General features: G+C 60.9%; 58 protein-coding genes and 1 pseudogene (1 of these 59 running past the window's edge). 38 read left to right on the top strand and 21 right to left on the bottom strand.

Annotated features, from left to right (window positions below):
- The 11 genes from AC1Q61_RS28135 to AC1Q61_RS28085 all read left to right on the top strand — a co-directional run.
- Window positions 1–200 carry the 3' portion of a hypothetical protein gene (locus AC1Q61_RS28135; protein WP_064113437.1) on the top strand. 118 nt of this gene lie to the left of the window's left edge, so 200 of the gene's 318 nt are visible here — the last part of the coding sequence; its start codon lies beyond the left edge, outside the window; its stop codon occupies window positions 198–200.
- A 42-nt stretch (window positions 201–242) separates the two neighbouring features.
- Window positions 243–806: a hypothetical protein gene (locus tag AC1Q61_RS28130; protein WP_157127678.1), complete on the top strand. Its 564-nt coding sequence runs from the start codon at window positions 243–245 to the stop codon at window positions 804–806.
- Complete coding sequence (locus AC1Q61_RS28125) at window positions 803–3,844, top strand: ATP-binding protein (protein ID WP_064113439.1); 3,042 nt, start codon at window positions 803–805, stop codon at window positions 3,842–3,844. Before AC1Q61_RS28130 ends, AC1Q61_RS28125 begins: the two co-directional genes overlap by 4 nt.
- 28 nt (window positions 3,845–3,872) lie before the next feature.
- Window positions 3,873–6,866, top strand: a complete 2,994-nt coding sequence (locus AC1Q61_RS28120) for a hypothetical protein (RefSeq protein ID WP_064113440.1) — start codon at window positions 3,873–3,875, stop codon at window positions 6,864–6,866.
- A 12-nt stretch (window positions 6,867–6,878) separates the two neighbouring features.
- Window positions 6,879–7,442 (top strand): hypothetical protein, encoded by a 564-nt coding sequence (locus tag AC1Q61_RS28115; protein ID WP_064113441.1) that lies wholly within the window; start codon window positions 6,879–6,881, stop codon window positions 7,440–7,442.
- Between the two features lie 107 nt (window positions 7,443–7,549).
- Window positions 7,550–7,876, top strand: a complete 327-nt coding sequence (locus AC1Q61_RS28110) for a hypothetical protein (protein WP_125053000.1) — start codon at window positions 7,550–7,552, stop codon at window positions 7,874–7,876.
- Window positions 7,873–8,511: a hypothetical protein gene (locus AC1Q61_RS28105; RefSeq protein WP_047269211.1), complete on the top strand. Its 639-nt coding sequence runs from the start codon at window positions 7,873–7,875 to the stop codon at window positions 8,509–8,511. The genes AC1Q61_RS28110 and AC1Q61_RS28105 overlap by 4 nt, the downstream gene beginning before the upstream one ends.
- A 378-nt stretch (window positions 8,512–8,889) precedes the next feature.
- Window positions 8,890–11,250 carry a peptidoglycan DD-metalloendopeptidase family protein gene (locus tag AC1Q61_RS28100; protein ID WP_075835897.1) on the top strand — a complete coding sequence of 787 codons (2,361 nt, stop codon included), beginning with the start codon at window positions 8,890–8,892 and terminating at the stop codon, window positions 11,248–11,250.
- Complete coding sequence (locus AC1Q61_RS28095; RefSeq protein ID WP_064113442.1) at window positions 11,247–11,816, top strand: hypothetical protein; 570 nt, start codon at window positions 11,247–11,249, stop codon at window positions 11,814–11,816. Before AC1Q61_RS28100 ends, AC1Q61_RS28095 begins: the two co-directional genes overlap by 4 nt.
- Before the next feature lie 89 nt (window positions 11,817–11,905).
- Window positions 11,906–12,310 (top strand): hypothetical protein, encoded by a 405-nt coding sequence (locus AC1Q61_RS28090; protein WP_064113443.1) that lies wholly within the window; start codon window positions 11,906–11,908, stop codon window positions 12,308–12,310.
- On the top strand, window positions 12,307–13,560 hold the full coding sequence (locus tag AC1Q61_RS28085) for a nuclease-related domain-containing protein (RefSeq protein ID WP_064113444.1): 1,254 nt from the start codon (window positions 12,307–12,309) through the stop codon (window positions 13,558–13,560). Before AC1Q61_RS28090 ends, AC1Q61_RS28085 begins: the two co-directional genes overlap by 4 nt.
- Here AC1Q61_RS28085 and AC1Q61_RS28080 read toward each other — a convergent pair.
- The 6 genes from AC1Q61_RS28080 to AC1Q61_RS28055 form a co-directional block, all read right to left on the bottom strand.
- Window positions 13,539–13,859 carry a hypothetical protein gene (locus AC1Q61_RS28080; RefSeq protein WP_064113445.1) on the bottom strand — a complete coding sequence of 107 codons (321 nt, stop codon included), beginning with the start codon at window positions 13,857–13,859 and terminating at the stop codon, window positions 13,539–13,541. The two genes, AC1Q61_RS28085 and AC1Q61_RS28080, sit on opposite strands and share 22 nt — an antisense overlap.
- A 32-nt stretch (window positions 13,860–13,891) precedes the next feature.
- Window positions 13,892–14,806, bottom strand: a complete 915-nt coding sequence (locus AC1Q61_RS28075) for a hypothetical protein (RefSeq protein WP_075835895.1) — start codon at window positions 14,804–14,806, stop codon at window positions 13,892–13,894.
- A gap of 19 nt (window positions 14,807–14,825) precedes the next feature.
- Complete coding sequence (locus tag AC1Q61_RS28070) at window positions 14,826–15,731, bottom strand: hypothetical protein (RefSeq protein ID WP_064113447.1); 906 nt, start codon at window positions 15,729–15,731, stop codon at window positions 14,826–14,828.
- 485 nt (window positions 15,732–16,216) lie between these two features.
- Complete coding sequence (locus AC1Q61_RS28065) at window positions 16,217–16,693, bottom strand: hypothetical protein (RefSeq protein WP_338481213.1); 477 nt, start codon at window positions 16,691–16,693, stop codon at window positions 16,217–16,219.
- Between the two features lie 214 nt (window positions 16,694–16,907).
- Window positions 16,908–17,867 carry a DEAD/DEAH box helicase family protein gene (locus AC1Q61_RS28060; protein WP_232354262.1) on the bottom strand — a complete coding sequence of 320 codons (960 nt, stop codon included), beginning with the start codon at window positions 17,865–17,867 and terminating at the stop codon, window positions 16,908–16,910.
- Window positions 17,868–17,936: 69 nt separating this feature from the next.
- Window positions 17,937–18,548: a hypothetical protein gene (locus tag AC1Q61_RS28055; protein WP_064113449.1), complete on the bottom strand. Its 612-nt coding sequence runs from the start codon at window positions 18,546–18,548 to the stop codon at window positions 17,937–17,939.
- A gap of 219 nt (window positions 18,549–18,767) precedes the next feature.
- Between AC1Q61_RS28055 and AC1Q61_RS28050 the strand changes: the two genes are divergently transcribed.
- The 4 genes from AC1Q61_RS28050 to AC1Q61_RS28035 all read left to right on the top strand — a co-directional run bounded on the left by AC1Q61_RS28050 (window position 18,768) and on the right by AC1Q61_RS28035 (window position 21,731).
- A complete protein-coding gene (locus AC1Q61_RS28050; RefSeq protein ID WP_064113450.1) occupies window positions 18,768–19,697 on the top strand; it encodes a ribonuclease H family protein in 930 nt (309 codons plus the stop codon).
- A gap of 173 nt (window positions 19,698–19,870) precedes the next feature.
- Window positions 19,871–20,440: a hypothetical protein gene (locus AC1Q61_RS28045; RefSeq protein ID WP_047269223.1), complete on the top strand. Its 570-nt coding sequence runs from the start codon at window positions 19,871–19,873 to the stop codon at window positions 20,438–20,440.
- Between the two features lie 322 nt (window positions 20,441–20,762).
- Entirely contained in the window at window positions 20,763–21,143 is a 381-nt protein-coding gene (locus tag AC1Q61_RS28040) for a hypothetical protein (RefSeq protein ID WP_156519333.1), read from the top strand.
- Window positions 21,144–21,362: 219 nt separating this feature from the next.
- Window positions 21,363–21,731: a hypothetical protein gene (locus AC1Q61_RS28035; RefSeq protein ID WP_064113452.1), complete on the top strand. Its 369-nt coding sequence runs from the start codon at window positions 21,363–21,365 to the stop codon at window positions 21,729–21,731.
- A gap of 935 nt (window positions 21,732–22,666) precedes the next feature.
- On the opposite strand, the gene AC1Q61_RS28030 is transcribed toward AC1Q61_RS28035, so the two are convergent.
- Window positions 22,667–23,029: a hypothetical protein gene (locus AC1Q61_RS28030; protein ID WP_155419153.1), complete on the bottom strand. Its 363-nt coding sequence runs from the start codon at window positions 23,027–23,029 to the stop codon at window positions 22,667–22,669.
- 157 nt (window positions 23,030–23,186) lie between these two features.
- On the opposite strand from AC1Q61_RS28030, the gene AC1Q61_RS28025 reads away from it, so the two are divergent.
- From AC1Q61_RS28025 to AC1Q61_RS28015, 3 genes are all read left to right on the top strand, one after another.
- On the top strand, window positions 23,187–23,789 hold the full coding sequence (locus AC1Q61_RS28025) for a hypothetical protein (RefSeq protein ID WP_075835893.1): 603 nt from the start codon (window positions 23,187–23,189) through the stop codon (window positions 23,787–23,789).
- Window positions 23,779–24,120 carry a transcriptional regulator gene (locus AC1Q61_RS28020; RefSeq protein ID WP_231915853.1) on the top strand — a complete coding sequence of 114 codons (342 nt, stop codon included), beginning with the start codon at window positions 23,779–23,781 and terminating at the stop codon, window positions 24,118–24,120. Before AC1Q61_RS28025 ends, AC1Q61_RS28020 begins: the two co-directional genes overlap by 11 nt.
- A 126-nt stretch (window positions 24,121–24,246) precedes the next feature.
- Entirely contained in the window at window positions 24,247–24,708 is a 462-nt protein-coding gene (locus AC1Q61_RS28015) for a hypothetical protein (protein ID WP_047269230.1), read from the top strand.
- 320 nt (window positions 24,709–25,028) lie between these two features.
- Here the strand turns inward: AC1Q61_RS28015 and AC1Q61_RS28010 are convergent, their stop codons facing one another.
- The 4 genes from AC1Q61_RS28010 to AC1Q61_RS27995 form a co-directional block, all read right to left on the bottom strand.
- Entirely contained in the window at window positions 25,029–26,489 is a 1,461-nt protein-coding gene (locus tag AC1Q61_RS28010) for a hypothetical protein (RefSeq protein ID WP_156519334.1), read from the bottom strand.
- A 51-nt stretch (window positions 26,490–26,540) separates the two neighbouring features.
- On the bottom strand, window positions 26,541–27,545 hold the full coding sequence (locus AC1Q61_RS28005) for a tyrosine-type recombinase/integrase (RefSeq protein ID WP_231915854.1): 1,005 nt from the start codon (window positions 27,543–27,545) through the stop codon (window positions 26,541–26,543).
- Between the two features lie 181 nt (window positions 27,546–27,726).
- Window positions 27,727–27,996, bottom strand: coding sequence for a hypothetical protein (locus AC1Q61_RS28000; protein WP_075835891.1), 270 nt, complete (start codon window positions 27,994–27,996; stop codon window positions 27,727–27,729).
- Between the two features lie 5 nt (window positions 27,997–28,001).
- Window positions 28,002–29,285 (bottom strand): hypothetical protein, encoded by a 1,284-nt coding sequence (locus AC1Q61_RS27995; RefSeq protein ID WP_157127677.1) that lies wholly within the window; start codon window positions 29,283–29,285, stop codon window positions 28,002–28,004.
- Between the two features lie 725 nt (window positions 29,286–30,010).
- On the opposite strand from AC1Q61_RS27995, the gene AC1Q61_RS27990 reads away from it, so the two are divergent.
- The gene (locus tag AC1Q61_RS27990) at window positions 30,011–31,507 is read left to right on the top strand and encodes a tetratricopeptide repeat protein (protein WP_492654911.1); all 1,497 of its coding nucleotides are present in this window, start codon (window positions 30,011–30,013) and stop codon (window positions 31,505–31,507) included.
- Window positions 31,508–31,617: 110 nt separating this feature from the next.
- On the opposite strand, the gene AC1Q61_RS27985 is transcribed toward AC1Q61_RS27990, so the two are convergent.
- The 4 genes from AC1Q61_RS27985 to AC1Q61_RS27970 all read right to left on the bottom strand — a co-directional run bounded on the left by AC1Q61_RS27985 (window position 31,618) and on the right by AC1Q61_RS27970 (window position 34,809).
- Window positions 31,618–32,748, bottom strand: coding sequence for an OmpA family protein (locus AC1Q61_RS27985; protein WP_157127676.1), 1,131 nt, complete (start codon window positions 32,746–32,748; stop codon window positions 31,618–31,620).
- Window positions 32,672–32,962: a hypothetical protein gene (locus tag AC1Q61_RS27980; protein WP_157127675.1), complete on the bottom strand. Its 291-nt coding sequence runs from the start codon at window positions 32,960–32,962 to the stop codon at window positions 32,672–32,674. The genes AC1Q61_RS27985 and AC1Q61_RS27980 overlap by 77 nt, the downstream gene beginning before the upstream one ends.
- 695 nt (window positions 32,963–33,657) lie before the next feature.
- Window positions 33,658–34,197, bottom strand: coding sequence for a hypothetical protein (locus tag AC1Q61_RS27975; RefSeq protein WP_232354261.1), 540 nt, complete (start codon window positions 34,195–34,197; stop codon window positions 33,658–33,660).
- Window positions 34,198–34,458: 261 nt separating this feature from the next.
- Window positions 34,459–34,809, bottom strand: a complete 351-nt coding sequence (locus AC1Q61_RS27970) for a hypothetical protein (protein WP_064112259.1) — start codon at window positions 34,807–34,809, stop codon at window positions 34,459–34,461.
- A 215-nt stretch (window positions 34,810–35,024) separates the two neighbouring features.
- Here AC1Q61_RS27970 and AC1Q61_RS27965 point away from each other — a divergent pair, with 215 nt between their 5' ends.
- Window positions 35,025–35,522, top strand: a complete 498-nt coding sequence (locus AC1Q61_RS27965) for a hypothetical protein (protein ID WP_075835882.1) — start codon at window positions 35,025–35,027, stop codon at window positions 35,520–35,522.
- Window positions 35,523–35,954: 432 nt separating this feature from the next.
- Here the strand turns inward: AC1Q61_RS27965 and AC1Q61_RS27960 are convergent, their stop codons facing one another.
- Window positions 35,955–36,311 carry a histone-like nucleoid-structuring protein Lsr2 gene (locus tag AC1Q61_RS27960; RefSeq protein ID WP_047269234.1) on the bottom strand — a complete coding sequence of 119 codons (357 nt, stop codon included), beginning with the start codon at window positions 36,309–36,311 and terminating at the stop codon, window positions 35,955–35,957.
- Between the two features lie 231 nt (window positions 36,312–36,542).
- Here AC1Q61_RS27960 and AC1Q61_RS27955 point away from each other — a divergent pair, with 231 nt between their 5' ends.
- From AC1Q61_RS27955 to AC1Q61_RS27945, 3 genes are read left to right on the top strand one after another with little or no spacing between them, the layout of a single operon-like run.
- A complete protein-coding gene (locus AC1Q61_RS27955) occupies window positions 36,543–37,136 on the top strand; it encodes a hypothetical protein (protein WP_075835880.1) in 594 nt (197 codons plus the stop codon).
- Window positions 37,137–37,146: 10 nt separating this feature from the next.
- Window positions 37,147–37,491, top strand: a complete 345-nt coding sequence (locus tag AC1Q61_RS27950; protein ID WP_198174641.1) for a hypothetical protein — start codon at window positions 37,147–37,149, stop codon at window positions 37,489–37,491.
- Window positions 37,457–37,684, top strand: a complete 228-nt coding sequence (locus AC1Q61_RS27945; protein WP_075835878.1) for a DUF2283 domain-containing protein — start codon at window positions 37,457–37,459, stop codon at window positions 37,682–37,684. The genes AC1Q61_RS27950 and AC1Q61_RS27945 overlap by 35 nt, the downstream gene beginning before the upstream one ends.
- 179 nt (window positions 37,685–37,863) lie before the next feature.
- Here the strand turns inward: AC1Q61_RS27945 and AC1Q61_RS27940 are convergent, their stop codons facing one another.
- A complete protein-coding gene (locus AC1Q61_RS27940) occupies window positions 37,864–38,028 on the bottom strand; it encodes a hypothetical protein (protein WP_198174640.1) in 165 nt (54 codons plus the stop codon).
- Between the two features lie 65 nt (window positions 38,029–38,093).
- On the opposite strand from AC1Q61_RS27940, the gene AC1Q61_RS27935 reads away from it, so the two are divergent.
- From AC1Q61_RS27935 to AC1Q61_RS27920, 4 genes are all read left to right on the top strand, one after another.
- Window positions 38,094–38,984 carry an ATP-dependent DNA ligase gene (locus AC1Q61_RS27935; protein ID WP_492651298.1) on the top strand — a complete coding sequence of 297 codons (891 nt, stop codon included), beginning with the start codon at window positions 38,094–38,096 and terminating at the stop codon, window positions 38,982–38,984.
- Window positions 38,985–39,170: 186 nt separating this feature from the next.
- Complete coding sequence (locus AC1Q61_RS27930; protein WP_492651300.1) at window positions 39,171–40,253, top strand: tyrosine-type recombinase/integrase; 1,083 nt, start codon at window positions 39,171–39,173, stop codon at window positions 40,251–40,253.
- Window positions 40,250–40,573: a helix-turn-helix domain-containing protein gene (locus AC1Q61_RS27925; RefSeq protein WP_047269786.1), complete on the top strand. Its 324-nt coding sequence runs from the start codon at window positions 40,250–40,252 to the stop codon at window positions 40,571–40,573. Before AC1Q61_RS27930 ends, AC1Q61_RS27925 begins: the two co-directional genes overlap by 4 nt.
- A 1,111-nt stretch (window positions 40,574–41,684) precedes the next feature.
- Window positions 41,685–42,857 (top strand): hypothetical protein, encoded by a 1,173-nt coding sequence (locus tag AC1Q61_RS27920; protein WP_209923596.1) that lies wholly within the window; start codon window positions 41,685–41,687, stop codon window positions 42,855–42,857.
- A gap of 92 nt (window positions 42,858–42,949) precedes the next feature.
- Here AC1Q61_RS27920 and AC1Q61_RS27915 read toward each other — a convergent pair whose 3' ends face one another.
- Window positions 42,950–43,603, bottom strand: coding sequence for a MerR family transcriptional regulator (locus AC1Q61_RS27915; RefSeq protein ID WP_209923599.1), 654 nt, complete (start codon window positions 43,601–43,603; stop codon window positions 42,950–42,952).
- A 137-nt stretch (window positions 43,604–43,740) separates the two neighbouring features.
- On the opposite strand from AC1Q61_RS27915, the gene AC1Q61_RS27910 reads away from it, so the two are divergent.
- The 4 genes from AC1Q61_RS27910 (at window position 43,741) to AC1Q61_RS27895 (ending at window position 47,296) form a co-directional block, all read left to right on the top strand.
- Entirely contained in the window at window positions 43,741–44,223 is a 483-nt protein-coding gene (locus tag AC1Q61_RS27910) for a DUF4188 domain-containing protein (RefSeq protein WP_209923601.1), read from the top strand.
- A 474-nt stretch (window positions 44,224–44,697) separates the two neighbouring features.
- Entirely contained in the window at window positions 44,698–45,123 is a 426-nt protein-coding gene (locus AC1Q61_RS27905) for an ABC transporter permease (RefSeq protein WP_338481200.1), read from the top strand.
- Between the two features lie 128 nt (window positions 45,124–45,251).
- Window positions 45,252–46,211, top strand: a complete 960-nt coding sequence (locus AC1Q61_RS27900; RefSeq protein ID WP_338481199.1) for an SMI1/KNR4 family protein — start codon at window positions 45,252–45,254, stop codon at window positions 46,209–46,211.
- 476 nt (window positions 46,212–46,687) lie between these two features.
- Complete coding sequence (locus AC1Q61_RS27895) at window positions 46,688–47,296, top strand: HNH endonuclease (protein WP_338481198.1); 609 nt, start codon at window positions 46,688–46,690, stop codon at window positions 47,294–47,296.
- A 207-nt stretch (window positions 47,297–47,503) separates the two neighbouring features.
- Here the strand turns inward: AC1Q61_RS27895 and AC1Q61_RS27890 are convergent, their stop codons facing one another.
- Entirely contained in the window at window positions 47,504–47,908 is a 405-nt protein-coding gene (locus AC1Q61_RS27890; protein WP_338481197.1) for a hypothetical protein, read from the bottom strand.
- A gap of 123 nt (window positions 47,909–48,031) precedes the next feature.
- On the opposite strand from AC1Q61_RS27890, the gene AC1Q61_RS27885 reads away from it, so the two are divergent.
- Window positions 48,032–49,039, top strand: a complete 1,008-nt coding sequence (locus AC1Q61_RS27885; protein WP_338481196.1) for a phospholipase D-like domain-containing protein — start codon at window positions 48,032–48,034, stop codon at window positions 49,037–49,039.
- A 209-nt stretch (window positions 49,040–49,248) separates the two neighbouring features.
- Complete coding sequence (locus tag AC1Q61_RS27880; protein WP_230814212.1) at window positions 49,249–49,752, top strand: DUF6301 family protein; 504 nt, start codon at window positions 49,249–49,251, stop codon at window positions 49,750–49,752.
- Between the two features lie 158 nt (window positions 49,753–49,910).
- Here the strand turns inward: AC1Q61_RS27880 and AC1Q61_RS27875 are convergent, their stop codons facing one another.
- On the bottom strand, window positions 49,911–50,666 hold the full coding sequence (locus tag AC1Q61_RS27875) for a DUF4429 domain-containing protein (RefSeq protein ID WP_338481195.1): 756 nt from the start codon (window positions 50,664–50,666) through the stop codon (window positions 49,911–49,913).
- A 188-nt stretch (window positions 50,667–50,854) separates the two neighbouring features.
- Here AC1Q61_RS27875 and AC1Q61_RS27870 point away from each other — a divergent pair, with 188 nt between their 5' ends.
- Window positions 50,855–51,760 (top strand): NHL repeat-containing protein, encoded by a 906-nt coding sequence (locus tag AC1Q61_RS27870; RefSeq protein ID WP_338481194.1) that lies wholly within the window; start codon window positions 50,855–50,857, stop codon window positions 51,758–51,760.
- Between the two features lie 95 nt (window positions 51,761–51,855).
- On the opposite strand, the gene AC1Q61_RS27865 is transcribed toward AC1Q61_RS27870, so the two are convergent.
- Window positions 51,856–51,993 (bottom strand): hypothetical protein, encoded by a 138-nt coding sequence (locus AC1Q61_RS27865; protein WP_197494156.1) that lies wholly within the window; start codon window positions 51,991–51,993, stop codon window positions 51,856–51,858.
- A gap of 181 nt (window positions 51,994–52,174) precedes the next feature.
- Between AC1Q61_RS27865 and AC1Q61_RS27860 the strand changes: the two genes are divergently transcribed.
- The 4 genes and pseudogenes from AC1Q61_RS27860 to AC1Q61_RS27845 all read left to right on the top strand — a co-directional run bounded on the left by AC1Q61_RS27860 (window position 52,175) and on the right by AC1Q61_RS27845 (window position 56,343).
- Window positions 52,175–52,501: a hypothetical protein gene (locus AC1Q61_RS27860; RefSeq protein ID WP_064112225.1), complete on the top strand. Its 327-nt coding sequence runs from the start codon at window positions 52,175–52,177 to the stop codon at window positions 52,499–52,501.
- A 138-nt stretch (window positions 52,502–52,639) separates the two neighbouring features.
- A pseudogene (locus tag AC1Q61_RS27855) lies at window positions 52,640–52,837 on the top strand (SOS response-associated peptidase family protein); the annotation flags it as partial.
- A gap of 102 nt (window positions 52,838–52,939) precedes the next feature.
- Complete coding sequence (locus AC1Q61_RS27850; RefSeq protein WP_338481192.1) at window positions 52,940–54,157, top strand: tyrosine-type recombinase/integrase; 1,218 nt, start codon at window positions 52,940–52,942, stop codon at window positions 54,155–54,157.
- Complete coding sequence (locus AC1Q61_RS27845) at window positions 54,154–56,343, top strand: tyrosine-type recombinase/integrase (RefSeq protein ID WP_338481191.1); 2,190 nt, start codon at window positions 54,154–54,156, stop codon at window positions 56,341–56,343. The genes AC1Q61_RS27850 and AC1Q61_RS27845 overlap by 4 nt, the downstream gene beginning before the upstream one ends.
- The last annotated feature ends 56 nt before the right edge of the window (window positions 56,344–56,399 follow it).

Raw genomic sequence — 56,399 nt, 5'->3', positions numbered from 1 at the left:
TGATCGTCATCGCAATCATGATCGCCGTGGCATCCGCGAAAGAAGGCGGGTGGCGATCGAGCATTCAGAAGCTGCTTGGCGTGCTCGCCGCAGGCCTGGTCCTAGGCGGTGGACCCCTGTTCATCGGATACATGGTCGAGGCCGGTGAGTCGGTGCCCGGAAACGGTGGCGGCGGAGCAGGCAACAGCCAAGTCGAGTGACATAGAAATCAAACCGGACGACAACGGCAGCGGAGGACGAATATGCCCGAAGGGCGGGAGGCGCTTGACCGCACACATGTGATGAATCACCGAAACCGCATGTGGCAGTTAGGTAAAGATATTTCCCTTGCGTCGATCGGCGGTGTCGACGGGCAGCTTGCAGCGGTGTCGGTGTCGGCGGCAGCGGTGGCAGGCGTCATTTTGCTGCCGATCGGATTCGCTATCGGAAAGACATTTCTCACTGTTGTTGTCGGAGCGTTGGTCGTCTTCGCCGCGACTTATGTATTGTCCCAATGGAAGTGGGGGAGTAGCCACGAATCGCCTTTCCAGTTCGTTCGGCTGTCTTGGGCGAGGATCTTCAAGAATCCCGACCTGATTTCAGGCGGCACATCGAATAAGAACCCCGGAAAGTTGGAGTGGACCGCGGTCATCTGGCGTCCTGAATGGGCGCGGGTCAATCTCGACACACCCCTGCAACGGCCGGTCTATGACCCGAAACCCGTTGGTACCGGCGATTTCTTCCCGAAGCGGAAAGCGCGAGTCACCTTCGATCAATTACTCGAAACATCAAGTTCAACAAACTACGGTCAGGAGACGCGACCATGAAGATCCTCATCATCATGGCGTTGGTCGGAGTCTGCCTCGCAGGCCTCAGCTATTGGGTCGCGAATCGATGGCTCACCAACAAGGGCGGCAAAAAGTCGAAGGCCCCCAAACGGGGTACCGATCGCCAGCGTCTCGGTGTGCGTTACGCAGAGGACGGCTTGTTCCTGATCGGTGACGGCATGTGGACAGGGGTGATTCTCCCTGGAAACAGTGACGACTTCACCTCAGGCACTCAGCAGGAATTCGCATTCGACCGATCCACCGATTTCTACAAGCAACTCCTCATGTGGGTCGAAGCTGAACAAGGCCGCGACGCATCACTGATCTGCCACGAATTGGTCCGCTATCAGCCCGTCGACACCTCCCGTTGGGAAGACGAACTCGATCGAGCGATGTGGGATCCGTCGAAAATGTTTCAGACGTTGACGACCAAAAAAGTGGCCCCCCACATCTCCGAGACCACACCAGAACCACGGCGGGTCCTGATGATTCGGCTGGGAACTTTCTCAGGCCCGAGCATGTCTGATCCGATGACGCTGATCCTTGGGAAGGCAGACCACGTCGCCGAAGAGCACTTCCGGTCAAGTGATCTTGACCCATTTCGTGACGCTGTCGACACGTTGTTGGGACGGCTGTCTGCGTCCGGTGCCGAATTGGTCACGCGAGCTGATCTGGTTTGGCTCACTCGTAAACCCCTCTACGGACATTTTCAACCACCGACTGATCGCGACTATCAGTCCACACGACCTTGGCGTGCAGGATATTTCGATCAGATCGTCGATTTCGACGCGCACAATCTGACGGACTGCGTTGAAATCACAGAGCCCTTCCCTGAAACGGACGAGCCTCGGAAGAGTTACACGACGACCCTAGTCATCGCCGATGGCGACTCCGTCCTGCCGTTCCACTATCACCGCGCATGGGGACGTGCGCTGCGTGCGATGCCATTTCAGGTCGAGGTGAGCTGGCGCTACAAGCTCATGACATCAGAGGCCTGGAAGAAGCTTGCGAAACGTCGTATCGGACTCATCAAAGATGAAGCGACAGACCGCGGTGGCGCAGGCAAAATCGACGACGCCAAATTCTCCGAGGTGCTTGGCGACGCCTTGGACCTCGAACGCGAACTAGACATCGAACCCACACCCGCGATGATCGGGCAATTACGACTGACCATCTCGTGCCCCTCCCGAAAGGAACTCACCAAAGCCGTCCAGGACGTGCAAGCAGCATTCACCGACTTCACCCTGCACGTCCCGCTCAACATCCAGCATGCGCTTCTGCGCGAGCAGATCCCGGGTGACCCTGATCCGACCTACGTCGGCAAGGTCAACCTTTGCGACGACACGCTCGGATACGACCTCGGTACCCGGTGGACGAACCTCGAAGCGCTTGCACTGGCCAGGCTCGACTCGTCACCAAGCGTCGGGGACGCAGTGGAAGTGAGCCGCAACGGTCAGGTACTTGGGTGGCGCGGCGTCGCCATCGGGTACTGCATGGAGAACGGCGCAGTCGTGCACTTCGATCCCCACGTGCAGGTCGCACGTAACAACGGAGCGGGAATCGGCATCATCGGCGCATCCGGTGGCGGCAAATCTGCCCTCGCGCTGATGTTGTTCTTCTGGATGTCAGAGTCAGGCACTCAGGTGGTGGCCGCCGACCCGAAGAATGACATCGAAAGATTCTGCTACTACATCTCGTTCGGTCCGCAAGTTCTCGACCCCGACTTCGCCAACCACGCCCGCGCCGGCACTCTCGGCACTCCTGAGTCGAAGTTTCAGCCGATCAACCGAGAGTTCTGGGACGAAACTGACATTGTCGACCTCTTCGGCGGCCCGCGAGGAATGCTGTGCGCGTGGGCCTTGACCGACACCTACGAGGACGGTGAAGCGCTGGCCCGTGCGCAGCTCGAGTTGCTGATTCCTGACCGTTCGGATCGGGATCGCTTGGAGCAGGGCTTCTATGCGATGAAGGAGCACTACCGCAGTGCTGAGAGCAGCGGAGAGAGCTACATTCCGACCTTGACGGAACTGTCGGCGTCGCTATACGAAGAAATTGAGACCCTTTCCGAGGCCGCTGGCGAAGGCAATACGGACTGGTCGTCACGGCTGCCGGCGAAACACGAGTTGTCACGCCTCCAAGGGTTGAAGTCGCGGCTGGAAGGTGCCTCCGTAAATCCCTACTCGCGTCTGCTGTTCGGCCAGGCAGACAGGTCTGTTGGCTTCCGAAGCATCAAGAAACGTCGCACTGTCATCACACTTTTCCGGTTCACACCGCCCGACCCGAAAAAGCCTGCTGCGGAGTGGAGCGATACTGAACGTGAGGCTGCAGCAGCCATTTTCACAGCCTTGCACCGGATCAACAATTTCTTCGGTGACGTAACGGAATCGGTCAGTCCGCATTCCAAGCGGCGGGGGCGTCGACCTCGGGCTCTGTTTATCGACGAGGCATACATCGTGACGTCGATTCAGGCTGGACGCGAACTGATCTCGAGGGCTCTGCGCCAGGGCCGGTCACTGAACTTTGTCGTCGTGTTCATCTCCCAGCAGGCCAAAGACATTCAGATGATCGAGCAGGCGATGACCGACGCCGCAGAGACTGATCAAAATCAGTTTTCAACAGTGTTCGTGTTCATGCAGAAGGGCACCGCGGAGGCCAAGTCGGCGTTGGCGCTGTTGCGAGAGCGTTCGGATTCAAACGAGGGGGAGTGGGACGCCCTGGCTAAAAGGTTGCTGCCCTTCACCAAGGGCGGCGACCTGGGTAACGGCGTGTGTGTGATGCGTGACGTCGACAATCGGGTGAGCGTCGTTCAGGTCGACCAGATGCTCGTCGAAATCGCGAACGCATCCGAGACGAACGCGACTATCTCAGCCCACGCGCAGTCGACTCCGATCTCGGCGGACGCGATGGACTGGTCCATCAACCCGCTTGCCCGCGACCACGTCCGGAGCGGTGTCAGTACAAAGGCGATCGCCGTCGCCGACGTCGACGACCACCACAGCTATGAGTTCGACGATTTCGCTGAACTCCTGAGCAACTAATCATGATCGACGAGCGACAGGATCACCCATGGTGACGTTGAGTACGGTGGCACAGGCACCGGCAGCGGTCTATCCATTTTTCGCGCGATACGGCCGAATACTGGAAAAATGGGTGGTCGGCGCGTTGGCGACGCTGTTCACCGTGGCTGGACTGCTCTCGATCGCAGGCATACGAGGATTGGTCGCGTTCGCCATCGTCGGCGGCAGCGCTGTAGGAATCTGGTACGGCGCCAGGCGGTTACCCCAGGCGACCGGCGCTTTGTTGTCGACCCTGACATGGATCGGGTTGATCGGGTCGCTGGCTGCGGCAGTGGGCCCGGTGTACGCGATGGTGCATACCGATTTCCTCGTCCTTTACCCGATCAGCTTGCTGGCGGTTCTCGCCGTTACGTATGTGTTGCACTCCCCGGGTGTGCACCGCGGATGGACCGTCGCAGTAGCGCACGGCACCTTGATGGCGACCTTCCCTCTGTCTGTGGTGTGGCCGAGCACGACAGTTTCTGGAATTGGCTTTCTGGTCGGCACATTCGGAGCTCTCGCGATCGTTCTCTGGCGCGACAGGAAGGGCACCCGGGTAAGGCCACAGCGCACAGGGGGCCGCCGGTGGGTCACTCGGATGGCCCGTGCGACGGCGTACGGCTTGATCTCGGTCGTTCTTTTCGGATCCATCGCTGTTGCGAATCCGATTCCAGCTGAAGCCAGCCCGATCAGTTGGGTCTCGGACAAAATCGGTGGCGCCGCATCCGGCGCTATGTCTGACGTGGTGTGCTCGATCACGCGCCCTGACCTCGGCGGGCAAGGCATCGGGACGGGTCCAGAAGGGTTCTTGTCGAACCGCAACCTCGGCAAGGTCGAGAACCGGAATCGGGAGGTTCCAGACTTCGCCAAGGACGCAACGCAATTCACCCGTGCTGCAACGGCCACCGATCATTCGATGGATTCGTACACGCTCTACGAGATCTCTGGGCTTCGAGGCGTCAAGTGGGTCAACTGGCAGTTGAACGCCGAAGGCGAAGAATCGTGCGCGATGATGCCCTGGATCTCCACGATGGTCGGGAATCTGATCATGCAGGGGAACGTGTACATCCTGCAGGCGACTATCGCCTTGAAAGAATATGCGCAGGCGAAGAACCCGATTCAGGGTGTGTACCAGAATGTTTCACCCGTTGTCTCTAATCTATACAACTACTTTTTCATCCCTATGGCGGGCGTGATGATTCTCATCGCCGCCATTTCCATGGCAGTACGGGCAGCGAGTGCAGGCGGGGTGCGCCAGGGGATCCAAGACGCGGGCCTGACAGCAATGGTGGCGATGGTCGCGGGGGTCATGTACGGCGGTGTTGCGGTAGCTTCCTGGGCCAAACCGGACGGCAACGGCTTCTACATGATCGCCTCTCTCGGAGACCACATCGGAGGAACGCTCAGCAGCGCAATCGCCAACACCGTGTTCGGGACATTGGACCAGCAGGCACAGGGTCTGATGTGCCAGGCACCGCAAGCACTTCCGGGCGCGCAAGCAACCGACCCTGGTCACCGATTCACCTCCTGCGTTCTCGCAGAAACATTGGTTTACCAGCCGTGGGCCGTAGGACAATTCGGCAAGGCCGGCGAGGAACCGATCACTCCCCCTGCCGAGCCGAACCGCTTCGGCAATCCCATCGCCCGTGAAGGGGCCATCAGCCGCAGCGGCGACGAAGACGGGTTGCCCTGCTACAACAACTACCGCGGCTGCAACGACATGCGGTCCTATCTGCTGGCCCAGACCGGCGGCCCGTCGATCGACCGGGCCCGGGCCGATTGCCTTGACGGCGATGACAGCTTCGAAGCCCTCAGCAGTTGCGATCCGACCTACGCCGTAGCCGCGAGCCTGAACAAGATATCGGGGTCTGACGGCAACGATCCCGTTGGGAAGTCGAATCTCACCCCAGACGAGGCGGCTGCGGCGTTGTCAGCGTTCTCCGGCAGCGGCACTATGCCGCACGTCGCGAAAGCCATCTCGGCTCTCTTCGGGACCGTGATCGCTTCCATCGGAATCGCAGCGATGTCCTTGATTGCCCTCTGGTGGCACGTGATGTTGCTGGTGGCGTTCATCCTCGGGCCGATGAGACTCGTGTGGGCGGCGTTCCCGGGCAAGTCGAAAATGATGAAGAACTGGATAGACGACATCGTCTACGCACTGCTGATGGCCACCGTCTATTCCGTTCTGTGCACGTTGATGGTGTTCATGCTCGGAATCATGTTCACCTCTAGCGTCGCTACAGGTTTCAAGCTGCTGTGGAGCGTCGCCGTTCTGGTGTGCATGTGGGTTGCGATGAAGAAGATCGAAGCCGCGGCCCGGCCAGAAGGTGCTGCACAAGTCGGTGCTGCCTCGACTGTCCAAGGTGCGGCTCTCGGAGCGTTGAGCACCGCAGCGGTGATGTCCGCGGCCGCTCGCCGACGCGGCGGTTCGGGACGTGGAAAGCAAGCGGAGGGCGAGACAGACGAGACTGCGAGCCCTGCTCGCGCACAGCGTCGCCCCAATCGACCGTCCCCGTCGAGGCCGAATGCTTCCGGCCCCGGTAAAACGTCTCCGTCAGGCTCAGGCCAGTCGGGGAGCGCTACGAAGCCCGGCGGTGGGAAGGCTGCTGCGGCCGCGCAGGCAGCGGAATTCTTGTCACGGCCTGTCGTCCAAGGCGTCAAACGTGGCGCTGGACGCGCTGCGGCCGCCACTGGTGCTGCAGTCCGAAACAACCCGCTCGTCGCGGGTGCCGAGCAGCTGGGCGGACAAGTCGTGGGCGGCGTGCGAACAGCCGGCGGACGCATCGTCGATGCGGGCCGTGGTGTGGCACTGCGAACCTACGGCGGACAAATCCCATCGGCGACCAGAGATCGATGGCTTCAGCAGAGCGACGGAAACCTGGCAGGTGCCGGGTCCAGGGCTCGTGCGAGAGCAGTCCGAAGCGCACAAACCAGACAAGCACATGAGCAGGCCATGGCCGGATACCGGGAAGCAATGCTCGGCGCTCGAAACCGGAACGACTGAGAGTAGGCAGCGATGAACGAATACAACCCTGATGACTCACGGCTACCCGGTAACGGCGCGATACCCGCAGATACCGAACTGCATGCCCGTATGGCTGCACTGCAGACCCGGCGAGAGGGGTTGACCGTAGCCGGAACGAACTTCGGCATCTTCTACGACGAGAGCGATCCGCGTGAGGCTGAACTGCAGGTGACTTTCGACGACGGCACCGCCCTCAGCCGTGTCGTGCTCGCGCTCGATCCTGCTGCCCTCGTGGAGCTCTCGGATCAAGCCCGAGAGGTATTGCAGGCGCAACGCGCCGCTATCGAGGCAGACCTTCCGCCTGGCTTTGTTCTCGCTGTCGCCGGGCAGGACGCACCTGAGCCCTTGGACGCAGAACATCAGACCGAAGAGGACGAGGAGAACGACGACACTCGCAGCAAGTACGCCCGGGCATCCGATCCCATGAACCTGCGTGGACTCGTTCAGAATCTCCCCCCGATAGCCGGCGTGCCCAGCAGTCGGTGGTTACCGATGGTCATAGGCCTGGTCGTGATTGTCGTCGTGCTCGCCGCGCTCCTGGGCGGCGCTTTGTAGATGGATGAAAACCGCTGCCACAGCGGTCCCATCGCGCGGTGGCGGGCATGCAGGGAGGTCACCGGAACCGCGACCGCCAGAATGAGGGCTATCGGAGGTGCGTACGAATGAACGATAGGCCGAAGAGCCCAGAGAAAACACTGACGTGGGGTCAGTACGGTCAGTTGCTTACAGCGACGATCGCGACTTGGCTGTCCGCTGCGCCTGGCGGCATCGTGGTTGCTGCGCAAACATTTTGGAGAAGTCGCCCTACACGCGTAGTCGTGTTGGCGTTGATCGCTGGCATTGCACCCGCGTGGACATTCTCCTCCGATATCGCGCAGCACGCGAGCTACATCGTCGCATTGGCAGCAGCTGGATGGCTGGTCCTGACTCTGACAGCAGGTGGCGTTCGCGGGGCATTCAGCGTCACCCGACGACGGGGACGCCAATGAGTAGCGTCAGACGCGCGGCCGCGATTGCGTGCATGGGCGCGTTCCTTACAGCGTGCGGCGGCCAAGCTGCGGACCACCCGGAGTCGTCCGCATCGACCACCGCAACAATTCCTGGCTTCACCACAAGCGCTGAGCCATCGGCGCCGCACGAGTATGAGCCGCCGTACGCACCACCGACAGCTATCCGTGGGAACTCCGTCGAAGCGGCGGAAGCGACTGCGCAACGTTTCATCGTCGGGTGGACCACGTTCGTTCCCTGGGACTTCGAACCTGCTGATGACTGGTTCGCACGCTGGCAAGAAACAGCATCGCCAGAATTTCTGGGACAGATGCAGACGTCGGTGAACCAGATGTGGTCCTGGACATGGAATGAGAAGCGTAAGGCGTTCGATTCTCGAGTCGAGCGCGTCGACAGCACCTCGATCAGTCCGGATGGAAAGTCTGCGGTCACAAGGGTGACGATCAGCCGCTTGATTCTCGGGATGGATCAGCGCGTTGACCAAAGAGAGGAACAGATCCTCACCTACGACGTGCACATGGACCTGTCGCGTTCAGGAAAACCGAAAGTGACAGGTGCCGTCGAGATCCGGTCCGATTCTCCGCCGGCCGCTGCCACTGTTGGCGAGGGCAGGTAAGTGGCGGACAACGGAGGAATCCGGAAGATCCCGTCCTCCGGCGGAGCACGGAAAATCGGAGGAAAAAAGGCGGCAGGTGCGGCCGGCCGTAGAACAGGTGGAACCGGAGGCAACCCGCGCGGAGTCGGGGGGAACACCACCGGGGACCGTGCAGCACCAGGGGCACAGAAGCGAGCCGCCGGCAGAACACCGCCACCACCTAACGCGGCAACACCGTCACCGTCGAACAGCGCCCGGCGACCAGGATCTGCAGGATCACCACCGATCGGGCCCGCCGGTCAACGAGGAAACACTGCCACACCCGCTGGCCGCGGCGGTAGCACTCCGCGACGTGGCCGTCAGGGAGAACGTGAACAGCCCAATGGACCCGCCGGGTCGATGAAGGCCGCCGCTGGCAAAGCGAAAGACACTGCAGGCAAAGCGGTCAACCGCTCAGTGGAGACCGCCCTCGCAGCATCGACAGGCGGCACTGCCTCGTTCCTGTATCGGATCATCCCGAAACCGACGGACAGCAAAGCGGAACGACAGAAGAAGACGCAGCGACTGGTTCTGTTCGGTGGAGGCGCCGTCGCGCTGATTTCGATGTGGATGATTCTGACCTTCATCGTCTCCATGTCGTTCCTCGGACTGCTGAGCGGTACCACCGCAGCGATGGGTGCCGCTGGCACAGCGCAGAACGGGTCATGCACCGATTTCTCAGTTCCTCGGGTCACCCAAGGCGGGCCCGGGGGAGCGGCCGGTGTCCTCGGGTTGCCACTCGACGAAAAGAACATGGTCGTCTCGAGTCCGTTCGGATATCGCGAAATCGGGGTCGGCACAAACAGTCACGACGGAGCCGATCTGGCAGCACCGGGTATCGAGGGTGCCCCGATCTACTCGGTCGGTGATGGCGAGGTCCGCGAGGCCGGACCTGCGAGCGGGTACGGAAACTGGATCGTGATCCGCCACAACGTCGGTGGTCAGATCGTCGACTCGCTCTATGGGCACATGTACGACGGGCATGTTTTCGTCAAACCAGGCGATCATGTCACCGCAGGGCAGCACATCGGGGACGTCGGCAGCGCAGGGTGGAGCACAGGCGCTCACCTCCACTTGGGTATGTACCCGGGTGGGTGGATGGCCGGACAAGGTGTCGACCCGATGCCGTGGTTGAAGAAGTTCCAGGACGGCGCCAGCGCGCAACCAAACGCCCCACCCCCGTCCGAATCCCAGCCGTCAACCGGGGCCCCCGATTCGAAAGCTTCGGAAGCTGATCTCGCCGCGATGCGGCCGTACCCCTTGGACGGCGGCGCACAACAGGAACAAACACTCAACACCGAACAACAGGCCAACGTAGCCGCGCTGATCTCGTCGGCACGCGAATCAGGATTGGACCCCGCCGGCCGTGCCGCGGTTATCGCCACAGCGCTCAGTGGCCAATCCACGAATCTCATATCGCAACCTCGCGACGGCAACGAACCGGTCGGCGTTTTTGCCGAACGCCCGCTTGGCGATTCGAAAATCGACAATCTGATCAATCCGAAGTACGCGGCCAAGCAGTTCTTCGGGAAGTTGAAGACTTACGGCGAAGCCCATCCGGATTGGGCAACTCAACCGATCGCTGACGTGATCATCGGTGTCATGCCCGAACGGGCAAGTCTGCGTGATCAGTTCGTGTCGTGGGAACAGGCCGCTGTCGACACCGTTGCTGCCCTGTGGACCAGCGCTGACGCACAGTCCGGAGCGACTTCCCGGCTTACCTCGGCCACAACGAACCCAAATTGTGCGTCAGGTGTCGTCAACATGGGGTTGGCACCTGGTCTGGTGCCACCCGAGTACGTCCAGATCATCACCGAAGCCGGATCGATCTGTGCTGATATACCGCCAGCCTTCATCGCGGCGATCATCGAGCAGGAATCCGGATGGAATCCGCTGGTCACCAGCGGTGGGGACGGCGTCAATTCCGGTGGCGCTCAGGGCATGACCCAGTTCATGCCGGACACATGGACGTCAATGGGGAAAGACTCAGGCCTGGATCGGAACGGTAAGAAAGAAGCCCCCAATGCGCCGGACCCATTCAACGCGTACGACTCGATTCTCTCTGCGGGGCACTACCTGTGCTACATCGCGGACCTCTTGAAACCGAAGATCGCCAGCGGTGAGATCCGCGGTGACCTGCTCGACTTGGCAGCCGCTGGATACAACGCGGGTGAGGGCGCAGTTATGCAATACGGGGGAGTGCCCCCCTACGGGCAGACCCAGGCGTATGTACCAAGCGTGCGCGCCAAGTACGAGAAGTACTCGCAAGCTGGTACTGCCCCAACTTCCGAAGTGCAGTTGGTCAACTTCACTGGTGGTTCCCAATTCGGCCGCGGCGTCGTTGAAGCCGCCATGACCCAGATGGGAAAGCCCTATGTGTGGGGTGGTGGCGACCCGAATGGTCCGACAATGGGTATTTCACATCCCGAGAACCCGGGCACGCCAGGGTTCGACTGCTCCGGACTCGTCGAGTTCGCCACCGCACGGGCATCGAACGGCAAAGCGACGGCAACGGGAAACACCTGGGCGCAGCTGTCACAAGGAAAGACAATCGACGTCAAGGACATTCAGCCTGGCGACGCTGTGTTTTCCAACGGAACCGGCCACGTCGCGATCTGGGTCGGTGACGGCAAAGTCATCGAGGCACCCACCTTCGGACAGAGCGTGTCCATCAACAACTTCGACCTGTCGAAAGCAGAAAACATTCGGAGGTACGGATGAGAAACCGACTACGCGTCGCTTCGGCAGCAGCGCTGATTCTGATGTTTCCGATTCTCGGGGGATGCAGCAACGGGAGCACTTCAGATCCAGATGAGACCACAACAACAACCGTGGCTGCCACACCCACAGAGGAGTTGCCCCGGTCGCTGTCGCCTATCGACATCACGATGATCGACGTTCACGATCCTGATGCCGTCGCGGAGGCCGCGATCGCGGCCATGTACACGTATCTGCCTCGGGTGGATCTCAACCAGAATGCCGCCATGCTCCGCGCTGCCCCACTGCTCAACGAGAAGATGGCCGCCGGCGCATACAATTACGACCCACCGACGGGCCCTGGCCGCACCTGGGATCGTTGGGCGGACAGCAATACTCTCGTATCGGCGCAAGCGCAGGTCATACCTCAGCAGAGGCCCCCGGACGACACTTTCGCGTTGCGATATGTGACGGTGCAACAGACCACACGTACTCAATACAGCACGCAGAAACTGGCACCGATCTATCTGGTCGTTTCGCTGGAAAACACTCCCGATGGTTGGAGAGTGGCGCAGACCTTGCAGCGGTGACGGATCGGCGAACAAGCCGTGCCGCACTGGGATTGAGCCTTTCATACCGTGATGGATGTCAGCTCGCCCCGTGATCGGAAGGATCCACCATGAGCACTCGAATCGCGTCCATCCTGCACAACGCTGCGGTCGACCAGGAAGGTCGCCACCTCGGGTTCTTCGGCTACCAGCCGGGGCAGCCGATGGTTGTCGTGTTCAATGCCGAGATCCCCACGGGCATAACGGCTATCCAAGCTCTCGGCTTGTTGTTCGACGAATTCAACGTCGGAGAGACTTCCAAAGCCGCCGTGGCGTACCGGAAGATCCACGGCCTGCGGTCGCTGTCAGTAGGGGACGTCGTCAAGATCGACGGACAATGGTTTTCATGCGACTCCATGGGCTGGTCGATGCTCGAGTCGGAGCCACTGATCGTGGCGACTGCTGCGCCTCACGCTTGGAAGACGATGGAACCGTGGGGAGATACGGAACTCGACGGTTTAGCGTGGTCCGCATGAGTATCAGCAGACGCGCGCTTGACCGCACTGGGTCGACGAAAAGCGATCCTGTCGAGTCCGCTGCACGAAGCCTGCGCGGAATCGAGCGGGAACAACAACGATACCGCCGTAACCGCAGCGCAATTCGCGTCTCGGCGATTGTGTTGGGTCTGTGCGGTGCCGCTGCCGTGATCACAGGTTTCGTCGCCGACGCTGAGGTCGGAGCGTGGATTCTGACCGTCGCGGTCCTCGGCGCCGCCGGGTTGAACTACGCGGTGTCTTTGTACGGAGCCGCCGTCATGGTGGCGTCGATGGTCGCAGCGGCAGGCACCACCGTGGCAGTGGGGGTTCATTTCGGGATCGGTGTCGGACAGCTCGTCGCGGTCGGTGCTATCGCGGTGGCAACGTGGATCGTCGGCACGTCACGTAGGTTGCGGTTTCCTCGCACGCCCTCTGTCGTCGCCGCACAGTGGTGTGTTCCGGTGTGCGTTGCCCTGGCTGGCGGACTCGGACATGCCGCCGCGATCAGTTTGGCTTTGGTTGGTACTGGTGCTGCCGCCGCTCTCAGCATCGACGTGGGGACGGTGATAGCTGCGCGGCGGGCATCGAAGCGATCTGGGATCCCGATGAATCCTGGAAGCAACTTGGCGCGGAATCTGATCGGGTTCGTCGAGCCACCCTCTATGGATGCGCACAACTTGCAGGCCGGGATCAGCGCAGAGCAACAGACGGCCGCCGAACTCGCCCGTCTCGGCCCGGAATGGACCGTCCTACATTCGCGCTCGCTCCCAGGAACCAACGCTGACGTAGATCACGTGGTAATTGGCCCCCCAGGGGTTCTCGTAGTGGATTCGAAGCACCGCAATGGTGTCCTGACCTACAGCGGCGATGTCGGCCACACTCCGGAGCGCCGGCAGATCGACGAACTGTTCGGCGCAGCAACAGGTGAGCACAGCTGGACTCTGAACGGGCGGGACGCGACGTTCATCGCCGAATCGTCGGTGTTCGAAGCTGCGTGCATCGACGATCTACTGGCGATGCCGCCAGATCGATTGGTTACTCCGACTGTGCTCGCCGTTCATGGCGCGACGATGAACTCTGCCAGCGGGCCGATGGACGTCGCCACTGACGGCGGATTCCAAACGCAAGTGCAGATCGTTGCGGGCCCTCATATCGCAAGTTACCTGCGGTCGTTGCCGACGCTGGGTAGGCCGGCAGAGTTCATCGCGGACTTGGCGGTGGTTGTCGACTATCTGCTGCCGCCCAAGTAAGCCGCGGCTGATCCAGCATTCGATGTCGCCCATGTCGCGATTTCGGGTTTGGGGCGGTGCGCAGGTAGCCGTCTGGACAGCAGTTCCAACTGGCGTGCGAGAACGGCGACGCCGACCGCGTAGAACGGCCATGCCACCCACATGCCCCCGTGCTGGTCGCTCCAGCCGAAATAAGTAAGAGCCAGCGGTGCGAGCGCTCCGGCGAGGTACATCAGGGATCGTGCAGCTCCTGAGTTCCAGACGCGGCGGATCAGCCATACGGTCATCGCCAATGCAATGAACCCGAGTACTACCTGCATGGCAGTTCCTTTCCGTTACGCCCCGGGGTGGGCTAGCTGACGCTGCCCTTCGGCAACGTCGAAGTTCCGGCGCGGAAGTAGTCACTGATCGCCATTGTGAGATCTGCGGCGGGGCCGCTACTGCTGTCGGGGTCGCCGCCGCCGGTGATGTCCGTGCTGACAAAGTACGCGTCGAGTGCCGGGGCCTGATTGTTCAACTGACTCGGGGCGATCCGGGCGTACAACAGCCAGTCGTCTCCGACCACTCTCGTCGCGTTGATTTGGTCTTTCGTGCTGCCGGTCGTGGCGTTGACTTTGCGATATCCGGAGTCGGGTGCTTTACCGACGGTCGTCGACGGGTCGAGGAACGTCTTGCCAGTCGCCGCAATGACCTCTTCCGTGATCAGTCCGGCCTGGTCATAGGCGATGCGGGTAGGACTGCAGGGTGCGGCCGGGTTCAGTACATCGCTGTCGTTACAAGGCCTTTGAATGTCAAGGCCGGCCGGCGCTGGCTCGATCGGTGCAAGCCGCCCGAGGTCGTCAACAGTGGTGGACAGCGGGTTCTCAGCCGCAGGAAGTACTGCGACCGATACCGTGGGCACATTCCACGTCGAGCTTCCGGAGAGACTGAACGTGCAGCTGTTCAAGTTCCCGGGGCCAATCCCCTTGCTGGTCTCGACCTTCAGTGAACTGACGTCGTTGCCTGCCTTCTCGTACTGATATCTGATGATCTCGGTAACCGGGTCGGTGATGTCGCTGCTGCAGGCGTCTTTGCTTGCTGTCGTCGCGAGAGCTGCAAAGTCTGCAAGCGGTGCAGGAAGGCTCGGTGTGCCGGCATTCGACTGACTCGCACCTCCGGCCGACGAGGTTCCACTACCACCGGGGGTTTCTTCGGTGCTTCCACCGCAGGCGGACAGGACCACGGCCGTCACACCGAGGAGTGCGACGGTCAGGGAGGTTCTGGACATGGCCACGGGTGGAGCTCCTTCACTTGGTCGGTAGCAGTTCTAACAGCAAAAGCATCCCGGTGCAGTCGAGAGAGTCCGCGTGTTGGCCAGATCCTCCGGACGGGTTTACCCCGGCTTTGGTTGCCAATCTATCCGGGTTGATTTTGCCGGACGTCGATCGGATCGATGCGAGCATGCGTCGAGCGTCACGGCTACGTTCGCTTCTGCGGCGTTTCTGCTCGGTCGCTGTCCGCTTGTTCGCTGTCCGCTTGGGCGCAGTTTCCTTCGCTGTTCGCTTGGTCGCAGTTTCCTCAGTCGCTGGTCCCTTGGTCGCAGTTTGCGTGACGGGTGGCTTCCGGACGGGCCCAATAAAGCCGGCGAACGGTGCGTGAGCGGCGTAGTCGAGCGGATCAGGGAGCGGCTCGTATCCTTCGGACCGGTCTGCGTAGTCGTGAAGGATCTCGTCGATAGGCCGAGGCGCAGCTGGCGTAGTGAAGGATCTGCCCTCTGCAAGTTCCTGACGCACCGCAATGCGGTCCCCGTTCGACAGTGCCTGCCACGCCCTACCATCTTGGGCTGCTTCGATCACGTGCATGCGTGCGGCGGCAGTATTGGCAGCCTCAGCGCACTTGAAGTGCTCACGGGACCAGTGGTTCCATTCAGCAGGGTTGTCGCCGTTGATGTCCATTCTCACCTTCGCCCTGGCCATGTCGTATCGAGCGTCTCCGAGTTCTCGGTACGCCTCGACTGCCGCGGGGTGAGTTGGCCGGGCCGGCATGGCTGCGACTTGTTCTCGCCGGTACTCGTCCATCAGCCTGCCTTCGATGAGCCTCTTCGACAGCTTTGCCAGTTCTGGATCTTTCGGATCTGCTTCGACACGTCTGTTGATCTCCGATTCCAACTGAGCTCGGACCTCGTCCGTCGAATCGAGCTCGGTTTGCCTCATGATTAGCTCCCGCGCGGAGGACCGGACCTCTGATCCCAGAGCGTCCTGGTCCGCAGCGGATTTGTTCGTAGCCGCCGCATATCTGGCTTGGGCACGGGCAAGCGCGCTACGTTGCGCTGTCACGGCTGCGCCGCGGCACTTGGGGCAGCGGCGGCCCGGCTTGGCCTTACACATGACGCGTAGTCCTTCCGACGAGGTATCCGCATCATTGTTGCCTGGCCGGTTCCGGTGCTCCGAGGTTCGCGGCATGGTGCAGATATGCGAATGGCCCGCTATTGCGGGCCATCACGCCTATCGGAGATGCTCCACATCCATCAGGGGACGCGACGCGAGGGCAACCGTTGAAAGACGCCCGAATAAACGTCCCGGTACCGCACTCGCGATTTTCGGCCTCCCCAAAAGGGAGGCAGCTTCATGATAAGCATGTAAGTCGTCAATCGACAACGTACCTGGAAAAAACCGACCACATGATGGCAATTTGTTCGCTATTCGAAAAAACTGTCAGGTAGCCAGTCCGCTCCGAACAGCTTCGAAATGGCCCCCAGTGCGCTGGTATCGCCATTCACACTCGTCGATGTCACTACCAATCTGTTGATCATCGTACGGGCCGCATCCTCTTCGACGGTGTCGGCTGAATAGATGACAGACCACGGGCAAACTTGCCCGTCACGGTGTGCTCGACCGATTGTCTGGCGCGCTGCGATCCCGGAATACCGCGGCTGATGAAAGAACCCAATCCTCGGAGTCGCGCTCGCTCGCGTCCCATCCGCAAACATTTCCCGGGCTTGCAGATTAATTGCCGAAGTGGTGTTGAAAACCACGACAGGGTTGCGACCCACCTGGAACGACATCCGCTCAGTCTCGAGATCTCCACCACCAAAGATGCGAGAAACACCCAGCCCTTGTTCCTCGAGGAGATCGGCAACAGGAGCAGCAGCAGTAGTGGTGAGTTCGACAGCCACGAGCACCTGATATCCGCGTTCCACTGTCGCAGCCACCAACTCCGCAGTCTGGGGTGCCCGTAGCAGGCTCGCCTTCTGCCGAAACCGCATCAACGCGGCGCGACCGCGGGCCGTGTCCTGACCGGTACGAGCAAGTCGCATCTCGGCACGAAACTCTCCCCAATCCTGGTGGTATGACGCCCATTGCGCAGGTGTGAATTCCACAGGGAGCCCGTCAAGGGGAGCGGGCCCCCCAAGGTGCATCGCGGTGCAGCAGCACTGGTGGGTTCGTGTTCTCCATCCAGCGGCGGACCCTCGTCACCGCCTGATTCTGTGTCGTCGTGGATTCCTTCGCGTCAGCGGTCCACTGCCACTTACCTTTCTCCCAACCCGGTTCGAGCGGCACACCCATTTCGGCGAGCCTGGCGCCGAGGTCGGCCCACTGCTGTGGGCGCTCCCCGTGGATCTGAGCGAGCAGCGACGACAGATAGGTGTATTCGCCCGGGTGGTGTCCGGGTGTGGCTGTCACCGACAGTACAAATGGGGCCTGTTGTGGTGGTGAAGAGAGTTTGTTGATCCGCCGCATGTACTGCGTGCGTTGAGTTGTGATGTGTCGGAATTGCTGTGCCTCGTCGTTGATCACGACGGCGAATACATGCTTCGGCTGTCCATTCTTTCCAAGGAGTTTCTTCAGCTGGTCAGGCGACATGATCAACCAGCGAAAGCCGCCATCTCCACCGAATGAAGCGATCGCATCACGCCAGGCACCGATTGTGATCTGCGCCGGTCGGTCCACCGTGATCAAGATCGTGTCGCCGCCGCCGAGATGGCAAATCGCCTTGGCGGCAAGCACTGCCGTACCAGTCTTTCCGCACCCCATATCGTCGCCGAGCAGTATGCCTCGGTAGCCACTCTTGTACGCGGTGGCGATCGCTTTGGCGCCGGAAATCTGCATTGCCGTAGGGGTCTTCGGGGCGGCCCGCGCGCCCGGCCCTCGCACACCGTTCATTTCGTCCTCGATCCACCGCGCGTAGCTGTACGGCTTGGATGCGTAGACCTGCAATGTTTCCGGCAGGGTCTCCCCGACATAGGCATGCGCGCGAATTCCCGGGTAGTAGTGAGCGCCGGGAGGTGTCGCTCGGTAGGGAACACCGTCGAGAACCCAGACCCTCTGTCCACGCGCGACGGAGGGCACTTCCATACGTTTCGCAGGCGGGGCCTTTCGAGGTTTACTACGTGCCCGTGTTCGTGGTGGCACGTTCGATCAGCCCCAGGGGTCTTCGGTGGCCACGGCTTTCGTCGATGACGCTGCAGGGGGAGCCGTAGGAGTCATCGCTTCTGCAGGAGCAGGTTTCGGGGGAATTGCAGGTGCGGGTGCAATGTTCGGCGCAGGTGCCGGCCTCGAATTCTGCTGCGGAACAGGATTCTTCGGAGTCTCCGTGTGCTGCGACTGATCGCTACGCGGTGCCGTCGATTGCGTGCTCATGGGTGGATCCCGCAACTCCAGCAGCACGCCTGAGCAGCGCAGTACCATCGCGGTATCCCACCGTTTTGCGACGTCGAATAGCGAATCGACTATCGGTCCTGGAGTATCAGCGTTGTCGGCAGCTTCGCGCATCGCCCTAGCGAGAGAGCGAAGGTTGTCCGGGTCGGCGGCTACAACCGCACGTGCATCGTTGGGGTCGATCAGCCCGCAGAGGTGCCTCTCGGTGTTGTTGGGGCCAGGTGCGACCTGTACTGCGTCTTTGATGTTCAGAGACAGCAGCCATGGCCCGGCGCAGGCACCTTCTGAAACCTCGTTCTCGACCTTTTTCGCCACCGTCGACATGAACAGTCGGCGGCTGTCGTCGGTGTAGCGCGCGACCGATGCAGCCATTGTTGAAGCTCCCTACGTTGTCCGCGTGAGCGCGGTGATCACTGGTGTGATTGCCACTGTAGGAAGGCCGGTTCCGGTGTTCGGTGAAACACTGCGCTCGCAACTGCCACCCGTCAGCGGCGTGCCGCACGGTGTCGGGCCTTCATTCGCGGTGCCGCACGGCGGAAGGGCCCTTCGTACCGTCATTGCATCACCAACACGAGATCACAGATTGGAACGATGATGAATGCCCCTACGCCCCTGCAATTGCGTGCCGGCGGTGCCGTACCGCAGCTGAACAATCCACTGACCGCTGTAATCCGAGTCGTGAACCCGCACTACTCACTCGGTGTCGACCACAAGATCATCACCGGAATACTTGCCGACGCAGGCGACACGCTCACCCAGAAAGCGATCTCATCCAGCAACGCTTCCGACAGCTGGCGGGCCAGCGTCCTCGACATCTTCGCTGACCTCTACGAACGCGCGAACGCCGCGAATCGAGAACTGCTTGTGTACATCAGTGACCGGCACGTCCGCGACATGCTGATCGAGAGCGCAGCCTCATTCTCACAGGCGGTCTTCGCAACCAACCTCTACGACCAGCTCGGCTCCCGCCTCCGCCTGCTCTATGACGCCGCCGGCCAACTCGACGCTCGTACGGCACGAAATCTGGAAATGCGACGGCCGCTGGTCGTTTACACCGATGGCTCGGTCTCGGCGACCAGATTGGGCTGCGGAATGGGTGTGGCAACCGATACCGAACTGCACGCAACCTACAAGCCCGACGCACCCAACACTCCAATCGTCGCCGAGCTTCTCGCGATCGAGCTGGCTCTGAAAACCTTTGCCCAGAAGCACCTGGTGATTCGAACCGACAGTCGAGATGCGATCGGCCTAATTGGGCTGACGCCAACTGAACTCGACGCTCGCAATCGGTGCGGCGAACTGCACACAGATCGCTACATCTCATCGGTCGTACGACGAATCCACAATGCCTCCGCCGGCAGACAAGTCTCGTTCAAGTGGGTCAAGGGTCACGATGGCGATCGGCTCAACGAGGCTGCGGACCGCGCCGCCAAATGCGTGCGCAGATTCAACTCCTACAGCATCGGAAGTTCCGCCTTGACCCAGGTTCTCGACAACATTCGCCATGACATCGCAGCGTGAAAGGTATGTCGGTTATAGATTCATGACAGTAGACACGCTCGCATTTCAGGAAGTTCCATTGCCTGGCGCCAGCAAGAAGACCTTAGCCCATAGAATTCGACTACCAGTCGGACATAGGCGAGAGCCGTTGTGCCGCAGGTCTAGATTGAACATGACTACTCACAGGGGGTTCGATGACCAGCGATGAAAGTGAATTCAACACAGCACTCAACCGCGGGCGCGTCTATGACTGTGCCGCCCAGTTACGCACCGCCCCGCAGGGAACGCCGATTACCGATGCCACAGGCCGACATTGGATCCGCGGTTTCAACGACCCCACCGAACGCCGGTGGCGTCGCAGAAAAGCACCTCGGCTGATCTGGGTCGGGATCGGCGGCGATCAAGACCGGTGCCCATCCTCCGAAATCCCTCTACCTGCCCGACATACCACCACCGAGGCCTTCTGGGCACTCGATGGGCTACCCACGACCCTCCTTGAAACCTCTCAGACACCGTTCTCGATCGGCGCGATTGCCGGAGGCTGGGTCGGCGGCACTGTAGACAGTGCGCAGTGGGATCAGGCCAACACCGCTACCCGCGACTACTGGTTGGGGCTCGGGCTGAGCCCGGTTCCAGCCATACCCGTAGCCGGAGGAAGCGTCGGCGGCACTCCCGCTGCCTCACTGTGGGATACGACTCATGCACGCTCCCGTAATGTTTGGGCAGACACCGGGGAATCCAACACCGACAGGTTGGGCATATAACAGCGGAATCGTGACGATGCTGAACGCCACTTTGGATCGCCTATCGACGCCGATCTCCGCAATACCGACGGCTGTTACCAATCCATTTCCCTCGATGTCGCGGAACGAGCCAGGCGAAAATCCGGCAGCGCACAGCTGAAAGGATCTTGCAGCCAACGCATCCGACTGGTTTCTCGTTTCACGGTGCCTGGAATCCAGTCAATTCTTGTCACCAAACCATGTGCTGATTACCGGCGTCGTTACCACACAGATTCCGGCGATCAGTATGAACGTGACAGCCAGAATCCCCATGGCACGTGTCAGTGTGCCGTGGTTAGCAGGTATGGCGAGCGTAAATGCGTTGGCGGACATCGAAGCCACCAACGCACAAACCGCGATTCTCACCGAGGGACTGCGCTTCCCGACCAATCTCGCCCCGAGGGAAATCGCAGCGGAGGCGTTGATCAAGCGCTACGGCACCGAAGGTGTCTACGAATGCCTGCGCTACCTCGACAGCGACGACCTCGAGGGAAACGCGTACTGGCATATCCAGTCCGTGTTCGAGGAGCTGTACCTCGTCGAGGACATTCCGATACGCACAATGCTGCTCGAGATCAGTACTGCCGCGAAGTACAACGATCAGAAGGCCCACGCGGACGAACTCTTGGACACGCACAACCTGTCAGCCAACGCGCAGGGCGTCTTGAAGGAAACTACGCAGTGAGCCGCGGAGGGCACCCGTGGGCCCTGGGTACATCGATCTCCGTCTACGTTGCGAGGAACTCCCTTCCTCAGCGCGACGTGTAGCCAGGCCCCGTCGACGAGAGCGACATTCGAATCGCGCTGGGTAACCAGATAGTTGAATGCCGGGCCCCTCGAAACGCGGTAGCGGCACGCAGTTCGCCTCCCAGCGACCGCGTCGTCGATTCGATACGCTGCGAACATGCGGGTTGACGGCATCAGAGATGAGGCTGTAGCAGAGGCATGTGACGCTCTGCTGGAGTCGCTCGACGTGCTGCTCGAACGCCTCGCCAATCGAGTCGAATCCGCGCCGGCGGCCGGCAGCGCCGAATGGAAAAACCAGTGGAGTGCACGAGAGTCCGCAGATGGACGCGAGCGACTCCGACGACACCTTCTGGTCAAAATCGCAATCGCCACCGCAGCACGCGTCGATCCCACCCACGACATCGAAATGGCCCGACAAGCCGGAATCCCAGAGGCCGACATCGCGCGCGCGTCCGGCCGGAAGACGCAGCGACGAGCACCACACGGAAACGCAGGTCTCACACCCACCCAGACAACTCTCTGGTAGCGCAGATTCGTCGGCGGGGTCGGTGAATGGCCGGGCGAAGCACTGCAGCCTTACCGGGCCTCGCTCTCTACGCATGACCGCACGACTTCGTGTGGGTTCCCGATCGCTTGAGGCGTTAGTCGCACAAATCAGTCAGAGATCTCCGACGAACTGGAGCCATGCCACTGCCGCACGAATCATGGCAGCAAACGATGGGCCGACAAACAACTCCAGATCCAACATCTCAACGTCCCCTCCGGCATCTATCGGCAGTACCCACCAAGCCAGCATGGAGCGTTATCGAGAATTCCTTGCCTGATGTAGTCCGGAATGAGCCAGGCGGGCATGAGCCACCAGATCGGTGGATAGTCCATCATGATCCCTCTCGCCAGTCTCGCCGGGCATCCCGCACGTCGAAACCCTTAATGGTCTCGGCGTGGATACCCAGCGCGTTCGGCAATCAGACGCTGAAAGTAGACCGTCAACAGCGTTTTCCACACCGACAACCTTAACATTAGCCCGTTAAACTTATGCTCGTGAATGACGATGATCGACAGAAGGCCCTTGAGGATGTCGAGGAACTTGCCCGCCTCCTACACGCGCTCCGTGGACTATCCGTTGAGGTCGAAGCGCTACTTGTGGACGCGATGAAGATCGCTCGCAGTTCCGGACTTAGCCAGGCTCTTATCGCTGAGGCGGCCGCGTTGTCTCCTGGTCGCGTCAGTCAGGTGGTCAAGTCCGAGGGAGCGGTGGTGTCACGATCACATCTACACGACCGCGTATTCAATATCAGCGAATGGCCAGGTGAGGCCTTGCACCCTTACAAAGCCTCGTTCACTGGACGCATGACAAGGCCGCCCTACAGCAAGCGGCGCCCTGCCCCGGCCAGTAACGATCGAATGAGAGATGACCTGATGTAGCGCACAACTATCCACAGGGTCTCAAGTAAAAGGTAGCTAGTCGATGTGCGGGCCAAGAGTTCGTTCCCCCGATTGCCATCTGTAGTACAGAGCAACTCCAAAGCAGGCAGACGACGCGATGAGGAGACCGCCGGAGATACGGATGAAAAGCGCATCTTGAGTAATCAGCAGCACAATCCCGACGACGCCTAATGCAGCACCCGCACAAACTCGGCCAAGCTTCCAGGGTCGTGACCCAAGGCCATTTCGTACCGATGTGGGGTTGCTCTCGTCGCGCCACCAGGCGATCCAACCAACGACGACCAAAGTGCTCCACAAGATCTGGATCCAGTCGCCACCAACAATGCCCTCCACCAGCAGGAAAAGCGCTGCCGCGGATACAGCTGCCACTGCGCTCACTCGGAGATACTTGGATTGAAGCATGACTGAGCTTGGGGCTCGACCGCCTATGTCGTCAATGCCAGTCGATCTCACCCCTGGGGCGCTCTAGATCTCGTACGTGTCCGCTAAGTGTCAGGTAGTTGACAGAGGACACTCTGCGGCGCAGAGTAAAGAAATGACAAAGGCTGAGGATTCGAAATCGGCAGGTACTGATCAACTCGCAGCCCTCGCGATATCAGTTCAACTCAGGCGTCGAGTGAACTCGACGAATCTCTTTGGCTACGGGTCGGGTTCGTTGCTCATAGGTCTTGTGTGGATGTTCGGTGAGAGTGCGAGTCAGAACGGTTTCATCGCACTCGTGGTGCCGCTGACTTTTGGAGGCCTCTGGGCTGCGACAGCGATGCGATCCTCGCGGCTCGGCGTACGCGGATACCGGATCGGGTATGGCGCGCTGTTCCTGTTATCGCTAGCCGCTACGGTCGCCGGACTGCTTGTCGCGTCATCGAATTTCGGTGCCCTGACGTTGCTTAGTGTGGGCTTTTTCTGGCTTGGCTGGCGCGAGAGAAGTCAGCTCGTTTGGGGAATGTCGGCGTTCGGATTCATGCTTGGGCTGGTCACCTCCGCGGCTGCCGTGCGGCAGATTTTCGGAATTGTCGAGACGACACGGTCAATGCAGGTCTCGGCCTACATTACGACCGCATTTGCGGTGGTTGTGATCGCGACGGCAGTCTGGTCAATGCTGGATGAGAACCAAAGGCTCACTTCAATTGTCCGATAAAGGAACAGTAGGGGAGAGTCTCGACGAGGTCGTTCATCAGCGCACTCGACTGTCGATCCTGATGTTGCTGGGCGGTGGCGTGGAGGTCGACTTTTCTTTCCTCCGAACGTCACTCGATCTCACCGATGGAAACCTCGGGCGGCATCTGGACGTCTTGGCGGAGGCAGGAATCATCGCCGTGAGGAAGACGTACAACGGACGAAGGTCCCGATCTTGGATCCGTCTGACGGATTACGGGACGCTCAAACTCGGCCAGGAAGCGCGCATTCTGCGGTCGATCGCGGACCAGATCGACCAGGTCAGAGCACTAAATAGTGATGAAACGTACTAAGTCCCTGCACATTTCGCAAGACTTTTGAACTTCTTTACCAATTCCCGGAAAACCGACCACGCGCGATGGTTTCGTTGTTATGGTCGTGATGTCCCGCCAGAGAACATCATTCGAAGGGAACAAACAATGCGCAGATCACTTGCAGTTGTCTCGCTCACTGCCGCAATCGGTTTGATCGGTGGTCCGGCTCTCGCGCAGCCGGCGGAAACGCCACCACCACCTGGTGTTGGCGCCCCGGCCACGGGGATGTCAACACTCGAAGATCCTGTCATCCAGCCGTTCGGAACGACCTGTATCCAAAATTGCACTGGATATGTCGCGGCAAACATCGAAAGCAAGTCCAGCCAGCAGTCCTTCACCTTCCGGGCGAACTTCATTTCTGCCGGCGGAGTCCAGAATCCCCGCCAGCAAGTACGGATGCTTGGCTTCCAAGGTCAAGTGATCGACGAACAGAACCAGTACGGCGGCGGGCGCCAGTACAGCGGCGAGTTCCGGATGGGCCGCTCCTACCTGACGCCCGTGGCATCGGTCTGTAACACACTGTGGGAGGGCGGCGTTCAGCTCGGTACCGCGTGCACCGGCGTTTGACCCTGCTAACCGTGGCCAGCTGAGATCGAAGTAACTGCTTTGGCGCCAAAGCATTTCACGAAGCACAACGAACAACTCATATACAACAACAAAACTGGGCTAGGAGGACCTGCATCAACGCCGGCGCAGGCGCTGGGCCATCAATAGCAGCGGCCGAACCGTCTCGCTCTCCAATTAGCTCGCCGCATCGATGACCTGAGCGTTTTCCTCCCGTCACGGCGAGCGCGTAAGCGGCGTGATCAACAGTTCTGGAAGGCTCCCTTTTCGGTTCACGAGGCCGGTACCTCACGCAGGGGGGAACTGCTCGAAGTCAGCGTCCATCAGCCCTCGTTTTTACGAAAGTGGGTACGAAACCAGTTGCGTCGAGGGAACTCTCGGCTACCAGCATCCGCCTCCATGTCTAGGCGAGAGGTTCCTTCTACTCGAAGTTTCGGCGTTTCGCCCAAAACTGCGGCTCTAATCGCAGACCAATTCGATAACTTCCACCAATCGAACAAATCGAGTGTCGACACAACCCGTACATCGAGAGAGTTCACGAACTCGGGGCGGGTGTAGACCTGGCGCGAGCGGTCACTCGGATCCGTCTTTCGTTCATGATTGACAATCAGTGTCCCGCCGTTGACGGACTCGCTCGGATGCTCGCTCGCCCAGGTGGCGAGGTGCTTCTTGAGATCGCCGACGAGCGCTTCTTTTGCTCTACCGCCCTCCGACTTGACCTCTACGAGATACCTCCGTCCCTGATCATGGACGAGCAGGTCCGCCGACCACGTACCCTTGCCTGTCTCATCCAGATTGAGTATTTCGAGGTGCGCGTCCTCAAACACTCGCGCGACGGCTTTCTCGAGCTCAGTGCCACTCCCGTACAGCAGGCCGTCTCGCATGCTGGTCGCAGTCTCCCTCGCCTCCTCGAGCTCCGCCAGGAGCCGGGCGCACTCCTCCTCGTGCCGCTTCTCCATGTCGGCCAACGCATCCTGGGCTGCGATTTCTCTCGGGGTCTGCCATTCGGGTGCAACTGACCCTGCGATCCTGTACCGGCGGGCGGCCATCGGAGCGAAATGCGGGATCGCTTGCTGAACCAACCAATCGATGATCTGGGTCCAGTCGACCGCATCAGGGATGACGTACCACCGCATGCTGCCGTCAGCGGGCGCCCATGCTGCTACCACGGGATTGCCGAGGGCATCGATCAGGATGGGTTCGAAGCTCCCGCGCGGCGGGCTCGGAGTTTGAGCGCCCGTTGGCGATTCGAAGGCGGTGCCGAGCAACTCCAGGGACCACCACGGTGCGGTAGCGGGGCGGTTGAGCAATCGCAGTCCGAGATCCTTATCGGCGACGTTCAGGCCAGGAGCGAGTATGGGCCAGGCACCGGCCGGAAGCCGCCCGCCGCCGATCGTGCCGCGGGCGTCGGGGAGCAGGAAGGAGCTATCTGAGCCTTGGAAGAGCGATTTCACTGGTTCGGCGCGGCTGGCGGTGCCGAGCATACTGATGACGAGTGCTGGCTCATCTCGCTCGTTTGCTCCGGCTGAGAAGCGTCGAAATTCGTCGGCGCCACCACTACGGTCAAAGATGTGTGGGTCGATCGCGGCCACGCAATCGGCAGCTTCTTGTCCTAGCCACCGCGGCTCAACATCTAGTTGATCCCAGTCGATCGCGGCGGCACTAATCGGTGTCTGCTGATCAGTGTCGTCACCGGTCGCCGAATGCTTCCTGGCCGGTGTGGCTGGTTGCTCGGAGGGAGCTGCACACCCGATGTGCACGGGTAGGGCGGGGGATCGCGTCACCGGTGAATCGTACGGCGGCTCGACGTCGGAGTGGGTCGACGTGGGCGAGTTCTACTCGAGCATCTTGTAGACGGGGTTCGCCGCTGCGGCGACGCGTGTCTCCTGCCCGGCTGCCGCGGTGTAGCGAGACGTCGTTTGAATCGACGAATGCCCGAGCATCTGCCGCAACTCGTAAACCGAGACACCTTGGTCCGCAAGACCGGTGGCGAAAGTATGCCGCAACTGGTGCACCAGAGCTCCGCGCACCTTCTGGTCCTCAATACCGGCCCGGAAGTACGCCCGTTTGGTGCGGTATTGCACCAGCGATCTCGACACGCGAGCACCGTCCGGGCCGACGAACAGGGGATCGGTCGCCCGGAAACGGGTCCACGGTGTGGAATCAGATCGCGCACGTACGCGACCGGTGTGAGGAAAACGGATCGCCCGCGACGCGAGGTACTCACCGAGTACGTCGACCAGGCCAGCTTCGATCGTGACGGTGCGATCCTTGTCTCCCTTTCCTCGCACGCGTACCGCTTTCGCGCCGTTGGCGCCGTCCACATCGCGCAGATCTCGGATGTCGAGGCCGACGAGTTCGGAGAGCCTGCAGCCGGTCAGAAGGGAGGTGAGCACGATCGCCAGGTCACGCTCCGGCCAGGCTCGAGCGTGGGTGTCGTCCGGATCACCCACTGCGGCCAACAATTTCGCGACAGCTTCGCCGTCGAACGACGACGGTTGCCGCTTGGACATCGCCGGCCGCCGAACCGTCGACATCGGGTTGGCTTCGAGGAGATCCTCGGTGCACCAGAAGCCGCACAACGTATTCCACGTCGACCAGCAACGCCGCACGCTCGCCGGAGCGCGGGTTTCGGCGAACCGGGCGAACGCACGGCGCATGTGGTCCTTGTCGAGGACGGCTGTCGTCAGGTGCTCGATCGGAACGGTCAAGTCGGCGGCGAGGGCGTCAGCGATGCCGACGAAATCGTGGCGGTAAGCCTCAGCGGTGTGGGTAGACATGGTTCCGCCCTTGCGCCAGTTCATGAAGGTATCGAACGCGACGTCGAGGGAGGTGCTCACAGTTCGGGGGCCTCTCGTCGACAGCGTGGGGAGTGGGGTCAGGCCCACTCATTTTGCTACATAATAGTAGTTATGTAGCAAAACGGTGGGAAGCACTTTCAGCGTGCCGACTACTCAGCAATCCGCGAACTCCACTGGCCCGGAACCAGATCGGTTCCGGGCCAACAGGGTGTCGAGGCGGCTACTTCAACTTCTTGATGTCCTTGCCGTTGAGACTGTAACCACCCTTGAGACGCGTCCCCTTCTCACGAGTGGCCGTGCGCAAGATCCGCGCGATCTCCTTCTCGCTGCTCGGGAGCCTCACGTCCTTGGCGTACTTGGCGTACTGCTGTCCCAAGCCGGTGCTGCTGTTGCGGGCAACCGGGTCGCCCCCGAGTCCACCGAGAGCCCCGAGGACGCCCACGGTGGCGCCGATCCGGCTCCCGGCCGCCTTCATCTTCTTGAAATCCATGGTGGTCAGTTCTCCTTCGGATTGAGCAGAGCGTGGTGTTCGGTCAACTCGTTGGCCTGACGTCCGATCTCGAGGATGGTCGGACTGTCGAAGGCCGGCGCAGGCACGGCGGTGCGGGAGCCGGCGTAGGAACGGGACGCGCGAATCGCCTTGTCGGCGCTGCTGCCGGTGACCCTCTGCGCCGCGGCCTCGGACGCAGCAGCGAGGGTCCGGTGCAAGGTAGCAAGGACGATCCCCGACTCCTCCACGAGAAGAGCGCGCTGCTTGCCGAGCTGCTGGATGGTCGCTTCACGATTCCCGAGCTGACTGGCCAGATGCTTGACGCGATCGGTCTGATCAGAGCCGTTCTCGTACTCGGACATGTAGTTCAAGTAGCCCGCCGTACCGACGAGAACCGCCAGCAATCCACTCAAGGTCAGCACCAACGCCAGCGGCGTATCCGCTTCCATCCCTTCGGTGAAGATACGGATCCCCATTACCGACGACGCGAAAATCACGATCGCGGCAAGCGCGATCTGCTCGGCGCGCATCCGTTTGCGGGTCGAATCCGGAGCCCCGAGCGCGGTGTCCGCGTCCTTGAACCTACGGTGCCGGGCACCGCTACGGCCCATGATCTCCGCGAACAGCCAGGTACCGAAGATCGCGAACACGATCGCGGTGCCAGCCCCGACCAACGCGGGTCCATCGAGATTGAACACCTGACGCAGGTTGACGTTGAGCAAGCCCATCATCGCCAACAGGAACACCGGGAAATCGAGCATCATCAACCGCCGATTCCGGGCCTTGCTGTAATCGCGGTCGATGAGGTGCTCCTTGGAACCCTCCCCGATCTTGCGCGTGACCTGATCACGCATGGTGTCGTGCGCGTCCTGCGCCTCACCCGGAGTGAGCAACTCCCCGTTCGGACCATGAAGCGACATGATGTCAGCAGCGCCGATCAGCTTGTCGAGCATGTTGATCTGGCCGTACAAGCTGCGGAGCTTGGCGATCAACGGGACCACCTTGCGTTCGACGTCCTTCGCCAACCCCTTCTCCGCACGGCCGACGACCTTCGCGCGCACCGCCTGCTCACCGAGCGTCAGCTCCCCAACCACAGGACGGGTGTCGAGGCGATGGCTTTCGGTGACCAGCGCCTGGACTGCGGGGATCTTCGACGCCGGCATAGGGCCGAGACCGAACAGCGAGGAGATCTTCTCCCCCCGCGGAATCGTCACCTCCCCGCGTGCAGGCTTGCCGGCCGGGTCCTCCCACCGGGCGAACTGGTTCTCAAAGTTCTCGATGTCAGTCATCGTGACTGCCCCTTCGACTCTCACATGCTCCGGAGGATTCCGGGGCGATGAGATAACGAAATCGCCACACACACGGCGCTGTCGTGGGGTTGTGTGCTGTGTGTGCTGTAAATAGATAGGCGCGTACGCGCCTGGTCCGAGAATCGTCTGACCGCCCGTCCGGTCTGAACCTCGAAGGGGCGATGTTGACGAACGAGCCAGAGCTGAGCTGGACACCAGCGCAACGCGCGTATTCGGTATGGCTCGAGGAGACAATCGAGGCGTACCAAAACTTGCCCGCTGTTTACCGGTGGATGCAGCGATACCTTCGCGACCATGACCTCTTGGACGGGCTAGGCAAGGGGTGGCACGTCGGCAATAAGACGCCGTCTAGCGCGTATACCCAATGGAGAAAAGGGCGCGCGGAGGACCCTGCGCCGGTGCCGACGACGCCGGACAAGGATGCCCTACAGCAAGCGCTCATCGCGGTGGTGAGTGACGCCGTTCCGCAGCCGCCTGAGCGTATCCAGAGACTGGGATTGGATCCCGACGGCCGGTGGGACACGTTCGCGAAGGTGTTCTGGGCAGTCCACAATGCGAAAGACGCGTCACGGACGAGTACGGCAAAACAAGCAGCTGAAGGCGCACATTCGGAGGAACGCGCCCGCAAAACCCGCGATCTCACCGCCACGGAACCTGTGTCGGCAGCCGAACTCGACCCGAAAGCACTGAATCTGGGGTCGTCGATGTTCGGCGGCGGAATACCTCCGTACGTCGCGCGGACCGCGGACGTTCAGCTTGCGGAACGGCTCACGGCGATCTCCACAGGTATCACCGTGGTCGTGGGCCCACCGAAATCCGGGAAATCGCGCAGCGTCCTCGAAACACTCGCCGGTGCGGTCCCGGATGCCACGGTGCAATGGATCAACCCCGCCCCTGGGGTCCTGCCAGCGCTGGTTGATCTGCATAGGAAAGAAAAGAACGCCGGCCCTGGCGTTGTCGTTCTCGATGACGCCCAGTTTTTGGGTGTGAACCCTATGGACGGGCTCAACGCGCAGCGGTTGACCGAACTCGCCTCGAGGAGCCGGTTGATCGTCATCGTCCACGAACACGACCTCGGCACATGGCGCAATCAGATCAACAACCGCACCGTCACCGCTGATGCCGATCTGTCCCGGATCGGTGCGACACCTGAACTGATCGAACTCCTCGACGAACACCGAATCTACTACCAAACAATCCTCGACGCCTCCGAATTAGGAACAGCCACAGCACTATTGGACAACGTAACGTCTCCGGTCGCAGGGCTCGATTTCACACGCCTGGCCGAAGCGCTCGCTTCCGTAGATCACTTCAAATCCGAAGCCACCAAAGAACTCGCCGCCGGCGGTATCCGCGCTGCTCTCATCGAAGCGGCGATCGATGCGACCATTCTTTACCCCACCGGCGCCGAAATTAAACAACTCGAACAACTCTGCAAGCTGCACTACCTGCGCTTTCGCCCCAATCTCCCCTGGCGCACTGGTCAATTCGACGACGCCTTCGGCTGGGCCGCCGAAGGTTACAAAGGATCTCCCCACGCCATCCTCATCCGCACCCCCGACCATGATCAGGAGGAGTATCAACTCTTCGACGCCCTCACCCCACACCTGAGAGCTGCAACCCGTTCACTCAATCTCCTGACTGGCCTCGAACTCGATTCGAATGCCGAGTTCCACGCCGGGCAGTGGGAGTACAACTCAGAGCGCTACGTCGCGGCGGAGCATTGGTTCAAAGTGGCATCGGACCATCGTCACAGCGGCGCCATGTTCAACCTCGGGGTGCACGCTCACGACCGCGCAGACGTCGACGCGGCTCGAAGCTGGTGGGAAATGGCCGCCACGTACGGCGAAGCGGACGCCATGTTCAACCTCGCGGTCTTGTGCCATATCGACAACGACATGCCCAGGGCGTGGGGTTGGTTTGCATGCGCGGCTGCCCACGGCCAGACCGAGGCCATGGCCAACCTCGGCAAGAAAGCGCGCGACGACAATGATCACGGCACCGCGAGAATATGGTTCGAGATGGCGGGCGCACTTGGCCACTTTGAATCAGAGGTAGCCGCCGCGGTCCTAGCGTACGAAGACAACGACCTCGTCACTGCACGCGCCATGCTCGAGAAAGTTGCCGCGACATCACCAACTGACATCGCTCAAGATGCTCTCGCTCTACTTGAAGAGATCTCCAATGTGCTTGACGCCTAAGGTCGGGGAAACGACCAAGAAGTTTGAGATCTTCCCAAGAAGTTTGAGATCTTCCGAGGGGAAGAGCCAAATACCGTCCACCGTTCCCACCGCCTTAGTAGTTGGTTCTACTAGTTGATGGTGAGGGTGACGATGCGGTTGCGCACCGCGAGGTCTTCGCGGAAGTTGCCACCGGGCATGTTGTCGATGATCTGCCCGCCGGGGCGGGCGGTCCCGATCGCCGCGATGGGAGCGCCGAGGTCACGGAGTCGGGTGAGGACGGCCTGCGCGCGGCGCTTCTCGAGGTCAGGGCCACCACCCCAACTCTCGTGAGGGACGGAGGCACTGTGGCCGACCGCGTCGACAACCGTCGTTCCGGGGCAGTTGTTCAACTCCTGCGCGATCGGTGCAAGCACGCCATCGACACCGCCGAGCAGGATGTCGCTTTCCGGGGCGAACGCGATGCTGGTGTCGATGTCGATCTGACCGGCGCACTGTGTGCTCAGCTGGTTGAGCTCGACGACGGGTACCGGAGTCGTCGACACCGGCGGCAGATCACTCACCGGCCCCGGAAGCACGTCGCAAGCAGTGGCATTCATCCGCCAGCAGAGACCGGTCATCATGGTCTGCAACGCAGTCCTCACCGCCGGACCAGCGACCGTCTGAGCACTACCGGGAGCCGGGTAGCCCAGGCCGACGAAAGTGATGTTCTTGCCCGCCGCGTCGGGCAGGTTCCGATCATCGATCGCGTCGACGAACTGATCAGGAGCGGTGATCCAGTTGCCGGCGGCGTTGAGATCGATCGGGTCGACCGTGGCGAATCCGCTGCTCATGAGGACTACCCGACCTCCGGAGGTGGTGGCCTCGAGTGCCCGATCGAGGACACCCAACACATCCAACCCGGGGTGGCTCGAGCTGACTGAAGACGCAGTCTGCTGAAGGTTCTCGATGTTCGCGGCGATCTTCTTCTCCGCCTTGCCGTCAGTAGCCTCGACGGCCTCGCCGCGCATCGGAGTCAGATCGACGGTGGTGGTCGTTTCCGGAGTGACCAGGGTGACGATGCCGTCTTCAGGATTCAGAGATCCAGCCGCGTGTTCGGTCAGCAGATCCATGATCGCCTCGGTCGAGGGGGCAGGTTCGTTGCTGGTCGCCGTCATCGCGATCGTCAACGCGGACGGGGATTCACTACTGCAGGCGGACAACGTCGTCACCGCCGTCAGCACCAACAAGGCAGCAGCACACGTGGTGCGGGTGATCGTCATGATCGGTGTTCCCTTCGTAGAGGTCATGCACAGAAACCGAGGCGCGCAGCGGAGCCAGCGAGTTCCGCCAGCTGCGGAAGTCGCTCGGTGTGCCGGCGAAGCAGGTGATGATCTGCCCGTCATGGAGCACGAGAAGGTGCTGTCTGCTGGTGCGGCGAGTGACGTATCCGGCGTCGTGAAGTTTGGCGACGAGTCGGCGCTGTTCCTTGTGCATCCGGTCTCCTCGGTTCTGTGCGGGCCGCAGCGGGGTGGGCTGCAACTTCGCTTCCGATGAGATCGCCACACACACGGCGCCGTCGTGGGGTTGTGTGCTGTGTGTGAGGCTTTTAGAACTTCGGCGGGGTTGGGAGAATGCCGACCAATCGATTGTCAACTGTCATCGGTCGCATACAGAGCGTGCGAGGAACTGAGAAAGGTCATGCTGCCTATACCGTTCTTGGAGACAGATAATCCAGATCTTGAACGTGCACGCCGACGGATTGGCCCGCTCACCAACCTGCAAGTCACTCGAAGCCCGGACAGGCCTGATCCGCACCTGTGGAACGCCAGTCGAACCGTCGCTCGACGGCCTTGCCCTACCTGCACCTCCATTGAGAATTGAGCGTCACTCGTCGGAGTCCTTTGGAGTGATCTCGCTCGCCCGCCCGTGCTCGCACCAGCCGCACACTGGGCATCGGACGCGGTACTCGAACATTCCGTGGTCGTCACTGCCTAGTGATTCGACAACGGTGATCGCGTCAGCGCTCTTGGGACATACGTTGCCTCTGAAGAACCCGTTCCCCACTCTGACGGCGATCGCTACGGAACCCCATGTTGTCCCCAAGATATCCCCCGACAAGTCCGTCAATCTGCGGCCATGCGGTGAGATTCGTTCCGGCAGAGCAGCTCCCGCTTCAGCGCTACGAAGATCTATAACACCAGTCGTGAGCCTTTCGGTAGCCTGATTTCTCGTCGTTCGGTGGGCAGGCTTGCCGCGGCACGGATGCTGCGGATGTCATCGGCAGTCAACGGCGCTGACAGATCGCGCTGGATGACCACGGTGCCGTCCCGATACGGAAATGCCTCCACGGTGGGCGGGAGCTGGGTTTCGTCGACGGGGAACTCTTGACCCAAATAGGTGCAGCTGCCGATCGTCGCACCGCCGGGCACGTAACTCTGAACCCGCGACTCAGCTCGCCGGTAGAGGACCGCTGTGGGGGCGTCCCAGATATCAGTGAGCCCTTGAACGAGGTTCAATGCCAGTGTGATCCGAGATTCGTCGGCGAAAGTGCAGATGAAACTTCCCGTCCCCGAAGTGCCCCCGAAACCAGCCACCACGCGAATATCGCCGGCATTCGAGTACAGGCTTAGGTGTTGTGGGAGCGAGAGTGGATACATCCCACCGGTGGCGTGGCGTGATCGCCGCTTCTCGATCAATGTGGCTTCGATCGATTCTTCCGTCGGCGGCACCAGGATCTGCCGAACGTTCGAGGCGAGTATCTGCTCGACCGTCGCCTCGGGCGGGGAGATCGTCGCCTACCGACTGATAGAGGTCGACACCGAAGACCGGGTCGATGTCGCGAAGTAACTGCAGCGAACGAACAACGAGAGCGGCGGTGACACTTTCGGATGCTGGCGGCCCCTCAGACGAGATGGCTCTCAAGGTCAGTCCGTCCGTCATGGTTCGGAGCAGTGATGTCGACGGCATTTTCACTCCTTTTCCGTCGCGGCTCAGGCGAATCGTTCACTAATCTGCGGGTCGTAGAGGCGATAGCCGAGTGAGTGCATCGCGCCGATGATCTCGTTGGCATGCTCTCCTCGGAATTTGTAGCCGATGAACTCGACCAACTGCTCACCGATGGATACGTCATAGGCCGGCGTTCCTTCAGGGTCAGTCCCGGGCGGGCGCAGGAACTGCCCGTCCCACGTCCAGCCTGGGAGGTCCTCCGCAAACGCCCGCAAGACACGGTCCCGGTCCACCACGTCGACACCTTTGACGGATTGCTCGTCGTTCAGGCGCGTGTAGACGTTGTCGGGGTCGAGATCATCGCCTCCAGCCCAGAACGCCAGGTTGTAGCTCATGCCGCCTAGTATGCCTGCCCTGACCATCGGGGGCGGGGTTGATGATTGCGACGTTCGCGGTGATCTCTCTGTACGAGCCGGTGAGGATGGTGGGGATCGCGCGTCGTCGGCGGATGATTCAGCTGCGCTGGACATGATCGGTTCTCCCCCGCGAAATCCCGTTCGTCTGAGGGGGATCGACGGACCTGCAAGGTTCAAGCTGCTTAAATCGACGGATGACGATCACCGGTTTGATCAGCGCTGGGCACCACACGTTTCTCATCTCCGCAGCCGACACCGATCCCACGGACACATACACCACGGGCCAGGTTTTCGACGCCGGCAACAATCTCATCTCGGTCCACACCGGCATCGCCTACGGCCCGGTCAACGTCACACTCGAACTGCTCTCCGGCGAAGACCACATCTTCGAAAACGGTGGACCCTACATCGATCTCGATGCATGGGACAACATCGAGGAAGTCACCGTCGTATGCCGTGAACCGATGCTCTTCATCACCTTGGAGAACGAGATCGTCGAAGAATTCGGCGAACTCACCTCTCCTAAGGGAGCGCGCCATTTCCGCATCGCCACCCGCGGCCGGGCCACGCATTGGGACCTCGACGTCGATACCCCCACCGAGGACTACCTCATTCAAACCTGGCCCTCCGGAGGCCCATCGATGATCCGCGAGATCAAAGCCACCGACGGTGTCTGGCTCAACGAGGAGTGAACTGCGTAAGGCCGTCGCTGATGCTTCGTTGCCGGCCTACTCGCGTGCAAGAGAACTCGGGTATTGATCGGGACTGACGGTTGCAGGTGCAGCCTGCAGAATGAGCGCAAGACGTCGACGGTGGACCGACTGGATTTGTATGCGCGCACTCCGCAGGCTGCTGGCGGAACTGTACCCGGAGATGACTGCGTCTAATCTCTGCTGGTCGCAGTGGCAGTCGGGGGCCGAGCGCAAACGACGGCACACTTCGACTCAGGAAGGGTGCGTGATTCTCGGGTGTTTTCCGTTGGAAACACCTGCAGTTCGCAACAGCTGACGGCCGGTGGCGGAATCCACGCCGGGTTAGGAAGATACGGGTGTGTGAGAGACGCTTCCCCTCACACCCGCTTTCGTATCAGCGTTGAATGTCGTGTCGTCTCAAACGGATCGAATTCAGTGCGCGGCGTCGAAGGCGTCGAGGATCTCCGCTTTGACCCGCCCCCGCGGTGCCACGTCGTAGCCGTTCTTGACTGCCCAGTCCCGCACTGCCTGCAACTGCTCTTTCGAGCGACCTGAACCGGTATCCTTCGCCGTCACATCAGCTTTACTGCCGCGGCGTGCCTTTCCGACTTTCTCGGCGACCTTCACGAAAGGCTCGAGGGCGGCGTTGAACTTGTCGACGTTCGTCGGCCGCAGATCGATCAGGTAGTCCGACCCCTGATACGAGAATTGGATGCGTTCGCCGAATCCGTCGTCGATCGGCTTACCGTCGAGATCGTCGATAAGTTGGCGAATCACTCTCTCAGCCATGCAACATCGTCTCCAATTCGATAGGAATCTCTCCAATGACCGGGTAACCCTAGCAACCCTTGTCGGCACCGAGACGACCTCGAAGGCGCCGAGAGTTACCTATGCCCCGGACCGACTGCACCGCCTGGCCAGGCCGGGAGGCAAAGGTGCTTTACTCGACTGATGGGCTGGTCGGTGCGGAGATGGTTTCAACGGAGACCGCGGCCGGCAGGACCACAGGGGTCGGGGCAGGTGCAGGTCGCGACGCCTGAGGTTCCCACTGCGCACACACAGTTCTACGAGCGTCAACGCATAGCGTGGGAGCGGGCGGAAGCCGAGTTCAATTCCCGCACATGGCCCTTCCTGATCGTGAGCGATGTGTCGCAGTGGGCGCTTACCTGGCTCCCAGTCGGCCTTGTAGACGCCTCGCCAGCGGAACTGGAAGCCGCGTACGTACGCGGCGAGATCCCATATATTCCGTTTGCTCCATCTGTTGAGCTTGCCGAGGTGGTGATCGCACAAGCAGTCGAGGACGGCATCGTGCTTCTCCCCACACCGGGACGACTGACGAGCACCTACGTGCATCGAGACCCCACCACCGAGATGGAGACTGCCAGGGGCTACGGACTGAAAGTCGCGGACAGCGCAGTGCTGGAAATCCGCTCTGCCGCCGGCGTGATCTGCGAAGGGGAACTGGGCAGTTCGGAGGGTTCCCCGCTGCACGGCGCGGCCGCGATCGAGCGAATAGTCCACCAAGTCATCAACACCTTCGCCCACGTGCGGCCCTTCCTCCACTACGCCTGGGACAAGGACCACCAACCCAATAAGCGGCCACCTCAGCAATGAGCGCCGGTCAATGCCGAACAGCGACAGGCAACTCGACGTCGCAGATGGAGGAAGAGTGGATCTGGAGCATGTTGCGAGATTTGTCGTCGCACCCGAATTGGTCGAGATCGACGACCTCACCGCGCAGGACCGCCGACAGCTACCGGAGCACTGGCTGCACGCACTCGCCGGGGACCGTGCATGGCGCCTAGCGGAAGTCTTGAAGCGGTGGAACAACTTCGGGCGACCGATCATGTCCGACACCTACACGACGATCACTGTCCTCCGCACGGCCACAGCGTCAAGTCGCCCCACGCTCCGCCCCGAACTATCCTCTCGATATGCATCTGACATTCGCAGCAACATACGACCCTGACGCCGACGCTTCATACATCTATGTGGCCTCCGACAGGGCGAACGGAGACGCCGTGCGCCAACAGCACGTCCACTGCGACAGCTCTGACGGCCAGATCATCCTCGACTACGACAGAGACGGACGGCTCCTCGGTATCGAACTACTCGGAGCCTCGTCCCTCCTACGCGCGTCCGCGCTCTCCCCGATCGAGTAACCGGAGACCGGCCCCTAGATCTCTGCATCGAGATGTCGGGCCCGCGTACTACTCTGTGTCTTGCGACGAGAATCAGGTCGCCACACTGACCAGACCGCAGCGAGAGCCAAGGTCCTGACCTGCAAGATCCTTGCAGATCGGTCACATGTGGCGACCTGATCTTATTGAATTCCTGCCGGCTACTTCGCGGCTGGACGATCCGGCATCTTCATCATGATGAGCTCCGCGCCGTCCTTGTACCGGTAAGCCCACTGACCATCCTTCGTAAGCACCGTGCCGGCCTGGCCCTCGTCCGGGGCCGGGCTCCACCCTTGGACCCCATCGGGTTCTGCATTCTCGCTCATCTCGCTATTGTCTCAACCTCGGAAAACCGGCCGAAACCAGTACAAACCCGCGCACAGTAGAAGGCATGAGCGCCGCCTCCGGAAAGCCAGTGCCGCCGATGCTCGCCACGCTCGGGCATCCCCCAACCGGGGAGCGCTGGGCCTTCGAGAGTAAGTGGGATGGCCAAAGAGCCATTGCCACAACGGGTTCCACTCCGCCCAAACTCTGGTCCCGCAACGGCAACAACATTACCGCGTCGTTCCCTGAGATCGTCGATGCGCTCAGCGCTGTGCTCGATCACCGCGAAACCGTCCTCGACGGCGAGATCGTCGCACTCGGACCGGACGGTGTCCCGTCCTTCTCTCGATTGCAACGCCGAATGCACGTCCTCAAACCCACCGCGCAGCTCCGCAACGACGCCCTGACCACCTACTACGTCTTCGACGTCCTCGACATCGACGGCACCTCGACCACCGATCTGCCCTACCTCGAACGCCGCGAAGCGCTCGCCAACCTCAGCCTCGAACACCAGCGAATCAAAGTCCCACCCCACTGGCTCAACGTCGACGGACCGACCATGCTCGAGGTCGCCCGCAAACACCACCTCGAAGGCATCGTCGCCAAAAGCATCACCTCGACCTACCAACCCGGAAAACGGTCCCCGAGCTGGCTGAAAACGCCCATACGTTCCAACACGGAGGGAATTCTGTGCGGATTCGTTCCTGGATCCGGCAGCGCCGCCGGCGGAATCGGATCGCTCATCCTCGGCGCCCATGACGATTTCGGATCACTCATCTACATAGGAAGTGTCGGTACGGGCTTTTCTTCGAGACTGCGCGGTGAACTACGTGACCAGCTTCTCGAGATCGAGCGGCCCACTAGTCCGTTCGCGATCGCGCCACCACGAGCGATCGCACGCGAAGCACGTTGGGCTGAACCGCTTTTGGTGTGTGATGTGGAGTATCGGGAGAACTGAGCGGAATTGCATTGAACGCATCAATTCGGCATAGGCTCGTGCATCATTTTCGCTGGTCAGCCTTGTCGTTTCCGATGGTAGCGGTGACGTTCATCGGCGCTAGCTGCGCATCAACATGTGGCACATCAATGTTGTATCTGATACAACATACTTGTGACTCCGCATCCGCCTGGCTCGGCGCACTTAGTGCTGGCGGACAATGTCGTTCACCTCGATCCGGCACCGGCGGTGTTCGCAGCGATGTTGGAGAGTTGGCGCAGGCAGCAGTCTGCGCGGTTCCTCAAGGAGGGGACGGTGGTGCGGAGAACGCGGCTGATGCAGCGCCTGGTGACGTTCTCTGGGTTGTATCCGTGGCAGTGGACACCGGCGGAAGGCGAAGCCTTCATCGACCATCTTCGCGGTGGGGATGGGCCTCTGGCATTGTCTACGGCTCGCAGTTACGAGGTCGCGATCAGCATGTTCATGGAGTTCTTACTGGATTCGCGGTACGGGTGGTCGCAGGTGTGTCAGGACCGATTCGGTGAAGCGCCGCAACAGATTTTCCATGAAGGAAACTCGATCCTGCATAAGGATGACTACGAGGGTGATCCACGCAGGCGGCCGTTCACATACGACGAAATCCAGGCGCTGTTCGAGGCTGCGGAAGCCCGCCCGGGAAAGATCACGGAGCGAGGAGTGAAGGGTGCACTTGGTGCAGCACGCGATGCCGCGCTCCTGAAAACTATCTACGCCTACGGGCTGCGACGCACAGAGACTGCGAAATTGGACCTCGCTGACTTACGTCGAAACCCGAAGATGCCGCAGTTCGGCCGGTTCGCCAGCGTGATGGTGCGGTTCGGAAAGTCTTCCAAAGGGGCTGCGCCTAAGCGACGCTCGGTGCTGTTGGTTCCGGAAATGGATTGGGCTGTCGAGGTGCTCGAGGAATGGGTGACGGATCTGCGGCCCCGTTTCTCGCCAGGGAATCACCCGGCGCTCTGGGTGACCGAGCGATTGGGCAGAATCTCGCCGCGATCGATCAACGAAGCGTTTGTGGCGGCTCGCCGTGACGCCGGTCTCGACGAGAACCTCGATGTTCATTGCCTTCGGCACAGCGCGGTGACGCATTGGACCGAGTTCGGTTATCCGCCACGGTTTGTCCAGGAGCAGGTCGGGCATTCGCATGCGGCGACGACTGCTATCTACACCGGTGTGTCCAACGAGTTCCGCAATCAGTTGTTGGTTGCGTCATTGAGAGCGCGCCTTGGCGACGATTGGGATGTGAGAGTGTGATCAAGAAAATGGGGTACCGCTGGCGGTTGCGGGATCTGATGGCGGACCAGCAGATGTTTCAGACGTCAAACCTGGTGCCGCTGTTGGCGGAACGCGGAATTGTCCTGTCGCGGGAACAGGTTTACCGGCTGGTGACCCAGCCCCCGCAGCGACTGAGCATGGACGTCTTGGTCGCGCTTTGCGACATCCTCGGCTGCACGCCGAACGATTTGATCGAAGCGCAGGTCGTCAATCAGCAGGTCAGCAAGACTGCCGGAGGCGGCGCCGAGCCAACGCCCATTGCACCGCGCCGAACAGTAGTTCGTCGGCCGGGTCAGTGATGAGGCAGGAGGCTGATCAGCAATGCCGTCCAGAGACCTCAGTGACATCCGTGAGCGACTCGTCGATGTCCTGCAACAGGTGGCCGGGCCTCGCCTGACCGCCGGGCACGCACAGGAACTGCTCGAGGAAGCGCGTTCATGGAACCAGTCAGGCAACGCCCGCGACTTGGACAGGCACCTCGCTGAACATCCAGATGCATTCACCGCTCCCTCGCCGAATTGTCCTCTGTCCCTGGAACGGTTGCTGAAACTACTCACCGCCAACGGTTTCGGAGACAGTGTTGTCCTATTGGGGTGCGCACTATGCGGGCGTACCGACAAGTTGCTCAAACGCCGAACGCCCGAAGGTCGGTGCTGCGATCGATGCCTTGAGCGTGTCGAACGGCGGCAGTGTGCTCGTTGTGGCAAGACCGCCAGAATTGTCACCCGGCGTCCCGACGGCCCCGTTTGTCGCAGTTGTTATGCTCACGATCCGGCCAGACAGGCCAAATGCTCACGATGCGGCGAGGTCAGGCCGCTCGCGGGGCGAACCGAGGACGGCGCTCCGCTCTGCAGCAAGTGCACCCCCAAGGCTGAGAAGCCGTGCTGCCAGTGCGGCAGGGTGGCGAGAATCAGCGCAAATACGTCCAAAGGGCCGGTCTGTAAGAACTGTTACAGCAGCCCACCCCGGCTCTGCGGAATCTGTGGGCAGATACGTCGGATCCAGCGGCGCGGAGACGGGGGCGACCGCCCCGACGTCTGCTACAAATGCGCTCGCATGGGTGACTGCGCTGGCTGTGGTCGGCGCCGCGGCGGAGGCCGGTATCGCGGTGGCCCGTTCTACTGCTCAACCTGCTGGCCCAAGCCGAAACGACCCTGCGCTATCTGTGGTGAGACGAAAGCAATCAGCGTCAGGTGGCCGCTCGGGTCAGTCTGCCAGCGTTGTTACCGCTCGCGTCTGGAACGACCTGAACCCTGTGCGGACTGCCATGCCACACGCATCCTGGTCTGCGTCGATGAAACTGGCGCTTTCACCTGCACCCGCTGCGGCGGAGTCGACCTCGACTTCACCTGCCGCAGTTGCGGTGAGGAGGGCCCCGGCTTTCGCGACGGCAAATGCAATCGTTGTCTCGTGATGACCAAGATCGCTCGACTGCTCGACATCGACGACCCAGCGTCCAATTCGCACCTACAGCCCTTGTTCACAGCACTCGCGGCGGCGAACCCAGGCAGCGTCCACACCTGGATCACCAACGAAGCTTCCCTCACTTTGCTCGCCAGCCTGGCTGCACGAGGTGCCGACATCACCCACGAAGAATTTGACCTACTTCCGCAGAACGCCCGCACGCACCATATCCGCGAATCCTTCGTCTGCGCAGGCGTTCTCCCGCGACGCAACGAGGCGCTGGCCCAGCTGCAACTTTGGGCTGACCGCACCATTTCAGCTCTGCCGCATCAACATCAGCCTCTCATCCGCGCTTACTCCGAATGGCACATCATCCGCCGCGCCCGCCGTCGCGCTGCGCGCGGCACGTTCCGCGAGGCAGCGAATCGGTCGAACCGACAACGAATCCGCTGCGCCATCGACTTCGTGATATGGCTCGATTCCAAAGGAACTTCTGTTGCAGGACTGAGCCAGCAGCATCTCGATACCTACCTCGACAAGAGCCCCGCCAATGTCCAGGCCTTGTTCACCTTCATCTCCTGGATGGGTGCCCGCGGCCTCATTACCGATATCGATATAGTCCGTCCCAAAGATGCCCTCCCACAAGAGTTTCAGGATGAGGAAGACCATGCCGAGCAGCTGCGGCGATGCCTCACCGATAGCTCCCTGCCGCTCGAGATTCGGGTAGTCGGGGCTCTGATCAGGCTCTATGGACTACCTGTCGTCCGCATCGTCGAACTCACCACCGACCGATTCCGGCACGAGGATGCAGCGGCCTACCTGACGATTGACGAGAATGCCGTCATGGTCCCACCTTCGCTGGCTGTACTCATCGATGAACTACTCCGAAAATCAACGGATAATGTTCGAAGCAGCGATATTCGGCATCCGGCCTACCTGTTTCCGGGGAGGCCGCCGAGTCGACCTCGAAGTACCCAACTTCTGTGGCGTCAGTTGAAAGAACACGGGTTGCCTACCCGCGCTGCTCGGAACACGGCCATGATCGCCAACGTCACCCATCTCGACGCCGTCGTGGTCAGCGATCTCTTCGGCGTTGCCCCTAAGACGGCACATAAATGGGCTCAGTATGCGAGTACCAGTTGGGCGACGTACCTAGCGGCGCAGGACAAGTCCAGGTAAGCAATCGAATTCGGCTATCAGCAGTGAGGAAATTCGAAACACCTGGTTGTGCTGTTACGGACCGAGCCGACAAATGGGAGCAAGGTGATAGGTCACGGCGCACGGCGCGTCGTCGTGCGCGGAGCGATGTCGATCCGGGAGCTGGCGGCTTCGAGGGCGAGTCGGCGAACCTCGACGATGGCTCGTTCGAGTATTACGGTTCCGATGAGCATCGTCTCGACGGCGGACGTCCGATCCGGCATGGCCCGGGCGTACTCCACTTCGATCTGCGCAGTGCGCTCGACCATCTCGGCGACACTGTCGAAATCGGTGAGCGTTGTCGGGAAATCGAACCGGCGCAGCGTAGCGACAAGTTCGGCCAGCCGATGCGGCGCGGGCGCGCCCGGATCGATGTCCCAGCCCCTGGACGAAAGCCATTCCTGCACTTCGTCGTAGGCCGTCTGGATATCGGTGGACACGGTCTCGGTGGGTGCCTCGTCGAGGCCGTGCATTACCGCCCCGAATGCGTCGTGCATGGGCGTCGATTCATCGTCAACCGCTGCGAGCGTGGCACGCACATGTGAAATCGAGAGACCGCCGATATCGATCAGGGAGCGGATCAGACGCAGTCGCCGAATGTGCTGTTCGCTGTACACAGCCTGATTGGTGGCTGTCTGCACACCGCCCGTCAGTAGTCCCTCACGCAAGTAGTACTTGATGGAGGAAACCGACACCCCGCTGCGCTGACTGAGTTCAGAAACCTTCACTCGTCCGTCCTTGACTTCACAAGTAGATAGTAGCACTATCCATTATGGAAAGTAGATAGTAGCACTATCCATTATGGATAAGAGCACTATCCATACCGTGAATCGATCACGGGACCGACAACGAAGGGGACGCTCCGATGGCCCGAAGTCGAGTCCAGACCGGCCGCTACACCGCAGAGATCGATGACGACTTCGTTGTCTTCCTCATCGGCATCCGTATCAACAAACTCTGGAAGATCCACAAGTGGATCGGCCCATTCTTCTCGATGCCTCGAATGCTGCGCGAGCTGCGCCTGCACCCAGACAAAGGCATGTTAGGGGCTCGAATAGCGCTGGGCGGACGCACTTTCACTGTGGTGCAGTACTGGCGCAGCTTCGACCAACTCGAAGCGTTCGCAAAGAATCCGAACGATCCACACCTGCCGGCATGGAAAGCCTTCAACAAGAAGGTCGGCACCAGCGGCGACGTCGGGGTGTACCACGAGACCTACCGCGTCGGAGCCGGTCGGCACGAGTCGATCTACTCGAATATGCCCGTCATGGGACTGGCCGCAGCCGGCAGGTCTGTCGTAGTGGGTAAGCGCAGCGAAACAGCGAGAGCCAGTATCGCGAGGCAATGAACCGAGCAGTGGGTTCGGGAGACCTCCGCACGTTGCGACTTGGCGAATCTCGGGCTGACTTTCGCTAGGTTCGCCGCAGACGTCCGATGGCGATCGCGAATCTCTACAGCCATGATGATCTGCGGTGTTTCTCACAGGAGCAGGTGGCAGGGGTGATGCCCCGATAACGGCAAAGATTGAACGAATAGCGCAAGGTTCGAATACCTACCGTCCACCGGTTTACACAGGCAGCGGACTCAGACACCCAGCTTTCAAAGGTCTGCGCGTGGACAAGACCGCCGATGAAGTTGACCTGCCCGGACGCCACTGACCACCGAACATGACGAGCAATCAGCGCTGAAACAGACGCATCAATGTTGCATCTGATGCAACCTTCACTCAGCTGATTGACGGACTCGTCCCCTCGGCGCTCTCGACGGGCCTACCCGGGTTGATGTGGGGCCGCACACCCGCGCGCCGGGCTAGGCTGCGGGCGTGTCGAGAGCAGTGTGGTGGATCTTTGTCGGGGCTGCGTTGGCCTTCACCGTGTGGGTCGGCGCCTCATGGACGATGGCTGAAGTGTCGTTGGCGTGCTCGAAGACCGGCGAGAGCGGATCCTCCTTCCGGTGCGATGACCACATCGTCCACGTGCTAGGTGCCTGGCCACTGATCGGCCTGGGGCTGCTGCTCGCAACACCACCTGTGGTGGCCGCATTGGCAATGCGAAAGTGGGTCTCGTGGTTGGCCGTCGCCGCACTCGTTGGTTTGTCCATCGCCGGGCTGGCGAACTGGAGCTCTTTTTGGGGATCTCTTCTCTTCGCGGTCCCCTTGGCAGCCCTTGGGTTGGTCGCCGCCGCAACGCAGAAGACAATCCCGCGCCCGGGTACACCACTGAGAGGTTCTGCGGCAGCGGCTGCGTAGACGCGCGCCGCTGCCGCCTCTGGGCGAGCCAGTCGTCAGACATGCCCTAGCTGGGGCCACGCTGACTGCGTTCGAAGAGGACAACGAGGTGAACGGCTAACAGCCGACCTGACGGATACATTCAGGACATGACTCTCACCAATGCATGGCGCCGGTACATGCAGGTCCTTCACGAGAAGGCGCCGGTCACGGCCGCCGCGGTTCGCCCGCCACGACCGCTCTCCGAGCGAGAAGACGCCGAACGCGCTACAGCACCGTGGACCCCCGAGCTTCGAGAGTTCTTTTCCCTTCACGACGGCCAGAAACGACCGATCGGTGAAGAAGACTTCGTCGGAAGCGTATTCCCGAGCTTCGAGCTGCTCCCGCTCGCCGACATCATCACACAGCACCGATCTTTACGAGATCACCTCCACGACACCGAATACCTCGGCGACGACTGGGGAAATATCGCCCGGCAACAACCGGCCGGCGAGATCGCGCACATGTTCCTCAGCGAATACATTCCGTTCGCAGAGCACGGATGCGGTGATCTGTTGTGCGTGGACACGCGCGGCGGGGAGCGAGAAGGCTGTGTCCGCGAGTTCGGCGCAGAGGGCGCTGATGAACGCGATCCGGAGTCGGCGTCGTTGGCGGAGTACGTCGATTCGGTACGCATCAGCCTCGAGTCAGGTGTCGAACACTCTGGACTGGTCCCTACCGTCGAGGACGGCACCCTGATCTGGGATGTCGAATTTAGTGACAACCCGGTGCGCATTCCCGCGCCTGAGCCGGTGATGATCCACCTACCGTTCGCTCTGACGAGTTTCCAGCCGTCACTGATCGGTCCCGACGATGACGTGATCGACCTGGATGTCGTTCGGCGAACAGTGATCGACACGGCCCAGTCGCTACACCCCGACTCAGTCGTAGAAGGCGGCGGGTCGATCTTTCGCCGGGTTCCCCGTCAACGGGGTGTCTCGGTTAGTTGGTTCGTCGAAATCGATGGCCAGACTGTGGCTTTCGTATCCATCGTCACGGGCCTTGGTGATGAGGTGATTGTTCACGAGCTGCCAGAAGATGGCAGCGTCAGGTTCGTGTTCGACGAGTGATCCCCGATCGGCCTCTCTGGCCGGACGGGGAATAGTGCATGTTTCGAATACTGCACATCCGCCACTCAACCTGCCAGGTCGTCACTGAGTCAGTGCAACAGCACAATTGAGGAAGGTTCATTGTGGACAATGGGTGGTTGTACTGGAGCCCGTTTCCGCAGCATGTCCGTGAGTGGCTGCGGATGATCGTGCAACAGATTTGGTCTGGCTGAGACCGCAGACCGGTGGGGCTCGGCAGGAAGTCGGCGGTATCGGGTGCACCAGTGATTCGTACAATCGCTCGATTGCTGTCGAAGGTCCAAAACGCACACTGAAACCCGTAGAAGGGAGCTCAGCGAGCCCTCGGTTTCGCGGTCCGCTCCGGCAAGGATGCGAGCGCTTCGTGGGCGAATCGACCTATGGGTTGCTGGGTCTTTAGCTACGCGGCGTTGACCGCATGCCGACCACCCCAAGCAATCGGTGGCAGGCTGAGCCGTGTGCAGACATCTACGCCCGATAAGGAAAAAACCAACACCTTGGCTCAGGTATGCGAGTCGCTCAAGAACGACGACCTAGACGATGCACGCGAAATATTGCACAGTCGGTATCCGTTCACTCCTGTGGCTAAAATGACTCGCCGCTACAACCCGAGAGACTGCATGAGGGTCTTCTTCCGAGATGGGTTCGTTGACCGTTACGCCGGAACTCAGCTCATCCATCCAGGTGCACTGCGCCTCCTGTCGGTCTTGCTGCCCGACGAGTTCCCGTTCCATCCGAACTGGGCCACGAGCAAGACTCACTTCGCCTTTTGGGAACTGTTCCCCACAATCGACCATGTTGTCCCGGTAACTCGCGGCGGGCTCGATAACCAATCGAACTGGGTGACGACCTCCATGTTGCGGAACTCCGCCAAATCGCAATGGACGCTCGACGAGTTGGGTTGGTCTCTCATCCCAGCCAGCAACCTGTCGACCTGGGATGGGATGACCGATTGGTTCGTCAACTACCTAACTGGACATCCGACACTGCAGCGCGACCACGAATATCTGCGCAAGTGGTTTTCAGCCACGCTCGCCGTCCGGGCAGAGTGGGGAAACCCGACTTGACGAGGGGTCAATGCCGACCGGCTCCCGCCCTCGTGTCGCGCACCAGCTTCGAGGACAGGCAATACGCCTTGCAGCTCGGTCCATATTCAAAATCATGCGTTTTATCGATGGTCAAGACGCACACCCAAACCCGCAGAGACGATCTGAGCCTGTTCGACTTGTTGGAGGTCGGTCTGGGATTTCCAGTAGATCGCGGCGGTCGGCCGTTCAGGGGCTCCCCTGCAGCGAATATCCGTAGTACTCCCCGTCACGCCATTGCAAGTAGATGACCGTGCTGGTGTCGTAACCGGCATACCCGAGGATCGGGTAGTCGAACGGCGTCATCGTGTTCATCTTCGAGAGCCGATCCAACTCCGGGGGTTCGTCCAGCGGCGGAAAGCGGTCACGCTGATAGTCGCGACCATGCATGCTGATCCGCTCCGGTGTATGAAATGGCCAGGTCAAGGAATGATAGTTGGACCCGAACCACAGGTAACCAGTCATGGTTGCAGCCAAGAGGGCGCCGACCACGATGAACATGGCCCGCTTCCGTGGGTTTGCCCAGAGCCGCTCCACTGCGTCCACGAACCGCACCGAGCGGGGGCGGTGGATGTCCCCACAATCGTCTGCCATCCGTTGATCGTCCCTGCCGTGTCAATGTTGTTGCTGCCGAGAGAGTGCCACAGATTGATGCACCGCTGGTTGGAGTTAAATCGGTCATACGTTCGTGAAGCGTGCAGCTGATTGGATACCTCAATGGACTACACCTTCGCCGGACCGAAAGCCTGGGAAAAGATAACCGCAACCATCAAGAAGAGCGGCCCCAGAAAAGCCGCCGTAGCCTTCCTTGGACGGGAAGCTCCATCACTGATGCCATTGACCGAAAACGACGTTCTCGTCTGCAACGCATCCGATTCCGCATTGCGCTCCCACTCAACAAGCCCGGACGCGATCAGCGACTATCTCAGCCGAGGCGTCGAAGTGTGGTCGTCAGCTGCACTCCATGCAAAAGTCATCGCGACGTCCAAGTGGGCGATCGTCGGTTCCGCGAACGCATCACGCCACTCAGCGCAGCGAACGAACGAAGCCGCGATCATCACCAACGACTCCGAAATCGTCTCAGAGGTAAAGAACTTCGTCGACTGTGAGCTTGCCGCGCTCGACGCCACCGAGCAAATCACGGTCGAAGACCTCCCACGATTAAGGGCCGTGTGGAACGAAGGACTCAACGCCGATCCGCGATTCGGTGTTCCAGGTGTCAATAAGTCGGTCGATGAATTGATCTCAAACCCAGACGCGTACTTCTACATCTGCAAGGACGACACCGTAGACGTCGACGCTGCGACCTCATCGCAAGCGAGGAAAGCGATCCGACGCGGCCACGCCACCGCCGAATTCGCCATCGGTGTCGTCGCAATTGAAGCGGACCAACCACCACTCGACATCGGCGATCTGCTCTTCTGGTGGGACCAAGAGGGGATCGACGTGCCTGCTGTGGTGATAGACATCCCTCGCCCCGCCCTGGACGGCAGTGATGGTCGGACCTACCAGGCCTACCGCTACCGAAAGGACCTTCACTGGTTGACCTGGGACCATCTGCGAGCCGAGCTGCCGGCGGCTCTGTGGACACTTCTTGATCACGACGAGCCCCACATCGAAGGAACACTCGCGGACACAACACCGCGCGGAGCCTTCACGAAACAGGCGCGCCTTGCCCGCGCCCTTCTTCAACTGTGGGGACTTGCCCTCCCTGATCCGATCTAGGTGTACCGGCCATCAGGTTGGTGACAGCCGGCCCGCACCGTCAACGTCGTGCAGCAAACGCCGCCCGGACAGATCGTCTCGGATGAAGAACGACTCCGCGGCATGACTTACCTGTGCGTAATTGGCCCCGTCGTGATGTGGGAGGCTACGGCCGCCGTGACGGCCACTACCGAATCACCAACTCTGACTACGAGAGAGAGCTGTAAAAGATGCGAGCAGATATCGAACGCGCTGCCCAGGCGGTGCGCGCGGCCGCTGAGTTCGACTGGACGTGGACCGTCAATGACCTGCCGCCGTTCTGCGGTCAGGTCGGTTGGCAGTTCAGCGGCCTCGATGAGCAGGTGCCAGCAGCCGTGACCAATCTCGAAGTCAACCGCCCTGATGTGTCGGTGTTCGTCGCGGACATATCGACAACCGAATTGTCGCGAGCGATCAATATGATCTCCTTCCGTGCCAGTGATGTGGTTCTCGGTCAGAGCGACTTGGAGCCGGAGTTGGATGAAGTTTTCAGTGCACTCGTGCAGCGGATGTTCGAACTGCTGGGGCAGCGGCCCACGGATTGGTGGATCGAACCGACCCGCGGCCTGCGCTGGGACCTTCCGGGCCTGGTGGTTAGGGCCCAGATCGGCGTCTCATCGGTCTGTGTGTATCTGCTCAGTCCTGCGTACCAGCAATGGTGCGACGAAATCGAGCAGAGCGCCGAGGATGAGTAACCGTGAGGTCGGTTGAGGCTGCGGCCGGCCCGACTCGCTGTCATTCCTGAAAATCGATAGCTTGCGCAGCTCGCACTAGGTGTATCCGGCCATCAGGTCCAAGTGAGCACTTCGAGGTACGTCTGATGTTGTCCCATGCCGGGACAAGCGGTGGAGCGCTAGCTCTCTGCCGCTCGACTGGCTGAGTTGAGCGCGGATGCGAAACTGCGGGCCAGCAATTCGGCATTGCCGGGAACCTCGACCATGATCTCTGTGCCGCTCGGGAACTCGATCGTCAGGTAGAGGTTGTGCGATTGTTTCTTGGCCATCGCACCGATCATGGTTCCGGCGCCCGGGTTGATCGCTGTACCTAGCGCCATGCGCGTGAGGGTCGTACGTTGCTGGGTGCCCCCGATCTCGACGGACGCTCGGACCCCAGCGACCCTGTAGCGCTGTCCCTTGTACGTCAGGATCTTGCCGTCGAGCTTGAACCCGCCGAAGACTGCCTTCTCCGGAGGCGGTGGGCCAACAGCGGGATCCACCGGCACATTGACCGACACCGCGGCCGGCGCCGGCGCCCGCTGCGGAGTCAAATCGTCGCCGAAGCCAAGAATCGGCACGGCAGTTTGAACGGCAGCGTTGAGTGCGGCGACCAGCGCGCCGATCTTGTCCTTGCCAGTGATGTAGTTGAAGTCAGCACGGCCGTCACGGTTATGCCCTTTGCGTCCACGAAGGAGCAATCTCATCTCGCCGGGTTTGGATGCGGTCGCCTCACGCCAGGAAATGCCCTCGATTGCACCTACTGGGACTATCCAGGGAGACGCTGCCCGCTTATTGCGCGGTTGACGCCAGTGCGTGTGCTCGAATGTGACGGTCCCCGCCACGTCGTCGAACTCGACTGTGGACCCTGAACCGGCGTATCTGTAAGCGGCCATCGGAATATCAAAGCAGACGCTCTGGTGGCAGAACGCTGGACTCACGGCAATTGGGCGGTCCGGGTGATTCCGTTGGATGCAAACACTTAACTTTCCACTACGTCGTTGCCTTCACCAGAATTCTCGAGCCGTAAGGTTCTCTCCCGGCGGTCATCTCTGGTCGCAACTGACTATTCAGGAGTGCCGCCATGATCGTCGCCAGGGCTGTCTCGATATCCACGCTTCGTACGACTGCATTCTTTGCCGCTACCGCGATCGCGATTTCTACCTTGGCTGGATGCAGTACCGGACCCAGCACTGGTGACGCCGAGGTCTTGTCTTTCGAGGGACTCGAATTTCCGAGCACTATTGAAGTCGATTCGGCCGGAAACGTATTCGTGACGGACTGGGGCCACGATCGTGTTGTCAGGCTCGACGACGCGACTAATGAGCAGTCAGAGGTTCCCTTCCGAGATCTCACCGACCTTGCCAGTATCACGGTCGGGAGCGAGGGAAGCGTGTACGTCAGCGAGGGAGAGGGAACCAACTCGCAGGGACGGATTCTGAAGATGCCAGCTGGTGGCACCTCGCAGGAGGTTCTGACAACGCGTGAGCATCCAGGTGCGCTCGCTGTGAGTGATTCCGGGGTTGTCTACTTCTACGACTTCGGTAGCCCAGTCATCTACAAGTTCATTCCTGAAACGAAGTCAACCGAAATCGAAGTAGCTCTCGTCCATACAAATTTTCCGGGATTCGATCAGTACTTCAACGATATTGCTCTCGGAAATGACGGGAAACTCGTTGCGATCACGGGGCTGCCCGATCCTCGAATCCTCAGGGTCCTGTCATCGCAGATGCTGGAGGAGCTTTCGTTCCTCAAAGGCAAGGAACGATTTCCCATCTCGATCGATATCAACAAATCCGGCGATATGGTCATCCTCGACGGAAAGCTCGGCGACCACATCCTCAAGGTGCCGAACGGATCGACTGAACCCATTGAGCTCTCATTCGGCGAACTCAACCAGCCGTCCGATGTCGCTATCGACGATTCCGGCAACGTGTACGTCGCAGACCGGAACAATCATCGAGTTCTCAAGCTGCAAGCAAACGACTGACCTGGCCAGCGCCCCTGCACTTCAAAACGACGACCACGGTGTGACAGAAAAGGCTCGCATCGATCAGTTAGGACGCCCGGCCTGCGACGATTCCGTCATTTCCGGGTGATGATCGTCCGCAGTACGAAGCGGAAGACCACGGCGGTACCAGCTCCGACCGCGACACCGGCTATCGCGTCGGCTAGGAGAACCCCGACAGTGACACCGAGGACCGCGGCGGCCGCGATCGCCAATGCGACATCGGTAGGCGCCGGCCGAGGACTGGTGATCGGAGGGCCCTTTCGCGACAACCGACGACGTACTCGCAGAGAGCATGACACGGCACCGCAGCACGCGGGACTCGGACCATCGCGGTTCAATTAGAAAGGTGACGTGCCTACCCGCTGCTGCGTTCACTACCGGAAAGAGGCTCTGATGGCTGGGACGATCTTCTTCGCGTCGGGAGCTCGCTGGACTGCCAGTTCGTCAGTCTTTGCTCTCGCTCTGGAGGCGCTGATTCCGATGATCTCGGACCTAGAGACTCACGAGGTGGTCGTTGCTCTCAGCGAAGGCAACGTCGGAATGCTCGACGTCGAGGATTTGCCGCCGCACGGAAGAGTCGAGGTGTTGCAAATTCTAGAGGACGGGCGGCATTGGGAATCGGTACAGACGATGATCACCGGTGGACAAGAGTGGATCGATGCCGTCGAGAAACCGATGGCGGAACTGTCAGACCTCGCGGCCGCAACTATGGCGACGTGACAGTGAAATTGACGACTCATCGGCGGTAGCAGAAAGTGCCCCTGGAACTACTCGCACCGTTGGCATCGAAAGACTTGTGCGGGTGTCGGTCCTACGCTGTTCAATAGAGGCAGTAGTCGAGGATGAGGAGGTCAGACCATGTGTGGGCGCTACGCACGAAAGAGCACAGATAAAGAATTGCAGTCATTTTTCGACACCATGCACACCGTCGGCGACGAACTCCCACCGTCCTACAACGTCGCACCTACACAACCGGTCCGCGTGATCCTCGAACGAACCCCACGCGAGGAACCCGACTCCGAGCCCCAGCGCCAGCTCAGAACGGTCAAATGGGGATGTTGACCGGACTACGAGACGACGCGCCGTCCTCGTTGCAGTTCGCGTGGCAGGCAGTGGCATAGACCTCTTTGATGACGGCGACTCTCGAAGGGGTGAATAGTGGATCGCATACGGATTGAACTCGAGCGGTGGGGTTCGGTGGTCGAAGCTTCCGGTTCTTCTCCGTGGCTGGTGGTCGACGATCTTGGTGGAGCGATCGAGCCGATCCGTCGGTATCTGGTCGAATTCTCAGCTCGCGGTAACCGGGCGAGCAGCTCGCGCAGCTACGCCTACGACTTACTGCGGTGGTGGCGATGGCTGCGGATCGTCGAGGTGCCGTGGCAGCGGGCGACATCGGACGAGATTCGCGACTATGCGCTTTGGCTTGGTGCGGCGACCAAGCCAGGCGCGTCCGCACGCACGGTGTCGTCGACGACAGCGGGAACGGTCAACCCAATTACACGGAAGGCCTACCTAAACGACCGTTACCAACCGCGGACGGTCCGTCACGCATTGGCGGTACTACGGGAGTTCTATGACTATTGGGCCGATCTCGGTGAGGGGCCGGTCGTCAACCCGGTACGGCGGGCGGTGCACGCTCGACCCAACGAGCACCACAATCCGATGGAGCCGTTCCGGCCCGAAGGTCGACTGCGTTACAACCCGCCGATCGCGAAGCGGCGGCCACGGACCCTATCGGACCAGCAGTGGCGTGATGTGTTCGCCGCATTGCGCTCGCACCGGGACCGGGCGTTGCTGGCGCTGGCGCTGAGCAACGGCGCACGCGCCGGTGAGTTGCTCGGTCTTCGTGGTGTCGACATCAATTGGGGCGATCAACTGGTGCGCGTGATCCGCAAGGGTAGCCGCGCCGAGCAGTGGCTACCAGTCAGCGCCGAAGCCATCGTTTGGCTTCGCCTCTATCTGGGCGAGAGCGTTCCCGTCGGCCCGAATGAGCCGATCTGGCGCACTGTGCGTCGACGCGACCGCGGCACCGGACTTGCGGAGCAACCACTGACCTATGACGCGCTACGGGCGGTGTTCAGGCGGGTCAACAGGACGCTAGGGACGAACTGGTCGATGCACGACCTGCGCCACACCGCGGCGCTGCGGATGTCACGCGACCCGAACCTAACCTTGCGCGACATACAGGTGATCCTCGGCCACGCCGATATCGACACCACTGCGTCGACCTATTTGTTCGAGGAAGACATCGAGGTTGCGACGCGAGTTCTGGCCCACCTTGACAGGGAACACGAGACCGCTCCGAAGCCGCCGCCTGTGACTACGCGGTACGACCCCACGGACCTAACTGTCCTTCTCGGCGGATCCGCGCAGTGAGAGCGCCGACACCGACACCAGCCAAGCGCTCACCCGTCTGGCGGGCAAGCGAGGACGAACGCGCGCGGTGGGGCTCGCGAGGCGGAGTCGGCGGACAATTGGACGAGACGGCTACCGAGGATGTGCTCACCGCCCTCAAATCCTCGCCCGAGATGGCCCGCCGCTCGCCGCGACAACAAAAGCCGATCATCGCCGCGGTCCGAGTAATCCTCGTCTGGCTCGCCAGCCACCCCGGCGACGGGTGGCAGGCACGCTGGGAGTGCGCGAACCCGGACGACACCCTCCACTGGATCGAATCGATCACCAGAGATGATCCGCGGTCACTGAATGCCAAGCGGAGAGTGTTCATTGACGCTCTGGGCTGCCTGATGCTGATTCGGTTCATCCTGCCCAGCCATCGACTGCTGCGTACCCTTAGTTCGCCGGTCCTCTACGGGAAGGCTCGCGCCACGTTCCAACCGGACTTGTTCGCACTAGCCGAACAGAACGCCCAAAGGCTGCAGATCCGCAAGCCCCTTCGAGTCAACGCTCTGAATACCCTCACCGCGATAGTCCTCCATTGCGGGCGCAACCTTGACGAGCTCACCTTCGACGACTTCATGAACCTACGACATGCAATTGGGCGGCCTGGCGGGCAAACTCGCGGAAGTATCAGCACCGGTTGGGATCTCGTGCGGGGCATCGCGAAGATCCCGGATGCGCCGTTTCACACCATGCGGATGCGTGGCCAGTTGTCGACCGGTGAGATCGTCGACTCGATCAATCTGAGTTGTCGGCCGATCCGCGACGTCATCGTCCGCTACCTCGACGAACGACGCCCGGCATTGGACTACAGCACCTTCTCCACCCTCGCTCGCGTCCTTGCTGCGTTCTGGGCGGACATCGAAGCCCACCACCCAGGCACCGACTCGCTGCACCTGCCCAACGACGTCGCTGAGGCATGGCGACAGCGAACACGAACCGTCGTCCGACCAGACGGCACGGTCCGTGAACGACTGGCCGTCCTGAACATCTTCGTACCAGTGCGAGCCTTCTATCTCGACATCGCCGCCTGGGCGCTGGAAGACCCGTCCTGGGCGCCCTGGGCAGTGCCGTCCCCGGTGCGGCGTAGCGACACCGGGGGCTATATGAAGAACAAGAGGCAGGTCACCGCACGTATGCATCAGCGCATCCGGGACCGGCTGCCGCACTTGACGCGCCTGTCCGATTCTGTGGCAGACCACCTGAGCCAGCAGGCCGATCTTCTCGCCGCCGGCCAATCCGCGGGTTACGAAGAGACTTTCGAACACATCGGCATTCGCTACCGTCGGCTGGCGCTGAGGGTCGACGAGATCGGCCCCGCCCGCCGAACAGTCAAGGAACCGGTCAAGGTTGAAATCGTCGCCACGGCAGAGCGACTCGATCTCTCTCACCTCGAGGACGAGGCGTTCTGGACGTGGGCAATCGTCGAGACACTGCGACACACCGGCGTCCGAGTCGAAGAGCTGCTCGAGCTCACCCAACTCGCTATTGTCAGTCACCGCCTGCCAGACACGGGTGAGGTCATCCCGCTGCTCCAGATCGTTCCGTCCAAGACGAACCAGGAGAGGCTGCTCGTCGTCACGCCCGAGTTGGCCAGCGTCCTCGCCAGCGTCGTCAGTCGGCTGCGCGCCATCGGTGGCGGATCGATCCCGCTGGTCGCTCGCCACGACGCTCATGAGCGAGCCTGGGGACCGCCGCTGCCGCATCTGTTCCAACGCAATCGCGACTACAGGTCCAAGGTCATCATCGCCGGGATGGTCAACCAACTGCTGGCGCGAGCATGGGACCGGATGGGTGTGTGCAACGCTGCCGGCGAGCCGATCAAGGTGACCGCGCACGACTTTCGGCGCATGTTCGCCACCGAAATGGTCACCGGTGGTCTGCCTATCCACATCGCCGCGAAGATTCTCGGGCACAACCGATTGGTGACAACACAGGGTTACACCGCTGTGTTCGACGAAGAGCTTATTCGCTCTTACCGAGCTTTCCTTGATGGCCGGCGATCCGTCCGCCCGGCTGAAGAGTATCGCGAACCCACCAACGCAGAATGGACCGAGTTCCAACAGCACTTCCAGACCCGAAAGCTCGAGCTCGGGGACTGTGGCCGTCCGTACGCCACTCCCTGTAGCCACGAACACGCCTGTTTCTCTGAACAAGAATTCTAGCTTGGCAATCATGTGGAAGTCCTTCCGGAGATCGATCCGAATCCAGGCATTCCGAG

This window comes from Rhodococcus sp. MPR-R1B (assembly GCF_058793255.1).
The sequence above is the reverse complement of the archived record's forward strand: the minus strand, read 5'-3'. Positions and strand labels throughout refer to the sequence as shown.

Excerpts from the sequence above, each read along its gene's own strand:
- AC1Q61_RS28130 (WP_157127678.1), top strand. The coding sequence starts at position 243 with ATGCCCGAAGGGCGGGAGGCGCTTGACCGCACACATGTGATGAATCAC.
- AC1Q61_RS28125 (WP_064113439.1), top strand. The coding sequence starts at position 803 with ATGAAGATCCTCATCATCATGGCGTTGGTCGGAGTCTGCCTCGCAGGC.
- AC1Q61_RS28120 (WP_064113440.1), top strand. The coding sequence starts at position 3,873 with ATGGTGACGTTGAGTACGGTGGCACAGGCACCGGCAGCGGTCTATCCA.
- AC1Q61_RS28115 (WP_064113441.1), top strand. The coding sequence starts at position 6,879 with ATGAACGAATACAACCCTGATGACTCACGGCTACCCGGTAACGGCGCG.
- AC1Q61_RS28110 (WP_125053000.1), top strand. The coding sequence starts at position 7,550 with ATGAACGATAGGCCGAAGAGCCCAGAGAAAACACTGACGTGGGGTCAG.
- AC1Q61_RS28105 (WP_047269211.1), top strand. The coding sequence starts at position 7,873 with ATGAGTAGCGTCAGACGCGCGGCCGCGATTGCGTGCATGGGCGCGTTC.
- AC1Q61_RS28100 (WP_075835897.1), top strand. The coding sequence starts at position 8,890 with ATGAAGGCCGCCGCTGGCAAAGCGAAAGACACTGCAGGCAAAGCGGTC.
- AC1Q61_RS28095 (WP_064113442.1), top strand. The coding sequence starts at position 11,247 with ATGAGAAACCGACTACGCGTCGCTTCGGCAGCAGCGCTGATTCTGATG.
- AC1Q61_RS28090 (WP_064113443.1), top strand. The coding sequence starts at position 11,906 with ATGAGCACTCGAATCGCGTCCATCCTGCACAACGCTGCGGTCGACCAG.
- AC1Q61_RS28085 (WP_064113444.1), top strand. The coding sequence starts at position 12,307 with ATGAGTATCAGCAGACGCGCGCTTGACCGCACTGGGTCGACGAAAAGC.
- AC1Q61_RS28080 (WP_064113445.1), bottom strand. The coding sequence starts at position 13,859 with ATGCAGGTAGTACTCGGGTTCATTGCATTGGCGATGACCGTATGGCTG.
- AC1Q61_RS28075 (WP_075835895.1), bottom strand. The coding sequence starts at position 14,806 with ATGTCCAGAACCTCCCTGACCGTCGCACTCCTCGGTGTGACGGCCGTG.
- AC1Q61_RS28070 (WP_064113447.1), bottom strand. The coding sequence starts at position 15,731 with ATGAGGCAAACCGAGCTCGATTCGACGGACGAGGTCCGAGCTCAGTTG.
- AC1Q61_RS28055 (WP_064113449.1), bottom strand. The coding sequence starts at position 18,548 with ATGGCTGCATCGGTCGCGCGCTACACCGACGACAGCCGCCGACTGTTC.
- AC1Q61_RS28050 (WP_064113450.1), top strand. The coding sequence starts at position 18,768 with ATGATGAATGCCCCTACGCCCCTGCAATTGCGTGCCGGCGGTGCCGTA.
- AC1Q61_RS28045 (WP_047269223.1), top strand. The coding sequence starts at position 19,871 with ATGACCAGCGATGAAAGTGAATTCAACACAGCACTCAACCGCGGGCGC.
- AC1Q61_RS28040 (WP_156519333.1), top strand. The coding sequence starts at position 20,763 with ATGGCGAGCGTAAATGCGTTGGCGGACATCGAAGCCACCAACGCACAA.
- AC1Q61_RS28035 (WP_064113452.1), top strand. The coding sequence starts at position 21,363 with ATGCGGGTTGACGGCATCAGAGATGAGGCTGTAGCAGAGGCATGTGAC.
- AC1Q61_RS28025 (WP_075835893.1), top strand. The coding sequence starts at position 23,187 with ATGACAAAGGCTGAGGATTCGAAATCGGCAGGTACTGATCAACTCGCA.
- AC1Q61_RS28015 (WP_047269230.1), top strand. The coding sequence starts at position 24,247 with ATGCGCAGATCACTTGCAGTTGTCTCGCTCACTGCCGCAATCGGTTTG.
- AC1Q61_RS28000 (WP_075835891.1), bottom strand. The coding sequence starts at position 27,996 with ATGGATTTCAAGAAGATGAAGGCGGCCGGGAGCCGGATCGGCGCCACC.
- AC1Q61_RS27995 (WP_157127677.1), bottom strand. The coding sequence starts at position 29,285 with ATGACTGACATCGAGAACTTTGAGAACCAGTTCGCCCGGTGGGAGGAC.
- AC1Q61_RS27990 (WP_492654911.1), top strand. The coding sequence starts at position 30,011 with ATGTTCGGCGGCGGAATACCTCCGTACGTCGCGCGGACCGCGGACGTT.
- AC1Q61_RS27985 (WP_157127676.1), bottom strand. The coding sequence starts at position 32,748 with ATGACGATCACCCGCACCACGTGTGCTGCTGCCTTGTTGGTGCTGACG.
- AC1Q61_RS27980 (WP_157127675.1), bottom strand. The coding sequence starts at position 32,962 with ATGCACAAGGAACAGCGCCGACTCGTCGCCAAACTTCACGACGCCGGA.
- AC1Q61_RS27970 (WP_064112259.1), bottom strand. The coding sequence starts at position 34,809 with ATGAGCTACAACCTGGCGTTCTGGGCTGGAGGCGATGATCTCGACCCC.
- AC1Q61_RS27965 (WP_075835882.1), top strand. The coding sequence starts at position 35,025 with ATGACGATCACCGGTTTGATCAGCGCTGGGCACCACACGTTTCTCATC.
- AC1Q61_RS27960 (WP_047269234.1), bottom strand. The coding sequence starts at position 36,311 with ATGGCTGAGAGAGTGATTCGCCAACTTATCGACGATCTCGACGGTAAG.
- AC1Q61_RS27950 (WP_198174641.1), top strand. The coding sequence starts at position 37,147 with ATGCCGAACAGCGACAGGCAACTCGACGTCGCAGATGGAGGAAGAGTG.
- AC1Q61_RS27945 (WP_075835878.1), top strand. The coding sequence starts at position 37,457 with ATGCATCTGACATTCGCAGCAACATACGACCCTGACGCCGACGCTTCA.
- AC1Q61_RS27940 (WP_198174640.1), bottom strand. The coding sequence starts at position 38,028 with ATGAGCGAGAATGCAGAACCCGATGGGGTCCAAGGGTGGAGCCCGGCC.
- AC1Q61_RS27935 (WP_492651298.1), top strand. The coding sequence starts at position 38,094 with ATGAGCGCCGCCTCCGGAAAGCCAGTGCCGCCGATGCTCGCCACGCTC.
- AC1Q61_RS27910 (WP_209923601.1), top strand. The coding sequence starts at position 43,741 with ATGGCCCGAAGTCGAGTCCAGACCGGCCGCTACACCGCAGAGATCGAT.
- AC1Q61_RS27900 (WP_338481199.1), top strand. The coding sequence starts at position 45,252 with ATGACTCTCACCAATGCATGGCGCCGGTACATGCAGGTCCTTCACGAG.
- AC1Q61_RS27890 (WP_338481197.1), bottom strand. The coding sequence starts at position 47,908 with ATGGCAGACGATTGTGGGGACATCCACCGCCCCCGCTCGGTGCGGTTC.
- AC1Q61_RS27885 (WP_338481196.1), top strand. The coding sequence starts at position 48,032 with ATGGACTACACCTTCGCCGGACCGAAAGCCTGGGAAAAGATAACCGCA.
- AC1Q61_RS27880 (WP_230814212.1), top strand. The coding sequence starts at position 49,249 with ATGCGAGCAGATATCGAACGCGCTGCCCAGGCGGTGCGCGCGGCCGCT.
- AC1Q61_RS27875 (WP_338481195.1), bottom strand. The coding sequence starts at position 50,666 with ATGGCCGCTTACAGATACGCCGGTTCAGGGTCCACAGTCGAGTTCGAC.
- AC1Q61_RS27870 (WP_338481194.1), top strand. The coding sequence starts at position 50,855 with ATGATCGTCGCCAGGGCTGTCTCGATATCCACGCTTCGTACGACTGCA.
- AC1Q61_RS27860 (WP_064112225.1), top strand. The coding sequence starts at position 52,175 with ATGGCTGGGACGATCTTCTTCGCGTCGGGAGCTCGCTGGACTGCCAGT.